Source organism: Amycolatopsis sp. NBRC 101858 (assembly GCF_030269325.1).
Lineage (GTDB): Bacteria > Actinomycetota > Actinomycetes > Mycobacteriales > Pseudonocardiaceae > Amycolatopsis > Amycolatopsis ponsaeliensis.
In genome coordinates, this window is the sequence record NZ_BSTD01000007.1 from 455,699 (window position 1) to 513,369 (window position 57,671).

Annotated in this window: 45 protein-coding genes (2 of these 45 running past the window's edge); 21 read left to right on the top strand and 24 right to left on the bottom strand. The window is 72.1% G+C overall.

Annotation, left to right across the window (positions count from 1 at the left end; all coding sequences use genetic code 11):
- A protein-coding gene (locus QSK39_RS45525; protein WP_285484354.1) for an AfsR/SARP family transcriptional regulator crosses the window boundary here: on the top strand, positions 1-2,965 show its 3' portion. Its footprint begins 35 nt before the window's first position; the window shows 2,965 of its 3,000 coding nt (coding positions 36-3,000); its start codon lies beyond the left edge, outside the window; its stop codon occupies positions 2,963-2,965.
- Between the two features lie 5 nt (positions 2,966-2,970).
- A complete protein-coding gene (locus QSK39_RS45530; RefSeq protein WP_285484041.1) occupies positions 2,971-4,644 on the top strand; it encodes a glucosaminidase domain-containing protein in 1,674 nt (557 codons plus the stop codon).
- A gap of 3 nt (positions 4,645-4,647) precedes the next feature.
- On the opposite strand, the gene QSK39_RS45535 is transcribed toward QSK39_RS45530, so the two are convergent.
- On the bottom strand, positions 4,648-5,259 hold the full coding sequence (locus QSK39_RS45535; RefSeq protein WP_285484042.1) for a DinB family protein: 612 nt from the start codon (positions 5,257-5,259) through the stop codon (positions 4,648-4,650).
- Positions 5,260-5,266: 7 nt separating this feature from the next.
- Complete coding sequence (locus tag QSK39_RS45540) at positions 5,267-5,716, bottom strand: MarR family winged helix-turn-helix transcriptional regulator (RefSeq protein ID WP_285484043.1); 450 nt, start codon at positions 5,714-5,716, stop codon at positions 5,267-5,269.
- A gap of 114 nt (positions 5,717-5,830) precedes the next feature.
- Between QSK39_RS45540 and QSK39_RS45545 the strand changes: the two genes are divergently transcribed.
- The gene (locus tag QSK39_RS45545) at positions 5,831-8,245 is read left to right on the top strand and encodes an FUSC family protein (protein WP_285484044.1); all 2,415 of its coding nucleotides are present in this window, start codon (positions 5,831-5,833) and stop codon (positions 8,243-8,245) included.
- Positions 8,246-8,295: 50 nt separating this feature from the next.
- On the opposite strand, the gene QSK39_RS45550 is transcribed toward QSK39_RS45545, so the two are convergent.
- Positions 8,296-10,170, bottom strand: coding sequence for a Calx-beta domain-containing protein (locus QSK39_RS45550; RefSeq protein ID WP_285484045.1), 1,875 nt, complete (start codon positions 10,168-10,170; stop codon positions 8,296-8,298).
- Positions 10,171-10,517: 347 nt separating this feature from the next.
- Between QSK39_RS45550 and QSK39_RS45555 the strand changes: the two genes are divergently transcribed.
- The gene (locus QSK39_RS45555; RefSeq protein ID WP_285484046.1) at positions 10,518-11,318 is read left to right on the top strand and encodes an LLM class flavin-dependent oxidoreductase; all 801 of its coding nucleotides are present in this window, start codon (positions 10,518-10,520) and stop codon (positions 11,316-11,318) included.
- Between the two features lie 8 nt (positions 11,319-11,326).
- Here the strand turns inward: QSK39_RS45555 and QSK39_RS45560 are convergent, their stop codons facing one another.
- The gene (locus QSK39_RS45560) at positions 11,327-12,541 is read right to left on the bottom strand and encodes an MFS transporter (RefSeq protein ID WP_285484047.1); all 1,215 of its coding nucleotides are present in this window, start codon (positions 12,539-12,541) and stop codon (positions 11,327-11,329) included.
- A 59-nt stretch (positions 12,542-12,600) separates the two neighbouring features.
- Between QSK39_RS45560 and QSK39_RS45565 the strand changes: the two genes are divergently transcribed.
- Positions 12,601-13,698 carry an ROK family protein gene (locus QSK39_RS45565; protein WP_285484048.1) on the top strand — a complete coding sequence of 366 codons (1,098 nt, stop codon included), beginning with the start codon at positions 12,601-12,603 and terminating at the stop codon, positions 13,696-13,698.
- Here the strand turns inward: QSK39_RS45565 and map are convergent, their stop codons facing one another.
- The 3 genes from map to QSK39_RS45580 form a co-directional block, all read right to left on the bottom strand.
- The gene (map, locus tag QSK39_RS45570) at positions 13,699-14,481 is read right to left on the bottom strand and encodes a type I methionyl aminopeptidase (RefSeq protein WP_285484049.1); all 783 of its coding nucleotides are present in this window, start codon (positions 14,479-14,481) and stop codon (positions 13,699-13,701) included. It lies immediately after the preceding gene.
- 100 nt (positions 14,482-14,581) lie between these two features.
- Positions 14,582-15,571, bottom strand: coding sequence for an LLM class flavin-dependent oxidoreductase (locus QSK39_RS45575; protein ID WP_285484050.1), 990 nt, complete (start codon positions 15,569-15,571; stop codon positions 14,582-14,584).
- Between the two features lie 27 nt (positions 15,572-15,598).
- Positions 15,599-16,486 carry an SMP-30/gluconolactonase/LRE family protein gene (locus tag QSK39_RS45580; RefSeq protein ID WP_285484051.1) on the bottom strand — a complete coding sequence of 296 codons (888 nt, stop codon included), beginning with the start codon at positions 16,484-16,486 and terminating at the stop codon, positions 15,599-15,601.
- A 141-nt stretch (positions 16,487-16,627) separates the two neighbouring features.
- On the opposite strand from QSK39_RS45580, the gene QSK39_RS45585 reads away from it, so the two are divergent.
- The 3 genes from QSK39_RS45585 (at position 16,628) to QSK39_RS45595 (ending at position 19,187) form a co-directional block, all read left to right on the top strand.
- On the top strand, positions 16,628-17,317 hold the full coding sequence (locus QSK39_RS45585; protein WP_285484052.1) for a TetR/AcrR family transcriptional regulator: 690 nt from the start codon (positions 16,628-16,630) through the stop codon (positions 17,315-17,317).
- Between the two features lie 549 nt (positions 17,318-17,866).
- Positions 17,867-18,163 (top strand): hypothetical protein, encoded by a 297-nt coding sequence (locus QSK39_RS45590; protein WP_285484053.1) that lies wholly within the window; start codon positions 17,867-17,869, stop codon positions 18,161-18,163.
- Positions 18,150-19,187, top strand: a complete 1,038-nt coding sequence (locus QSK39_RS45595; protein WP_285484054.1) for a ketoacyl-ACP synthase III family protein — start codon at positions 18,150-18,152, stop codon at positions 19,185-19,187. Before QSK39_RS45590 ends, QSK39_RS45595 begins: the two co-directional genes overlap by 14 nt.
- A gap of 209 nt (positions 19,188-19,396) precedes the next feature.
- On the opposite strand, the gene QSK39_RS45600 is transcribed toward QSK39_RS45595, so the two are convergent.
- The gene (locus QSK39_RS45600) at positions 19,397-19,705 is read right to left on the bottom strand and encodes a hypothetical protein (RefSeq protein ID WP_285484055.1); all 309 of its coding nucleotides are present in this window, start codon (positions 19,703-19,705) and stop codon (positions 19,397-19,399) included.
- Between the two features lie 415 nt (positions 19,706-20,120).
- Here QSK39_RS45600 and QSK39_RS45605 point away from each other — a divergent pair, with 415 nt between their 5' ends.
- Together QSK39_RS45605 and QSK39_RS45610 are read left to right on the top strand one after the other, a co-directional pair.
- A complete protein-coding gene (locus tag QSK39_RS45605; protein WP_285484056.1) occupies positions 20,121-21,281 on the top strand; it encodes a 4-hydroxybenzoate 3-monooxygenase in 1,161 nt (386 codons plus the stop codon).
- Between the two features lie 15 nt (positions 21,282-21,296).
- Positions 21,297-22,958, top strand: coding sequence for a methyltransferase (locus QSK39_RS45610; RefSeq protein WP_285484057.1), 1,662 nt, complete (start codon positions 21,297-21,299; stop codon positions 22,956-22,958).
- A gap of 22 nt (positions 22,959-22,980) precedes the next feature.
- On the opposite strand, the gene QSK39_RS45615 is transcribed toward QSK39_RS45610, so the two are convergent.
- Complete coding sequence (locus tag QSK39_RS45615; protein ID WP_285484058.1) at positions 22,981-23,457, bottom strand: hypothetical protein; 477 nt, start codon at positions 23,455-23,457, stop codon at positions 22,981-22,983.
- On the bottom strand, positions 23,454-30,101 hold the full coding sequence (locus tag QSK39_RS45620; protein WP_285484059.1) for an RHS repeat-associated core domain-containing protein: 6,648 nt from the start codon (positions 30,099-30,101) through the stop codon (positions 23,454-23,456). The genes QSK39_RS45615 and QSK39_RS45620 overlap by 4 nt, the downstream gene beginning before the upstream one ends.
- A 271-nt stretch (positions 30,102-30,372) precedes the next feature.
- Here QSK39_RS45620 and QSK39_RS45625 point away from each other — a divergent pair, with 271 nt between their 5' ends.
- Complete coding sequence (locus tag QSK39_RS45625; RefSeq protein WP_285484060.1) at positions 30,373-31,581, top strand: SGNH/GDSL hydrolase family protein; 1,209 nt, start codon at positions 30,373-30,375, stop codon at positions 31,579-31,581.
- A 19-nt stretch (positions 31,582-31,600) separates the two neighbouring features.
- Here QSK39_RS45625 and QSK39_RS45630 read toward each other — a convergent pair whose 3' ends face one another.
- Entirely contained in the window at positions 31,601-34,207 is a 2,607-nt protein-coding gene (locus QSK39_RS45630) for a hypothetical protein (protein ID WP_285484061.1), read from the bottom strand.
- Between the two features lie 253 nt (positions 34,208-34,460).
- On the opposite strand from QSK39_RS45630, the gene QSK39_RS45635 reads away from it, so the two are divergent.
- A complete protein-coding gene (locus QSK39_RS45635; RefSeq protein WP_285484062.1) occupies positions 34,461-36,080 on the top strand; it encodes an FAD-dependent monooxygenase in 1,620 nt (539 codons plus the stop codon).
- Positions 36,081-36,092: 12 nt separating this feature from the next.
- Here the strand turns inward: QSK39_RS45635 and QSK39_RS45640 are convergent, their stop codons facing one another.
- The 3 genes from QSK39_RS45640 to QSK39_RS45650 are packed head-to-tail and all read right to left on the bottom strand — an operon-like array spanning position 36,093 to position 37,920.
- On the bottom strand, positions 36,093-36,503 hold the full coding sequence (locus tag QSK39_RS45640) for an arsenate reductase/protein-tyrosine-phosphatase family protein (RefSeq protein ID WP_285484063.1): 411 nt from the start codon (positions 36,501-36,503) through the stop codon (positions 36,093-36,095).
- A complete protein-coding gene (gene arsB / locus QSK39_RS45645) occupies positions 36,500-37,522 on the bottom strand; it encodes an ACR3 family arsenite efflux transporter (RefSeq protein WP_285484355.1) in 1,023 nt (340 codons plus the stop codon). The genes QSK39_RS45640 and arsB overlap by 4 nt, the downstream gene beginning before the upstream one ends.
- A gap of 35 nt (positions 37,523-37,557) precedes the next feature.
- The gene (locus QSK39_RS45650; RefSeq protein ID WP_285484064.1) at positions 37,558-37,920 is read right to left on the bottom strand and encodes an ArsR/SmtB family transcription factor; all 363 of its coding nucleotides are present in this window, start codon (positions 37,918-37,920) and stop codon (positions 37,558-37,560) included.
- Positions 37,921-37,990: 70 nt separating this feature from the next.
- On the opposite strand from QSK39_RS45650, the gene QSK39_RS45655 reads away from it, so the two are divergent.
- Positions 37,991-38,446, top strand: a complete 456-nt coding sequence (locus tag QSK39_RS45655; RefSeq protein ID WP_285484065.1) for an ArsI/CadI family heavy metal resistance metalloenzyme — start codon at positions 37,991-37,993, stop codon at positions 38,444-38,446.
- Positions 38,447-38,458: 12 nt separating this feature from the next.
- Here the strand turns inward: QSK39_RS45655 and QSK39_RS53200 are convergent, their stop codons facing one another.
- Both QSK39_RS53200 and QSK39_RS45670 read right to left on the bottom strand, forming a co-directional pair.
- Positions 38,459-39,670 carry a GNAT family N-acetyltransferase gene (locus QSK39_RS53200; RefSeq protein WP_353051119.1) on the bottom strand — a complete coding sequence of 404 codons (1,212 nt, stop codon included), beginning with the start codon at positions 39,668-39,670 and terminating at the stop codon, positions 38,459-38,461.
- The gene (locus QSK39_RS45670; protein WP_285484066.1) at positions 39,667-39,996 is read right to left on the bottom strand and encodes an ArsR/SmtB family transcription factor; all 330 of its coding nucleotides are present in this window, start codon (positions 39,994-39,996) and stop codon (positions 39,667-39,669) included. Before QSK39_RS45670 ends, QSK39_RS53200 begins: the two co-directional genes overlap by 4 nt.
- Positions 39,997-40,132: 136 nt before the next feature.
- Here QSK39_RS45670 and QSK39_RS45675 point away from each other — a divergent pair, with 136 nt between their 5' ends.
- Genes QSK39_RS45675 through QSK39_RS45685 form a run of 3 tightly spaced genes read left to right on the top strand, consistent with a single transcriptional unit; the run spans position 40,133 to position 41,390 of the window.
- Positions 40,133-40,459 carry an ArsR/SmtB family transcription factor gene (locus QSK39_RS45675; RefSeq protein ID WP_285484067.1) on the top strand — a complete coding sequence of 109 codons (327 nt, stop codon included), beginning with the start codon at positions 40,133-40,135 and terminating at the stop codon, positions 40,457-40,459.
- The gene (locus QSK39_RS45680; RefSeq protein WP_285484068.1) at positions 40,456-40,944 is read left to right on the top strand and encodes an SRPBCC family protein; all 489 of its coding nucleotides are present in this window, start codon (positions 40,456-40,458) and stop codon (positions 40,942-40,944) included. Before QSK39_RS45675 ends, QSK39_RS45680 begins: the two co-directional genes overlap by 4 nt.
- Entirely contained in the window at positions 40,941-41,390 is a 450-nt protein-coding gene (locus QSK39_RS45685; protein ID WP_285484069.1) for a VOC family protein, read from the top strand. The genes QSK39_RS45680 and QSK39_RS45685 overlap by 4 nt, the downstream gene beginning before the upstream one ends.
- 7 nt (positions 41,391-41,397) lie before the next feature.
- On the opposite strand, the gene QSK39_RS45690 is transcribed toward QSK39_RS45685, so the two are convergent.
- From QSK39_RS45690 to QSK39_RS45710, 5 genes are read right to left on the bottom strand one after another with little or no spacing between them, the layout of a single operon-like run.
- The gene (locus tag QSK39_RS45690) at positions 41,398-42,297 is read right to left on the bottom strand and encodes an alpha/beta hydrolase fold domain-containing protein (RefSeq protein WP_285484070.1); all 900 of its coding nucleotides are present in this window, start codon (positions 42,295-42,297) and stop codon (positions 41,398-41,400) included.
- A gap of 8 nt (positions 42,298-42,305) precedes the next feature.
- Positions 42,306-42,737 (bottom strand): DUF3237 family protein, encoded by a 432-nt coding sequence (locus QSK39_RS45695; RefSeq protein ID WP_285484071.1) that lies wholly within the window; start codon positions 42,735-42,737, stop codon positions 42,306-42,308.
- Complete coding sequence (locus tag QSK39_RS45700; protein WP_285484072.1) at positions 42,734-43,309, bottom strand: TetR/AcrR family transcriptional regulator; 576 nt, start codon at positions 43,307-43,309, stop codon at positions 42,734-42,736. The genes QSK39_RS45695 and QSK39_RS45700 overlap by 4 nt, the downstream gene beginning before the upstream one ends.
- A gap of 20 nt (positions 43,310-43,329) precedes the next feature.
- Positions 43,330-44,196, bottom strand: coding sequence for a VOC family protein (locus tag QSK39_RS45705; RefSeq protein ID WP_285484073.1), 867 nt, complete (start codon positions 44,194-44,196; stop codon positions 43,330-43,332).
- Positions 44,197-44,207: 11 nt separating this feature from the next.
- Entirely contained in the window at positions 44,208-45,386 is a 1,179-nt protein-coding gene (locus QSK39_RS45710; protein WP_285484074.1) for an FAD-dependent oxidoreductase, read from the bottom strand.
- A 119-nt stretch (positions 45,387-45,505) separates the two neighbouring features.
- On the opposite strand from QSK39_RS45710, the gene QSK39_RS45715 reads away from it, so the two are divergent.
- On the top strand, positions 45,506-46,180 hold the full coding sequence (locus tag QSK39_RS45715; protein ID WP_285484075.1) for a TetR/AcrR family transcriptional regulator: 675 nt from the start codon (positions 45,506-45,508) through the stop codon (positions 46,178-46,180).
- Between the two features lie 121 nt (positions 46,181-46,301).
- Positions 46,302-49,490, top strand: coding sequence for a family 78 glycoside hydrolase catalytic domain (locus QSK39_RS45720; protein WP_285484076.1), 3,189 nt, complete (start codon positions 46,302-46,304; stop codon positions 49,488-49,490).
- A 45-nt stretch (positions 49,491-49,535) separates the two neighbouring features.
- Here the strand turns inward: QSK39_RS45720 and QSK39_RS45725 are convergent, their stop codons facing one another.
- On the bottom strand, positions 49,536-50,570 hold the full coding sequence (locus tag QSK39_RS45725) for an NAD-dependent epimerase/dehydratase family protein (protein ID WP_285484077.1): 1,035 nt from the start codon (positions 50,568-50,570) through the stop codon (positions 49,536-49,538).
- A gap of 166 nt (positions 50,571-50,736) precedes the next feature.
- Here QSK39_RS45725 and QSK39_RS45730 point away from each other — a divergent pair, with 166 nt between their 5' ends.
- On the top strand, positions 50,737-51,342 hold the full coding sequence (locus QSK39_RS45730) for a TetR/AcrR family transcriptional regulator (RefSeq protein WP_285484078.1): 606 nt from the start codon (positions 50,737-50,739) through the stop codon (positions 51,340-51,342).
- A gap of 17 nt (positions 51,343-51,359) precedes the next feature.
- Here QSK39_RS45730 and QSK39_RS45735 read toward each other — a convergent pair whose 3' ends face one another.
- On the bottom strand, positions 51,360-51,767 hold the full coding sequence (locus QSK39_RS45735) for a DUF2255 family protein (RefSeq protein WP_285484079.1): 408 nt from the start codon (positions 51,765-51,767) through the stop codon (positions 51,360-51,362).
- Between the two features lie 180 nt (positions 51,768-51,947).
- Here QSK39_RS45735 and QSK39_RS45740 point away from each other — a divergent pair, with 180 nt between their 5' ends.
- On the top strand, positions 51,948-53,606 hold the full coding sequence (locus QSK39_RS45740; RefSeq protein ID WP_285484080.1) for a glycoside hydrolase family 99 protein: 1,659 nt from the start codon (positions 51,948-51,950) through the stop codon (positions 53,604-53,606).
- Positions 53,607-53,757: 151 nt separating this feature from the next.
- Positions 53,758-56,604 (top strand): alpha-L-rhamnosidase-related protein, encoded by a 2,847-nt coding sequence (locus QSK39_RS45745; protein ID WP_285484081.1) that lies wholly within the window; start codon positions 53,758-53,760, stop codon positions 56,602-56,604.
- A 232-nt stretch (positions 56,605-56,836) separates the two neighbouring features.
- On the opposite strand, the gene QSK39_RS45750 is transcribed toward QSK39_RS45745, so the two are convergent.
- Positions 56,837-57,671: the end of a type 2 lanthipeptide synthetase LanM family protein gene (locus tag QSK39_RS45750; protein WP_285484082.1), read on the bottom strand. Its footprint extends 1,976 nt past the window's final position; the window shows 835 of its 2,811 coding nt (coding positions 1,977-2,811); its start codon lies beyond the right edge, outside the window; it ends in the stop codon at positions 56,837-56,839.

A 57,671-nucleotide genomic window follows, 5' to 3' on the forward strand; every position in this document is an offset into this window, starting at 1 on the left:
GGACCGGGCCGTGGTGCTCGGCGGCCCGAAGCCGCGGGCCCTGATCGCCGTCCTGGCGCTGCACGCCGGGCACGCGGTGTCGCTCGACCGGCTGGTCGACGCGCTGTGGGAGGACAGCCCGGCCGCCGATGTCCGCGGCGCGCTCTACACGTACGTCTCGGGGCTGCGCCGCCTGCTGGGCGACGTCGTCGTCCGCGACGGCGGCGGCTACCGGCTGGACCTGCCGCCCGAAGCGGTCGACGTCGAGCTGTTCACCCGCACGGTGGCCGAAGCCCGCGGCGCCGGCGACCCCGCGGAGACCGCCGAAAAGCTGCGTTCGGCGCTGGACCTGTGGCGCGGCCGCCCGCTCGACGGCGTCACCGGGAGCTGGGCGGACGCCGAGCGCGCCCGGCTGGAGGAGCTGCGCCTGGTCGCCGTCGAGGAACGGCTCGCCGCCGAGCTGACGCTGGGCTGGGGTGACCGGCTGGTCGGCGAGCTCACCGCGCTGACCGGGCAGCACCCGCTCCGGGAACGGCTGCAGGCCCACCGCATCACCGCACTGCACCAGGCGGGCCGCCGCACGGAGGCGCTGGCCCACTACCGCGCCGTGCGGGCCGGGCTGGTCGACGAGCTCGGCGTCGAACCCGGCCCCGAGCTGCGCGCCGCGCACGAGCGGGTGCTGCAGGCCGACGACGCCGACGCGGCCGCCGGTGGGCCGGCCGTCGCGGTGCCGGCCCAGCTGCCGACCGACATCGCGGACTTCACCGGCCGCGGGGACGACGTCCTCGCCCTGGCCGCGATGCTGTCCGGGCAGCCGGGCACGGCCGTGCGCGTGGCCGCGGTGTCCGGCCCGCCCGGAGCGGGCAAGAGCACGCTCGTGCGGCACGTCGCCCACCAGGTCCGCGCCGAGTTCCCCGGCGGGCAGCTGTACGCCCACCTCGCCGGCACGCGCCCGGCCGCCGCGGATCCCGCGGACGTCCTCGGCGGGTTCCTGCGGGCGCTCGGTGTCCCGGAAGCGGCGGTCCCGGCGGGGCTGGACGACCGGATCGCCCGCTACCGCTCCGAGCTGGCCGGGCGCCGGGTGCTCGTGGTGCTCGACGACGCCGCCGGCGAACAACAGGTCCGGCCCCTGCTGCCGGGCGGCCGCGGGTGCGCGGTGCTGGTCACCAGCAGGCAGCGGATGGGTGCGCTGGAAGGCGCCCACCAGCGTGAACTCGGCGTGCTGTCCGAAGAGGAGGCGGTGCGGCTGCTCGACGCGGTGGTCGGCGGCGGGCGAGCCCGCCGGGAACCGATGGTGGCGGCCGAGATCGCCCGGCTGTGCGGCCGCCTGCCGCTCGCCGTGCGGATCGCCGGTGCCCGGCTGGCGGCGCGCCCGCAGTGGCCGCTGGCCCAGCTGGCCCGGCGCCTCCGGTCGGAACGCACGGTGCTGAGCGAACTGCGCGTCGGCGACCTCGAAGTGCGGGGCAGCCTGGCGCTGAGCTACGCCGGCCTGTCCGGGCTCGCCCGGACGGCGCTGCGCCGGCTCGGGTACCTGGAGCTCTCCTCGTTCGCCTCGTGGCTGCTGGCGCCGCTGCTCGGGTGTTCGCCCGCGGTGGCCGAGGACGTCGTCGAGCACCTGGTGGACAGCCGCCTCGCGGACGCCTCGGGCGAGCGTTACGCGCTGCACGACCTCACCCGCGCCTTCGGCCGGGAACGCGCCGAGGCCGAAGAAACCCGCGAAGAGCTCGAGTCCGCGGTGACCCGCGCCGCCGGCGAATACCTGGCCCTGATGGAGCACGCGGCCATCCGGATGCCCGGCGCCGCCGAGGTCATCGCCGCCGAATCGGTGTCCACATTGGACGACGCACTGGTCGCGGACCTTCTCGCCGAACCGGAGCGGTGGTTCGAAGCCGAGCAGGCCGGCTTGGTCGCCGTCGTCGAACGGGCGGCCGCACTCGACCTGAGCGCGCTCGCCTCCCGGCTGGCCGCGGCTCTCAGCTCGTCGTCGTTCGCCCTCACCAACCAGTTCAGCCTGTGGTGGCGCACGCACCAGGCGGCCCTGTCGGCCGCGGAGCGCACCGGCGACCGGGCGGCGGAAGCCCGGCTGCTCGGCGGGCTCGGGTGGCTGCGCTACGAACAGGACCGGCTCGACGAGTCGGCCGACTACTACGGCCGGGCCCTCGCCTGCTGGGTCACGGCGGGCGACCTCCCGCAGCAGGCGCGGACCCGGCTCGAGCTCAGCCGCGTCCACCGCGAACGCGGCGACCTGGCCGACGCGATCGCGCTGCTCGACGAGACCATCCCGGTGCTGCGGGTGATGGACGACCCGGTGCTGCTCGCCCGCGCCCACCACACCGCGGCCCTGACCCACACCGAACGCGGCGACCTCCCGGCCGCCTGGAGCGCCGGCGACCAGGCGCGGCGGAGCTACGAACAGCGAGGCGACGACCACGGCGTCGCGCTCGTGCTCCGGTCGCTCAGCCTGGTCCGGCGAGCCGAAGGCGACTGGGACGCGGCGATCGGGCTGTGCGAGCGCGCGCTCGTCGTGCTGAACCGGATCGGCGACCGGCTGATGATCGCCTACACCACCCAGGCGCTGGCGAAGGCCCGCTTGCGCCGGGGCGACGCGAGCACGGGCCCGGCCCTGCGGGACGGCCTCGCCGTCTGCAACGAGATGCAGGACAGCTTCGGGCAGGCCCTCATCACCCGGACGCTCGGCGAGCTGGAGCTCGCGAAGGGGCATCCCGCCGCGGCGAAGAGCCACCTCGAGCACGCGTTGCAGTGGTGGGACGCGCTGAACCTGCCGTTGTGGCGGGCGCGGACCCTGCGCGACCTGTCCGTCGCCCACATGGCGGCCGGGGACCCGGCGGGAGCCGACGCGGCCTGGGCGGAGGCGTCGGCGATCTTCGCCCGCCACGGCAGCCGCGAGGCGGCCGAGCCGCGGCCGTCCGCGGTGCCGTCTCAAAACCCGCTCACAGGTTCTCCGGAGACCCGCGCCGCACGCTGAGCACCATGACCAGAACCCACGCCCGGCGGCGCCTCTTCACGGTCGCCGTCACGTTGTTCGCGGCCCAGTTCGCCGGTGGCATCGCCCAGGCGGCACCGCCACCGGACGCCCCCGCGGTGATCGCCGACGCCGCACGGGACGGCGAGACGGCACCGGTCGCCATCGCGGCCGGCAGCCAGGAGGACTTCATCAACGCCGCCGGGCCCGCCGCCCAGCGCGGCCAGGCCGAGTACGGCGTGCCCGCGTCGGTCACGGTGGCGCAGGCCATCCAGGAATCCGCCTGGGGCACGGCCGCACCGAACAACAACCACTTCGGCATCAAGTGCTCGGGCGGTGTCCCCGGCCCGATCGCCACCGGGTGCGCGCGGCTCAAGACGTTCGAGTGCAACCCGGACGGCACCTGCTACGAGACCTACGCCGACTTCCGGACCTACGCGTCCATGGAGGACTCGTTCCGCGACCACGGCCGGTTCCTGCGCGAGAACACGCGCTACGCCAACGCCTTCGCCTACACGGGCGACCCGGACCAGTTCATCCGCGAGGTCCACCGGGCCGGCTACGCCACCGACGTCAACTACTCGACGACGATCATCAACCTGATGGTCACGTACGACCTCTACCGCTTCAACACGGCCGCGAACCCCGCCCTCGCACCCACCCCGGGTGCCCAGGGCACCTACAACGGGCTGACGGCGTCGGTGGAGATGTTCACCCGCGACACCGACGGCCTGCTCGCGCACACCTACCTGAGCCCCGACGGCCGGTCGGGTGCCTGGAGCACCCACGGCGACTGGCACATCGTCGGCAAGCCCGTGTCGGTGTACAACCCGAACTCCGGTGCCGTCGAAGTCTACGCCCGCGACACCAAGGACCTGCTGATCCACACCTACATCGGGCGCGACGGCCAGTACGGCCCGTGGGACGTCGTCGGCGACTGGCACATCACCACGCCGCCGGCCGCGACCTACAACCCCCGCAGCCGCGCGATCGAGGTCTACGGCCGGGACGTCAGCGGCCTGCTCATCCACACCTACCTCGGCAGCGACCTCAAGCACGGCCCGTGGTCGGTGGTGGGCGACCGGCACTTCGAGGGAACGCCCTCGGCGGTGTACAACCCGGTGTCGGACGCGGTCGACGTCTACGCCCGCGAGACGACGACCGGCGCGCTGATCCACACCTACCTGGGCAACACCGGGCAGCACGGGCCGTGGAGCGCCGTCGGCGACCGGCGCATCACCGACGACCCCGCCGCGGTCTTCAACGACCAGCGCCGCTCGGTGGAGGTCTACGCCCGTGAGACGACCGGCCTGCTCGTCCACACCTACCTCGGCAGCGACCTGCAGCACGGCCCGTGGAGCGCCGTCGGCGACTGGCACGTCACGGGCACCCCGGCCGCGGCGTACAACCCGAACTCCGGCGCGGTCGAGGTCTACGGCCGCGACGTGAACGGCCTGCTGATCCACAACTACCTCGACCGCGACGGCCGCACGGGCACGTGGTCGGTCATCGGCGACTGGCACATCACCGGCACCCCGACGGCGGTCTTCCACCAGTCCCGGCGCTCGATCGAGGTGTACGCCCGCGACACCTTGGGCCTGCTGATCCACACCTACCTCGGCCCGGACCTCCAGCACGGCCCGTGGTCGCTGATCGACGCGGACCACCACATCACCGACTGAGGGTCACCCGGGATCCTCCGCACGGTGCCGGCGTGACCCGGCGCCGTGCGGAGGCGGCTGAACGGCTTCCAGGCACCGCCGGATGTCGTCCAGGTGGTGCGTGACCTCGTGGGCGGCCTGGCGGACCAGCCACCGGGCCGTGCGCTCTTCGCCCGGGAGGCGGGTCACCGTGCGGTCGAGATCCGGTCGGGTCAGCCGCCCGATCTCGTCGGTGAGCCCGGCCGCGCAGGCCGCCAGCTCGTCGCGTACTCCGTCGAGGGAGCGGTCGTTGTAGCGGAACCGCCGGGCCCGCAGGTCGTTGAGCATCGGCTCGAGCACCGGCCGGTCCTCGGTGCGGGCGCGGTGCAGCCGGATCGTGTACGTGACGCAGACGTCGCGCAGGTGGACGAGGTACTCCAGCGCCGACCAGCGGTCCGGCCGCGGACGGCGCCGGAGGTCCGGCAGCGACGACTGTCCGAGCACGGCGTCGGCCGCGCCGGGCAATGCGGCGATGAGCGCGGCGGCCGCCTCGATCGTCAGCGCGGGGTAGGCGATCCCGCACCCGGCGCAGACGTGGTCCTCCCCCGCCAGCGGCGGGATCGCGGTCCGCCGCCGGGCGGCTGTCTCATCGGGCACGGCCACCTCACTCGGGGAGCAGGCTGACGTCGTACTCGCGGGCGACGGCCTGGTTGTACCGGGCGAACGACTCCCCGATCACCCTCAGCTCGTCGTCCGGGACGCCGGCGAACATCGCGGCCAGGTTCGCGCGCCGGCGCTCGTGGACCCGGTGGGCGCGACGGCGGCCCTCCTCCGTCGCCACGACGATGCTCCGGCGGCGGTCCTCCGGGGCCGGGGTCCGCTCGACCAGGCCGGCCCCCGTCATCGCCGAGACCTGACGGCCCACCGTCGACGGGTCCAGGCCGAGCTTCGCCGCCAGCGTGGTGATGTCCGCCGGCCCCGTCACCTCCAGGGTGCGCAGCAGGAGGTAGCCGGCGCGGTCGACCTCGTCGTAGACGTCGGTGCGGCGGCTGAGCAGCTCGAAGTTGCGCACCATGACCGCGGTGTGGGCCTCGATGAGGTCGAGCGCGTCCATGCCGTGAAACCTACCGTCCGGCCGATTGCCCGGCCGCAGCCGATGTCGGTATCCTACCGATAAATACCGGCATGATACCGACATCTTCGGCGAAAGGCGCGGGACGTCACTCGAATGGGAAGCGCGACGGCGACCATCCACCGGATCAGGGACAAGGCGATCGGCTCCGATCCGGGTCTGACCCGGCTGTGGAGCGCGACCTCGGCCGCCGTCGCCATGACGACCGGCCTGGCCGTCGAATACGGCTACGCGACGCTCACCGGCGCCGGGCCGCAGGCCACCCTGGTCGCCGTCCTGCTCGGCGCCATCACCGCGATGATGGGCTCGATGGCCCTCTCCGGCACCGCGGTCTGGCCGAAGGTGCGCAGCGCCGCCCTCTTCCCGGTCGCGATGGGCCTCGGGATGGTGCTCGGCGTCCTGGTCGCCCCGCACACCGACCTGATGCTCGCCGTGTTCGTCGTCGTGATGTTCGCCGCCGTGTTCGTCCGGCGCTTCGGCATCCCGTTCTTCTTCTACGGCTTCATGGTCTGGATGGGCTACTTCTTCGCGGCGTTCCTGCACGCCACCCTGGCCGCCCTGCCCGCCATGCTCGTGGCCGTCGTCATCGCGAGCGTCTGGGTGCTGCTGCTTTCGCTGACCGTGCTGCGCGGCAACCCGGCCCGCACCCTCGCCCGCACCCGCCGCGCGTTCGGCGCCCGGGCCCGCGCGGTCGCCCGGCGCTGCGCCACCCTGCTGGCCGACGGCCAGTCCCTGCGCCGGGTCCACGCGGCCCAGGTCCGGCTCGCCGAGTCCGCCCTGATGATCGAGGCGTGGTCGGCCGAGGTGCCCGTGCTGCCGGACGCCGTCCCGGCGGCGGCGATCCGGCGCACGACCATCGACGCGCAGCTCGCGATCGACCTGCTCGTCACCGCCTGCACGCAGGCAGGCGCCGAGCCGGACCGGGACCTCGTCGCCCGCGCCGCACACGTGCTCGACCTGTTCGCCCGCAACGACTACCCCGCCGCCGGGCGCGCCGCCGAAGCGCTCCTGGCCCGGGCGGGCACCTCCCCGGTCCGGCTGATCGCCGTGGCGGTCACCGACTACCTCGACGTCGTCCGCCGCGCGGACCGCGACGGTCTCGGCGGCACCGGCGACTTCGAGCCCGCGGTGACGATCGCGCTGGGCGCGCTGCCGGGTTCGGCCGCCGCGGCCGGCGACGTCGAACCCCGCGGCCGCGCGTGGAACCCCTTGCGCCGCTTGGACTTCACCACCCGGCAGGCCGTGCAGGTCGCGGTGGCGGGCGGGCTCGCGATCGTGCTCGGCCGGCTGCTGTCCGAGCAGCGGTACTACTGGGCGGTGATCGCCGCGTTCGTCGCGTTCACCGGCACGGCGACCCGGTCGGAGGTGGTCCTCAAGTCGGTCAACCGCGTGCTCGGCACCCTCGTCGGCCTCGGCGCCGGCATCGCGCTCGCCCACCTGACCGCCGGGCACACCGCCGCGGTGCTCGCGGTGATCGTCGGCAGCATGTTCTGCGGCTTCTACCTGCAACGCCTGTCCTACGCCTACATGATCTTCTTCGTCACGATCATGGTCAGCCAGCTCTACAGCGTGCTCAACGAGTTCTCCCCCGGCCTGCTCGTGCTGCGGCTGGAGGAGACGGCGATCGGCGCGGCCGTCGGCGTCGGGGTCGGCCTGCTGCTGACGCCGCTGAGCACGCGCGACACGGTCCGCACCGCCGAACGCGCCCTCGCGCGCACCCTGGCCGAGCTGCTCGACGCCGCGGCGGACCGGATCGAAGGCCACGCCGGCGTCCCCGACCTGGACGCGCGGATCCGGGTGCTGGACAACGACCTGCGCCAGCTGCGGCTGGTGGCCGCACCGCTGGTGGCCGCCGTGCCGTGGGGTGGCGGTTCCCGGACCACCCGCCACCGGCTGACGCTGACCGCGACGCTCGTGCAGCACACCCACCGGCTGGTCGCCCACCTGCGCCGCGGGCGCGCGGCCGATCGGTCCCTCGCCGTCCCGGCCCGGGCCCTGGCCGCCGTCGCGACCGCCGTCGCCGAGCCCGGCGGGCCGGACCTGCTCTCCTCGCTCGGCCGGGCGGAAGCGGCCCTCACCGGGCACTGCGCCCGGGCGGACGAACCCGCGCTGCTCGAGCTGATCCACCTGCGCCGCCTGGTGCACGAGATCGCCACCGGCGCGGAACCCGGCCTGCTCGCCGAACCGGCCCCACCGCGCGTCACCCCGGTCCGCGGCCACGTCCACGGCGCGGCCGGTTCGCCCCTGCCGGGTGCCACCTTGACCCTGGTCGACGCGAACGGCAGGCAGACCGCCCGTGCGACGTCGGCACCCGACGGCGGCTTCGCGCTGGAGGCTCCGCGCACCGGCTCCTACGTCCTGATCACCGCGGCGGCCCGGCACGCACCGGCCGCTGCGACGGTCCTGGTCCACGGCCGCGAAGTCGTGCAGGACATCTGGCTCACCGCGGCCGGGCGCGCCACCGCCCCGGTCCGCCGGCAGTGCCACCGCCAGGACGTCCGGCGCCGCTGAACGGGAGCCGGGGCGGGCGGAAATCCGCCCGCCCCGGGGTGTTCACCGGATCAGCGCCGGCAGGGGTTGCCCGCCGGGTGCGCGGCACTGCCGTGCACGTCGGCCTGGGACTCCGCCAGCACGATCTTCGCCAGCGCGGTGTCCAGCGCCACCGCCTGCTGCTTCACGACGCCGCCCGCGACGGTCTGCCCGTTCAGCTTCAGCGTGCCGATGACCAGCGGGATGGTCAGCGGCGCCGAGCCGACCGTGACCGAGACGCCGTTGATCTTCAGCGACGCGACGTTCGAGCTGCCGGTCAGCACCGGGGCGAGCCCGCCCGTCGCCGGCTGGCAGGTCGCCGCCGCCTGGGACTGGATCACGCCCAGCTCGATCGTGAGCCCGATCGTGCTGATCACCGTCTTGTCGATCTTGGCCGACGCCTGCGCGTGGTCACCGGCCGCCGGGGCCGCGGACTGGTTGTCCGGGCTCAGGTCGGTCGCCGAGGTCAGCGCGTGGGTCTGCACCTTGATCAGGCCGGCGTTGAGCGTCGCGTCGAGGACGGTCTTGCTGTCGTCGGCGCAGGGCAGGTTCTGCGGGTTCGCCACGGCGGCGGTGATGCCGAGGACGTTCGCCGCGGTCCCGGTGCAGGAGAAGGCGCCGTCGCGGTCGTCGTCGACGATCGTGCCGACGCCGGTCGGGTCCACCAGCCCGGCGCCGGCCGGGGCGGAGAGGTTCACGGTGAACGTCTCGTCCGGCTCGTCGACGGTGTCGGGGTTGACCAGCACGGTCACCGGCTTGGCCGTCTCACCCGGGGCGAAGGTGAGGTCACCGCTGGTGGCGGTGTAGTCGGCCGGGGCGCCGGCGGAGCCGTTCGCGGTGGCGTAGTGCACGGTCACCGGGTTCGGGCTCGCGCCGCCGAGCAGCGACACGGTGAAGGTGGCCGGCACCGGGGCGCCGCCGGAGCCTTCGGCCACCGTGACGTCGTTGACGGCCAGGCCGAGCACGCGCACCGTGGTCGTCTCGACGAAGCCGCGGGACACGCCGTCGACCAGGTAGTCGACCGAGCAGTGGTAGGTGCCCGGGGCGGCACCGGCCGCGGCCGCGATCGTCTCGGTGAACGTCGCGACGTCACCGCTGGGCACCTTGACGCTCGCCGGGGCGTTGGTGAGCGTCAGCTGCGGGTCGCAGCCGGTGACGTGCGGGGCCACCGTCACCTCGATGGACTTGATGCCGTCCAGGATGGCCTGGGACACCTGGTTCGAGGGGACGTTGTTGAGCAGCACGCCCCCGGTGGCCTCGGTGATGGCCGTGGCCTGGCCGGTGGCGTCGAGCGCGCCGACGTTCACCGCGACGACCCGGATGTTCGCCGCCTTGAGCGCGGCGATCGTGTCGGCCAGGGTGTGCCCGCCGCTGGGGTCGTGCGACGGCGCGTCGCCGAACCACGCGACGATGCGGGTCCCGTCCGGGCGGAACGAGACCGCGCCGGTGGCCAGTTCGTAGAGGGCGTTGAGGTCGGCCTCGGGCCCGTCGCCCCCGCCGCCCGCGGCCCACTGGTTGATGCCGGTCTGGACCGCGCCGGTGTCCCCGGTGATGCCCTGGTTGACCTTGAACGGCACGGAGTCGGAGAAGTCCTTGTACTCGGCGACGCCGAACTGCGCGGTCGGCTGCGCGGCGAGCACGTCCCCGGTGATGGCGTTGGCGTTCGCGCGGACGTTGGTGATGGCGCCGCCCATGCTGCCGGTGGTGTCGGCGAGCAGGACGAGGTCGGGGTTCGGCGGCACGGCGGAGGTGGTGACGTGCTTGGTGACGGTGGTGCTCTGCCCGGCGGAGAGCGTGAGGTCGACGGTGGCCGGGTCGACCCCCGGCGGGGCCGCGGCCGCCACCGCGGCCGGGGCCAGCAGCGCGCCGACCGCGGTGAGGGCGACGAAAACTGATCTTCGTGACATGGACTTCCCTTTCGAGCACCGGCGGCAGGCCGGATTCGGTGTGGGGTGCCTGGGAAAGACGAAAAGCGCGGGAATTCGTTAGCCGGGTCGGCGAACGTCACCCGGAGCGCCCTGTGTCAAGTCCCTCAACGGGCTAACGAGGGGAAACCCGGCCTACGCAGATCATGGCGTGAATACGCCGAAGGATGGGAAACACCGGAACTGCGTCACGCTCCAGAGCGACGGGAATCGCGCATTTCGGCACGCCGAGTGTCGCCATTCCGGCGGAGGCAGCGCGTTTTCCGGGTTTCGGCGCCCGAATTACCACCGGATGTCGTAACGCGCCCGGTCTGGGTAGCGTGCCGGGCATGACTCCGCAGCACGCGCTCTGGCTCCCGCTCTTCGACGAGCTGGCCGACCCGGCGCTCGTCGCCCGCCTCGCCGCCGATGCCGAAGAAGCGGGCTGGGACGGCTTCTTCGTCTGGGACCACCTCCGCTGGCGCGAGCCGGTGGCCGCGGTGGCCGATCCCTGGATCACGCTGGCCGCGATCGCCACCGCCACGTCGCGGCTGCACTTCGGGCCGATGGTCAGCGCGATCACCCGCCGCCGTCCCGCCAAGCTCGCCCGCGAGACCGCCACCCTCGACCGCCTTGGCGGCGGCCGGCTCACGCTCGGCGTCGGCCTCGGCAGCGACCGGTTCGGCGAGGAGTTCTCCCGCACTGGCGAGGAGTGCGACGACCGGGTGCGCGCCCGCATGCTCGACGAGGCCCTGGACATCCTGGCCGCGGCCTGGTCCGGCGAGGTCGTGGACCACCGCGGCGAGCACTACACGGTGGCCGGCGTCCGGTTCCTGCCGACGCCGGCGCGGCGGATCCCGGTCTGGGCGGCGGGCTTCCCCGGCAAGCTCAACCCGATGCGCCGGGCCGCGCGCCTCGACGGCTACTTCCCGGTGAACCTCGACTCCGCCGATCGCTTCGCCGAAGCCGTGGCCCAGGTCGAGGCGCTGCGCACCGGAACCGGGCCGTTCGACTACGTCGCGGAGGTCGAACCCGGCCAGGACAGCGCGCCGTACGCGCGGGCCGGCGCGACCTGGCTGCTGACCGCCTTCGCCCCGGAAGCGCTTTCCGTCGACCACGTGCGCGGCGTGCTGCGCGACGGCCCCCACTGAGCCACCGCTCAGGGCACGAGCTGGTCCACCGGTGTCCGGGCCGCGCGACGGCGATCCACCGCGAACCCGGCCACCGCCAGGACGAGCCCGATCGCGCTCACCGCCACCCCCGCCCACGCCGTGGCGCGGTAACCCAGCCCGGTCGCGATGACCACGCTCCCCAGCGCCGCCCCGAGGCTGTTGGCCGTGTTGAACGCCGACTGGTTCAGCGCCGCGCCCATCAGCTGGGCGCCCGGGGCCACCGCGATCAGCCGGGCCTGCAGTACCGGGCCCAGGAACAGGATCGTCCCGCCGATCAGGAACGCGCCGGTGAACAAGCCGAACGCCGAGCCCACGGTCAGTCCGAAGTAGACGTTCGCGGCGATCACCGCGGCGAAGCCCACCACCATGGCCCGCCGCAGGTTCCGGTCGGCCTGCCAGCCGCCCAGGAAGTTCCCGGCCGTCATGCCGAGACCGACCGCGACGAGGGCCCACGGGACGGCGCCCGGGGACAGCCCGGTGACCGACGTGGTGATCGGCGCGAGGTAGCTGTCGACGGCGAAGAACCCGGCGATCCCGATCGACGCCGTCACCGCGACGAGCCACACCTGCGGGCTGCGCAGCGCGCGCAGCTCGTCGGCGGGCGACCCGCCCGCCGCCGGCGCGTCCGGCACCGTGGCCGCCACCGCCACCAGGGCGAGCAGGAAGACGCCGGCGATGAGCAGGTACGCCGTCCGCCAGCCGGCGGTCTGCCCGAGCCGGGTGATCACCGGGACGCCCGCGACGTTGGCCACGGTCAGCCCGCTCAGCACCACGGCGAACCCGCGGCCCTCGCTGCCCGGCCCCATCAGCGTCGCCGCCAGCAGGCCGGCGGCCCCGAAGTACGCGCCGTGCGGCAGGCCCGCGGCGAACCGGGCCACCAGCACCAGGCCGAACGTCGACGCCACCGCCGAGGCGACGGTGCCGAGCACGAACAGCACCAGCAGCCCGAGCACCAAACGTTTGCGCCGCATCCGCGCGGTGATCGTGGCGAGCACGGGCGCGCCCACGACCACGCCCAGCGCGTACGCGGTGATCATCCACCCCGCCCGCGCGACCGAGTCCGGTTCGGCGTTCCCCAGCACGCTGCGCGCGATGTCCGGCAGCAGCCCGGCCGGCACGAACTCGGTCAGCCCGATCGCCACCGAGCCGAGAGCCAGAGCCAGCAGGGCCGCCCACCGGCGCCGCCGGGAGAGATCATCCATTCCGGCGACTTTAGCAACGCTGTTGCGTTAATACCAGATCCCGGCGGTAGGGTGACGCCGTGCACCTGGCTTTCCTGCGGGACTACCACGAAGCGCTGGTGATCGCGCTGGCCCGGACCGTGCCCACGCTCGAACGCGGCACCGTCGCCGAGCTCACCGGGCTGACCCCGCAGGCCGTGTCGAAGGTGCTCGCCCGGCTGGTCGACGAGGGCCTGCTCGAACCGGCCGGCGTGCGGCGCCCGGCGCGCGGCAAGCCGGCCGCGGTCTACCGCCTGGTCCCCGGCAGCCGCCACGCGATCGGGGCGCACGTGACCCGCCGCGAACTGCGCCTGGTCCTCGCCGACCTGGCCGGCACCGTCCGCGCTTCGGTCGCGACACCGCTACCGGCCGACTTCACGCCGGACCAGCTGCTGGACGAGCTGGCGGCCGGCGTCACGGCGATGATCGCCGAGCACCGCCTCGCCACCCCCGAGCTCGCCGGGGTCGGCATCGGCATGATCGGGCCGCTCGACCAGTCGACCGGCACCGTCCGCGGCGCCCACCGGCTGCGGCACTGGCGTGACGTCCCGCTGGCCGAACTCGCGCAGCGGCGCCTGGGCCTGCCCGTGGTCCTGGACAAGGACGTCACCGCCGGCGTGACGGCCGAAGCCTGGCGCCGCGGAACGTCCTTCCGCGACGCGGCCCTGGTCGTGGTCGACGCCGGGGTCGGCGCCGGCCTGTGGCTGGGCGGCGCCGCCCACCGCGGCTCGCACACCAACGCGAGCGAGTTCGGCCACGCGGTCGTCCAGCTCGACGGCCCGCGCTGCGCCTGCGGCCGGAACGGGTGCCTGGAAGCGGTCCACGAGCAGGCACCCGACCCCGCCGCGGCGGCCGCGGTGCTCGCGACCGGCGTGGTCAACCTCCTCCAGACCCTCGACCTGGGCCACATCGTCCTCGGCGGCGCGGACCTGCTCCCCCACGGCGAGCTCTACCGCGAAGCCGTCGAACACGCGGTGCGCACCCAGGTGCCGGGCGCCGACTGGCTCACGGTGGAGGTCTCCCTGACGTCGCTGGGCACGGACGTCGTGGCGGCCGGCGCGGCCATGCAGGTGCTCAACGCCCGCCACGGCTTCCCGGACCCGACCCGGCCCCGCGAGCCCGCGGTCCTTCGCGGGTGACTACCCCGCGACTTCCGCCTCGCGCCGGGTGAGCACCAGCGGCGCGTCCTCGGTGACGGCGATCGTGTGCTCGGAGTGGGCCGTGCGCGAGCCGTCGGCCGAGCGGATGGTCCAGCCGTCGGGGTCGAAGACGATCCGGTCGGTCGTGCGGGCGAACCAGGGTTCCAGCGCGAGGGTCAGCCCCGGCCGGAGCTTCAGGCCGCGGCCCGGGTTGCCCTTGTTGGGCACGTGGAGGTCCTCGTGCATGGTGCGCCCGATGCCGTGGCCGCCGAACTCCGTGTTGACCGGGTAGCCGTACTCGGCGGCCACCGCCCCGATCGCCGCCGAGACGTCGCCCAGGCGGTTGCCCGGGCGCGCCGCCTCGATCGCCGCCTCCAGCGCCACCTCGGTGGCGCGGATGATCCGCAGGTCCTCCTCGGCGGCCGTGCCGACGATGACCGTGCGCGCCGAGTCGGCCGCCCAGCCGTCGATGCTGACCGCGAGGTCCGCGGTGACCACGTCGCCGTCGCGCAGGACGTAGTCGTGGGGCAGGCCGTGCAGGACGGCGTCGTTGACCGACAGGCAGATGACGTTGCGGAACGGCCCCTTGCCGAAGGAAGGCGCGTAGTCCCAGTAGCACGACTCCGCCCCACGCCGCTTGATCATGCCGCGGGCGTGGTGCTCCAGGTCCAGGAGGTTGACGCCCACGTCGGCGAGCCGGCCGACCTCGGAGAGTACTTCCGCCACGAAGCGCCCGGCCACGTGCATGCGGTCGATCTCCGCAGGCGTCTTCAGTTCGATCACGAGTACCTCGCGTCCCAGGGTGTCGGTATAGTTATACCGACACCCTAGCCGCTCGCGACCGGCCACCGCCGACGCGGCCCGGGGGAAGCCCGCCCGCCGGTCACCCGGTCGCGGCGGCGAAGAACCGCTCCAGCTCGGCCCGCAGGTCGGGCCCGCACGGCTGGAACACGATCTCGGTGACACCCCGGGCGGCGACCTCGTCCAGCCGTTCCCGGATCTGCTCGGGCGTGCCGCTCATCGTCACGTCCCGCACCATCTCGTGGCCGCCGGCCTTCCACGCCGCCTGGTCGGCCTCCCCCAGCTCCACGCAGTGACCGGTGTGGACCGCGAGGTGCCGCTGCCCGGCCGGCGTCCGCTCGACCACCGCCAGCCACTCCGGGCCGCCCGGGAGCTCGCGCACGGCGGCGGGCCCGCCGAATTCGTAGGCACCGTGGTAGGCCAGCGCCCAGCCGGGCCCGGCGGCCTGGCGCGCGTGCTCGGTGTCGGTCGGTTCTCCTTCGTCGAACACCGTGCCCCACACGAGATAGGGCACCCACGAGTACTCGCTCATGAACTCGGGCAGCTGCAACGTGACGTACAGCCCGTCGCCGAGGTCCTTGGCCACCCGGTGTCCCTTAGGCCCCAGCGCCCCGATCAGGACGGGGACGTCGACGGGCCGGGCGGGCGCGTGCCCGGCGGGGTGCAGCATCCGCATCCGCGCGCCTTCCCATTCGACGACGTCGCCCTGCAGAAGCCCGCGGTAGGCCCGGATGTAGGAGTCCATGTAGGACCAGGTGATCGCGCCGTACCCCATCGCGCGGCGGCCGGTGAACCCGGTGCCGAACGAGACCGCGACCCGGCCGGGCGCCAGCGCGGCGAGGGTGGCGGTCGCGGCGGCGTTGACCATCGGGTGCCGGAGGCTGGGCACCAGCACGCCGGGGCCGAGCCCGATCCGCTCGGTCCGCTCGGCGGCCAGCGCGAGGGTCATCCACACGTCGGGGCTCTGCTGCGGGGTGTCGTAGACCCACGCCCGTTTGTAGCCCAGCTCTTCGGCGACGACGATGTCGTCCGGAGTGGCCAGTGCGGTCGGGAAAGCGCAGGAGACGTCCATGGGGCCCTCCGTTTCGGCGGGGTCGGTTCAGGGCAGGCCGGCGTGCGGGACCTCGACGCCGACCGCGAGCAGCTGCGCCTCGCGCACCGGACGGCGTTCGTGCTCGGCGAAGGACGGCGCCGCGCAGAGGAAGAGCGTCCGCCCGTCGTCGCCGCCGAGCATGCAGGCGAAGACCCCGGTGCCGGCGTCGATCTCGTCGAGGATCCGGCCGCCCTCCTGAACCCGCAGGACGCGGTTGTGGACGGCGTCGGCCACCCAGATCGCGCCTTCGGCGTCGGCGCAGATGCCGTCGGGGGCCACTTCGAGGCGCTGCACCGCTTCTTCGACGTCGTCGGTCTCCGGGGTCTGCCCGAACTGCGCCCACACGCGGCGTCCGCTCAGCTCGCCGTCCTCGCCGATGTCGAAGGCGGTCAGCCGCCCGGCGAAGGTCTCGGCGACGACCAGGACACCGCCGGGCAGGATCACCATGCCGTTGGGAAAGCCGAGGTCCTCGGCGGCGACGGCGACGCTCCCGTCCGGGTCGACACGGGTGAGCGTGGTGTAGCGCAGCGGCGCGCCCCCCATGAGGTCGAAGCCGAAGTTGCCCACCCAGGCGCGGCCGCGGTCGTCGACGACCATGTCGTTGAGCACCCCGGAGACCACACCGGACAGATCGGCGTGCTCCGCCAGCTTTCCCGACCCGTCGCGCACGAGGATGCGGTGATCGCGCATCGAGACGACGAGCAGGCGCCCGTCGGGCAGGAACCCGAGACCCGAAGGCTGTTGTGGCACTTCGGCGACGACCTCGATCCCGCCGTTGCCGTCGATCGCCACGACCCGCTCGGTGTAGAAGTCCGACACCCACAGCCGCCCGTCGTGCCACCTCGGGCATTCGAGGTAGGAGAAGCCTTCGAGCACGACTGACGGCTGTCCCATCGCGACCCTCCTCGCGTCGTCGTCGACCGGTTTCGGGGTGTTTCACTGGTACTAACTGAGCGCACAGTTACCATGACTGCGAGGCCGGGACGTGTCAAGTCCGAGTCGGCGCGCCCGGCCCCCGAGGAGGGGAGCGCAGCGATGCCGGAGAAGAAGCGCGGCGGCGGAAGACACCCGGCGGCGGCCGCGATGGAGCTCACGACCAGCCTCGGCCCCGAGACGGTGCCCGCCGAGTTCTGGGGAGAGGACACTCCGCCGGTGGCTCGCGCACTGCTGTCGTCGGCCGTGCAGTGCTTCGCCCGCAAGGGTTTCCACGCCACGACGACCCGCGACATCACCACCGTCGTCGGCCTCAGCCCGGGCTCGCTGTACGTGCACTTCCCGTCGAAGGAAGCGGTGCTGTTCCGCATCGCCCGGACCGGCCACGAGCGCGCGCTGGCGGAGTTGCGGGCCCAGCCCGACGACGGCGACCCGCGAAGCCACATCCGGCGCCTGGTGGCCGGGCACGTGTCGTGGCACGCCCGCCACCACACGGTGGCCCGGGTCTGCCAGTACGAACTGGCGGCGCTCGAGCCGGAGCACCACGGCGAGATCCTCGGCCTCCGGCAGCAGTTTTCCGCGACGATGCAGGCGGTCGTGGAACGCGGAGTCCGCGAAGGCGCTTTCGACGTACCGGACATCGACCGCGCGGTGCGCGCGATCCTGTCGCTCGGCATCGACCTGGTCCGCTGGTACCGCCTCGACGGCGCGGACTCCCCCGAGGCCCTCGGCGAGTCGTACGCGGAACTGGCGGCCCGAATGCTCGGCTCCCCCGGCGGCCCGCAAGCCTGACGCGCCCGGTTCGGCGAGTGGCTCGTCGTTTGGACGGAGGCCGCGCGGTGTTGCGATGAGGTGGCGCGCTTCCCCGCTCGGGCCGAAGCTCCAAGCGCGGGCAGCACTTCGACGGCAGATCACCTCCGCGTCCGCGACATCCCCGACGAGGAGCCCCGACCATCCTGCCGCGCCCGGCCCGGCGAGTGGCTCCCCGTTCGGCCGGAGGTCGCACGGTGTCGTGATGAGGTGGCGAGCTTCCCCGCTCGAGCCGAAGCTCCAAGCGCGGCCTGACGCGCCCGGTTCGGCGAGTGATCACGTACACGAAGAGTAACCACAAGCCGAAGGAATCTCACGACCTACTTCGGCGAAAACCGAGCTGTTTTCAGGAAATCCGCTTCCGTATCAGCCCCGCCGATCACTCTGTGTATCAGGGGGTGACTCGGCGCGCATGATCATCACGGTAGGTTTCACGGCGTTCCCAGGGACCCCGACGATGCGGTCCCCACTTCCCCGTCAACAGCGCGCGCCCCCGGGTGTGTGCTGTTCGCCGTGCCGAAAGGAAGTTGCTTGACCGCCACGACGTTGACACAGGTGCTGCGCGAAACCCATGCCACCGCCGGGACCACCCGGCTGGTCGTGCGCTGGGACCGCGAGACCGGCTGGGCGCACCTGGCCATCGCCGTTCCCGGCTCCGGCCCCGTTCGCTTCGGGGGTTTCCACCGGTTCTCCGGGGGAAGCGCCGAAGCCGTCGCCGCCGAGCTCGCCGCCCTCGGGTGCGTGTCCGCTCCGCCGCTGCACCTCGACGACACGCTCTCCGAAATCGAAGCCGTGCTGCCGGAGGTGACCCCGGATGCGCGTGGATGACCTGCACCTCACCGGGATCGGCACCGACGTCGGCGCGCTGACGCCGGTCGCCGAGCCGCTCGCGGCCGGTGAGTTCACCTCCGCCGACGCCGACCGCACCGGCCAGCTGTCCACCGCCGTCTCGACGCTGCCGGGCCCGGAACTGGCCGTCCGCGCCGGACGGGAAGCGTTGCGGCAGAGCGAACTCACGACCGGCGGGGCCGCGTGGCCGACGCTGTGCCTGCACGCCGGGATCTACCACCCCGGCATCGACTTCTGGCACGCCGCGTCCTACGTCCGCGACCAGCTCGGCCTCGGCGCCGGCCCCGGCCTCACCCTCGAGCTCGGCGCGATGAGCAACAGCCTGGTGGCCGGGCTGGACATCGCGGCGAGCGTGCTGCGCGGCCGCCCGGACCACGACGCCGCGCTCATCACCGCCGGCGACCGGTTCGGCGCGCCGGGCTTCCCGCACTGGAGCACCGACACCGGCATCGTCTACGGCGACGCGGGCAGCGCGGTCGTCCTCTCGCGCCGGCCCGGCCTGGCGCGGATCCGCGCGATCGCGTCGTTCACCGACCCGTCGCTGGAAGGACTGCAGCGCGGCGACGAACCGTTCCGCACGGCCAGCGTCACGGCCCACCGGTCCCTCGACATCCGGCGCCGCAAGCGGCAGTGGCTCGGCCGGCACGGCGGTCCGGCGCACGTCGACACCCGCAACGCCGACGGGGTCACGACGGTCGTGAAGACCGCCCTGTCCGACGCGGGGATCGACCTGCCCGACATTGCGAAGATCTGCGCCCCGCACTACGGCCGCCGCCTGGTGCACACGCAGATCCTGCGCCCGCTCGGCGTGCCCGAAGACCGCACGATGACCGAGCTGGGGTTGCGCGTGGGGCACCTCGGGGCCAGCGACCAGATCGTGGCGCTCGACCACCTGCTCCGGACCGGCGAAGCGAGCCCGGGCGACCACGTGCTGCTGCTGGGCATCGGCGTGGGCATGACCTGGACGGCGGTCGTCCTGCAGCTCGGCCCCGCCTGCCGCTGACGGTGCGGGCGCCGCTGCGGCGCCCGCACCTTCCGGAACGCTTCGGCAGGATCGCGTGAACCCCGGCACGGACCGCAACCACTGCTCCACCCGGCGGGAACCCACACCGACAGCAGCTGCCACACCTCGTACGCAACGGCGTCCACAGTGGACGGACAGGCGCGGCCGGACGAGACCCTCTACTTCCACGACCGCAAGGCCCGCGCGCTCTACTCCCTGCCGATCCGCTTCGACGGGACGTAACCGGTCCTCGGCGGAGCGCGGAAGTCGAGCTCGTCGTCCAGCGCGGCTTCGACCTTCGCCGCCGCGCGGACCAGCGCCCGGTAGCCGAGCACCGCGGCACCCCCGAGCACGAACACGGCGGCCATCGCCCAGAAGTCACCGCCGTCATCGGCCGGCACGACGGCGACGGTGACCACGGCGAACAGCAGCCACCGGTTGCGCACGGCGGGCCGCAGCCGCCACCGGCCACCGAGCTCCCGCCTGCCGACCAGGGACATCGGACCATGAGCACTCACGGGCGACCGACCTTTCGTCCGGGACCAGGCACGGAAGGTGACCGATCACGAATGGGAGACGCCCCGACAGTCGCGAAATCCACCGTCGGAGTTACCAGTTTCCGCCCGAACGACCCTTCGTAAGCACCAGTCCACTCGAAAGAGTGAGATGCAAAGTTGTTGCATTCTCGTGACACGGGCTCCGGATTGTCTTGTCGCCAATAACTGTTTCACTTTGCCCGGCGAATTCCGCATCGACGGCGGGGCTGCGAGTTCGTGGATCCCGGTCCGCAGCGGGCCGCCAATCTCGTATGGGTGATCAATCGCGCCACGATGCCGGCTTGCGCGCCGCGCCGACCCGAACCTGGTTAGGTCTGCCCCCGGGCGGCCCGGGGTGGGCCGCCCTTCTTTTGGGAAAGGAACGGGCCCGCAACTCATGGCCGATCGGACATCGGTGCTCATCGTCGGTGCGGGGCCAGCCGGGCTGGTGCTCGGCAACCTGCTGCGCGCCGCCGGGATAAGAACGCTCGTCCTCGAACGCGGCAGCCGGGAACACGTGCAAGCCCGGGCGCGAGCCGGCTTCCTCGGTGCGAACAGCGCGCGGGTGCTGACCGAGCACGGCCTCGGCGCCGGGATGCTGCGCGACGGCAGCACCCACGGCACCTGCGCCTTCCGCGACGACGGCGGCGAGTTCGAACTCCGGTACGACCGGCTCGGCCGCGGCGAACAGCACACCGTCTACCCGCAGCACCGGCTCGTCACCGACCTCGTCGACGAATACCTCGCGCGCGGCGGTGAACTGCGGTTCGGCGTGACCGTCACCGACGTCGACACCGAAACCGCGACCGTCCGCTTCCGCGACGACCAGGGCGGCACCGGCCAGGTGAGCGCCCGGTTCCTCGCGGGCTGCGACGGCAGCAACGGTGCCACCCGCCGGGCCGTCCCGGCACCGGCCCGCTGCGCCCGTGACCACGGCATCTCCTGGCTGGCCGTCCTCGCCGAGGCACCCCAGAGCATGCCGGCCGTCACCTACGCGCTGCACGGGCGCGGGTTCGCCGGCCACATGGCGCGCAGCCCCTCGGTGACCCGCTACTACCTGCAGGTCCCGCCCGGCGACGCCGCCGAAGGCTGGACCGACGAGCGGATCTGGGCCGAGCTCGCCGTCCGCATGCGCACCGGGGAGTTCGGCGAACTGCGCCGGGGGCCGGTCACCGAGCGCCGGATCGTGCGCCTGCGCTCCGACGTCGTCGACCCCCTGCGGCACGGCAGGCTGTTCCTCGTCGGCGACGCCGCGAGCCTGATCAGCCCGTCCGCGGCCAAGGGCGCCAACCTGGCGATCATGGCGGCCGAGGTGCTGGCCGCCGCGCTCGCCGACGCCCTCCTGCGCGACGACGAGCGCGCCCTCGCCGCGTACTCCCGCACCTGCCTGCCCCGCATCTGGCGGGCGCAGGAGTTCTCGCACTGGATGATCGGCCTCCTCCACGACCCGGCCGGCGCCGGGACCTTCGGGTCCGCCCTGCGCCGCACCCGGCTCGACAACCTGCGCGATTCCCGCGCACACCAAGACTTCTTCGCCGAGAACTACGTCGGCATCTGAGCAACAGGAGTGCCCATGACCGCGACGCTCGCCCCCGCGCTCGCCCCCGAGGACCTCGACCGCCTCACCACGGCGAGGGACCTCGTCCGCACCAGCGACACCGCCTCGGTGCTCGCCGCGGCCCTGCCGTCGCTGCCCGCCGCCGAACGGGCGGCGTTGGCGGCACACGCACCCTTCTCGCACGTCGGGTTGCTCGTCTTCCCGAGCACCCTCGACGGGCTCGGCGAAGAACTGGCCCGCCACGGCCTCGAGACGGGGCTGATGAGCCACAGCGTCGTCGTCCGGGAGCGGATCGCCCGCCGCTACGGCGTGCCCGCCGTGGACCTGACGGTCGGCATCCTGCGCGCCCCGGTGACCGACCACGCCGGCCGCCCGTGCGCGCTGGAGATCTTCGTCCTGGTCACGCCGCCGGACCTGGCCCACATCGCCGCCGACGAACGCCGGCACGGCCACGAAGACCACTTCGCGCTCGCGGTGCCCCGGGCCGACCCGATCGTCCTCGACGGACTCCGCGCGGCGATCGCCGGGCAGCTGCGCCCGGACGGCGGCGGCTACAACGGGCACGAAGACGCCACCGTGCTGTACTTCCGCGACGCGCACCACCCCGCGCCGGCCTACCGGCGGCTGGAGCTGCTGTGCGCGGGCGAGTTCCCGCGGGTGCTCGCCGCCCACCAGCGCGACTCCGAGCCCGGCACGGAACTGCTCGGGCTGCTGACCGGCGCCTGGGCGACGCAGGCCGTCTCGACGGCCGTCGAGCTGCGCCTGCCGGACCACCTGGCCACGACCGCCGACCTCGGCGTCCTGGCCGCGGCGACCGGCACCGACCACGAGAGCCTCGGCCGGCTCCTGCGGTACCTGGCCACCCTCGGCGTCGTCCGCGCGACGGCGGCGGGGTACGTGCTCACCGAGGTGGGGGCGCTGCTGCGCTCGGACGTCGAGGGGTCCATGAGCGCCCTCGCGCTGATGTACGGCGGCCCGTTCTACCGGTCCTTCGCCGCGCTCACCGACGCCGTCCGCACCGGCGAGGAGTCGTTCGCGAAGGTCTTCGGCGCGCACCACTTCGCCCACCTGGCCGCGAATCCGGACCTGGCGGACCTGTTCCACCGGTCGATGGCGGCCAGCAACGCGATGTTCGCCGAGCTCACCCGCGTCGCCGACTTCTCGGCCGCCCGGGTGGTCGTCGACGTCGCCGGCGGCAACGGCGCGCTGCTGTCACGCGTCCTCGACGCCCACCCCGCGACCACCGGCGTGCTCATGGACCGCCCGGAGGCCCTGGCCGTCGCCGGGCCGGCCCTGGCGAAGCACGCGACGCGCTGCACCCTGGTGGCCGGCGACTTCACCGAAGCCGTCCCCGGCGGCGGTGACGTGTACCTGCTGTCCCGCGTCCTGCACGACTGGGACGACGAGCGGTGCCACACCATCCTGAGCACGTGCGCCTCCGGCATGCCGGACGGCGCCGAGCTCCTGATCGTCGAGCGCCTGCTGCCGGCGGAAAGCGGGACGGCGTCGCTGGCGGTGCCGTGGGACATCCACATGCTCTGCAACGTCGGCGGCCGCGAGCGCACCGAGTCCCACTACCGCGCGCTGCTGGCCGGCGCGGGCTTCGAGCTGACCGGCGTCCGCCCGCTGGCGTTGGACGCGTACGTCCTGCGCGCGGTCAGGACGGGACGACGGTAGACCCCGGTGGCCGCCGACGTGGTCAGTCGCGGCCGGCGGCCGGCGGGTACACATGGTGCTCGTCGGCAGTGCCGACCGCGAACAGCCGCCAGCTCTCGACCTTCGGACCCGAACTGTCCGGCATGATTTCGAGCCTGATCGAATCCGAACCGTGGACCGCCTCGACGGCCAGCAGCCCCCCGGGGCCGATCCCGGTTCCGGTCACCCGGTAGTCGCCCTCGGCGAAACTCGACGTCAGGGATTCCGAGCGCACGTCGTACATCGTGGTGAAGTCCTCGAACGCCACTGCGCGGTCGACGCCGGGCTTGGGCCAGTTCATGTCACGCGAACCGATGAGGATCACGTCACCGTGCACGGCGCGGAACGAGCACTGCGCGTGGATCGTGTGGTCGACCCCGTCGTCGGGCCGGAACACCACGACCACCATGTTCACGATCCGCCTGATCTCGGTCAGGCGCATGCCTTCCAGCGCCTTGACCGCTCCGGCCGTCGAAGTCATTCACCACATCCGAACATGCGCAGTCCTTCTCGCAGGATTTCCTGATACCGGCCGCCCAGGTCGTGGATGTTTCCGTGCCAGGCCCGCCGGTCCGCGTTGGTGAGCGTCTTCCCCGTGAGCTGCCGCACCCGCCGGACGATCTCGTTCCAAGCGCCGTCCACTTCTTTCTGCTGGTACTCCCGGCTTTTCGACGTCGTCCTGCCGTCGTCGTCGTAGTTGTCGCCCTTGTCCCAGTCACGCAGGATCGAGTCGTCGAGACCACCGTCGCCGCCGGTCGCAGCGTACATCGCGCCGCCCATGAGGACGGCCGCACCGGCACCGGCCGCGGCACCGAGACCGACGGCGGCGACGCCGACCTCCGCGACACCGACCCCCGCCGCGACGATCGCGCCGCACGGCTCCAGGATCGCGCAGCCGACGCCGCCGATGATCGCGCCGCCGATCGCGAGACCCCACCCGAGGCTGTCCCAGAAGCTGAGGCCGGTGCGGTCGGCGTAGAGAAGCGGGTTGCCCCCGGCGTACGCGTACGGCGTCCGGGTCGTGTCGAGCAGCGGGTCGACGCTGAGGAACAGCGCCGTCGCCGGGTCGTAGTAGCGGGCCCGCAAGTAGACCAGCCCGGACTCGCTGTCGGTGTACTGACCCGTGTACCGCAGCGGCGTGCTGACGCTGCCGGCCGAGCCGGCCACGCCGTAGGGCGTGTATGTATAGCTCCCGGCGACCGCGCCGGCGCTGTTGAGCAGGGCGAGCGTGGAACCGATCTGATCGTGGACGAACCACGAGCTCGCCGCCCCGCCGATCTGCTCGATCGGCAGCCGCCCGGGCCCGTAGAGATAGCCGGCGGTCCCGTCGGTCAGGATGTTCGGCGTGTCGCCGTTGTCCCACACGAACGTCGACGTGACCCCGCCGACCGTCTTCGACGCCCTGAGGCCGTTGCCGTCGTAACGGTAGGTCGCCGACGTGGCGGGCCCGGTGAACGCGGTCAGCCGCGATGCCTGGTCGTAGGCGTAGGCCGCCGGCCCCGCCGTCTTCCGGTTGCCGATGCCGTCGTGGGTCACCGCGGTGGCACCGGTGGGCGGTGTGGCGCAGGCGGGGTTCGACGCGGTGCCGCTCGGCAGGGACCAGCACAGCTGTCCGGCCGCGTCGAATGCCTGGGTGGCGGCGCCGACGGTGGTCGGGTTGTCGGCGGCATCGGTCGTGTAGCTCGCCGAGCCGTCCGAAGCCAGTTGCTCCTTGGGGTTGTACCCGAAGCTCTGCGACGCGGACCCGACCGCCCGGGTGGACAACTGCCCGATGGGATCGCGGCCGTAGGTCGCGGAGAGGACGGTCGTGGTGCCGGTGACGGCCGTGGTCGAGGTCAGCCGGCCGGTGTCGTCGACGCCGTCGGTGACCGTGGTGCCGTTCGGGTAGGACGTGGTCCTCGGGATACCGTCGTTGTCGTAGCCGAACGTGGTCTTGTTGCTGTTCCAGTCGGTGACGGTCTTGAGCCGCCCGGCGTCGTCGAAGGTGCGGAGGACCGGCGTGGTCTGGCCGGGGTAGGTGATCGACGTCTGGTTGCCGTCGTCGTCGTAGCCGTACCCGACCGTGGCGCCGGAGCCCTGGGTCTGGGCGATGACCTCGCCGAAGGCGTCGTAGGTCCACGTCGACGTCCCGGTGCCGTCGGTCATCGTCACCCGGTGCCCGTCCGGGTCATAGCCGTAGGTGACATTGGGCGTCACGCCGTCGGAGTACTTCACCGACTTCGTTTCGCCGGCCGGGTCGTAGCCGATGGTCGTGACTCGTCCCAGCGCGTCGGTGCTGGTCAGGACATGCCCTGCCGGGTCCGGGTGGGAGCTGGTGGTGCGGTTGTCCGGGTCGGTACGGGAGTCTTCGCGTCCTTGCCCGTCGTAACCGTAGGTGGTCTTCGCGTTCAGGCCGTCGATGGTGTCGGCGATGGTGCCGTCGGGGTTGTATTCGGTGATCTGGGTGGTGTTGTCCGGCTGGGTGACCTTGACCCGCTCCCCCGCCGGGTCGAACGTCGTGATCGTGGTGCGGTGATCTGCGTCGGTGGTCGAGGTCTTGTTGTCGTCGGCGTCGAAGGTCGCCGATGTCGTGTGGTTCAGCGGATCGGTCGTCGCGGTGACGTTGCCGTGGGCGTCCTGGTGGTAGTTGGTGCAGCCCTTCGCCGGTGGGGTGCACCCGGGGTTGACGCCCGCTGCGGTGCCGTTCTCGTCGACGCTGGAGGTGAGCCACCCGGTCGCGGTGTCGTAGCCCGACTGCGTCCTGTCCCCCGCCGGGTCGGTCACGGAGACCTTGTCGCCGAAGGCGTCGAACGCGGTCGTGGTGGTCTTGCCGTCGGGGTCGACGACGCGGGTCTGGTCCGCCGGGTGCGCGGCGTCGTCGTAGTAGAAGTTCGCGGTGCGCACGGGGGCGGGGCCGAAGTTGCCGGTGGTCGACTCGACGACGTTGTTCGCGCGGGTGATGGTGGTCGAGGTCAGGTCGAGCACGCCCGCCGCACCGGCCGGGAGGTGGCCGGTCTGGTCGTATTGGTCGACCGTCGCGACGCCGTTCGCGTCGATGGTCTCCAGGGGGTTGCCCGCGTCGTCGTAGACGTAGTTCGTGGTGAAGCCGAGGGCGTTCGACTCCGACGTCTTGTTGCCCCGGTCGTCGTAGGTGAAGGTCTCCACGCCACCGTCGGGGTCGGTCTGCGTACTGACGCCGAGGGTGAGCGGGTCGTAGGTGTACGACGTCGTGCCGGCGTCGGCCGTGCCGTACCCCTTGGTCTCCGAGACCAGGAGGCCGTTCTGGTACGTGTCCAGCTTCTTGTGCCCGGCCGGGTCGGTCGTCAGGGTCTGCCCCGCGGCCAGGCCGCCGTCCGGGCCGTAGGTGAACGTCGTGGTGTGCCCGTTCGGGTCGGTCTGCGTGTGCACGCGCTCGGCGCTGTCGTAGACCATCGACGTGACCGCGGCGGCCGGGCCGGCGAAGTTCGCCGGCGTCCGCATCGACGTCATCAGGTGGTTGGCGTCGTAGGTGTACTTCGCGTGGTCGTCGTCCTTCAGCACCGGGGTGCGGGTGGTGCCCACGCCGTAGACGTCGGTGAGGTCGGAGTTGCCGTCGTAGCCGTAGGTGATCTGGCGGCCGGCGGTATCGGCGAGGCCGGTGATGTGGTTGCCGGTCCAGGTGAGCGTGTACTTGCGGCCGCCGGGATCGGTGATCGTCCACAGGTGACCGGAACCGTCGTAGGCCAGCGTCGTCTGGTAAGCGGGCGACGCCTTGCTGCCGGCGAGGTCCGTCTCCGCGGTCGGCCGGCCGGTCGCGGCGTCGAAGGTGAAGATGGCCTTGCCGCGCCGGGTGTACACGTAGTTCGAGCCGGTCTTGACCAGCGTTGCGTCGAAGCGGGGCGCCGCGGGCGTGTACGTGCCACCGGAATCGAGGAAGGTGACGGCCGAGCCGTCCTCCTGCTTCACCGTCACGTTGCCGGTCGGGCCGTCGGTGACCGCCGACAGGTTGTAGGAGAAGGTCCAGCCCCAGCCGAAGGGGCCGTCCGCGGCGAGCGCCTTGTCGGGGCCGTCGGGGTCGGCGATGCCTTCGGCGTAACTGCGCGAGAAGTTCAGCGCCGCACCGCGACCCGGGGTGGCCAGGTCCGGGAACTCCTGCCCGAAGTAGCCGGTGGACGTCTCGACGGGGTCACCGGCGGTGCGCTTCGCGCAGCCGCAAGCGATGAACGCGGGGTTGCTCCCCCGCGGCGCGTCCTGGATACCCGGCGGGCCGCCGATCGGCTGCCCGGGTGTGCCGCCTTGCGGGACGAAAGCGACGGCGTCGAAGGCCACGTCGAAGTCCGAGTTCCCGAACCCGCCGTTGTCGATCGAGCTGCCGTTGTTGTTCAGGGTGACGTTGCCGCCGTTGGTCATCGCGAACGTGCCGATGGTGACCCACTGCTCGGAGTTCCACGCCTGGTTCACGCGGATCTTCCACGGCGCGACACCGCCGCCGGGGTTGATGTCGTAAACCACGTTCGTGGCCTGCGCGCCGAGGCCGGGCAGGTGCAGCTTCACCTTGTAGTACTGCAGCGACGGCAGGTTCGGGGTCCACACGCCGGTGTTGATCAGCGCCGGGTTCGAGCCGTCTTCGGTGTGGCTGAACAGAACACGCCCGCCGAGGCCGGTGCCGAGCTGGTGGGTGTCGATCGCGCCGATCGGGTCACCCGCGGAGTTCGTGCCGTAGGTGTAGGTGAACGTGCCGTTGCTCGACCAGTTCGAGGCGCCGCAACCCTGCAGGTTCAGCCGGTTCGGTTCGTCGTCGACGATGATCGAACCACTCGGCACCTTGGCCGTGTCCTGGCTGCACGTCGGCGGGTTCTGCGTCGGGTTCGCCGGCTCGCTTCCCCCCGACACCGCGTACGGACTGGTCGCGCACGTCGTGGCACAGCCGGGAATCCACGTCACCGGGTTGTGCCACCAGCACTGGAAGTCGTCCAGCATGCAGTGACTCGCGCCCGGGTTGGACGTGTTGGTGGCGTTCGGGTCGCACTGGTTGGCCGACAGCGAACACATCGCGGTGAACGGCGCCGGCTGCACCCAGTGCTGCCCGCCGTTGTACGTCGGCTTCGCATACGCCGCACTGCCGTAGCGGATCAGCGGGCTCGCCGTCCAGCCGAGCACGCGTTCCTGGTACGGCCAGCTCGCCGGGTGCGCCGCGTCGGCGTAGGTGTCCTGCAGGTACGGGTCGCGGTTGGGCGGGTAGTCCAGGTTCGCCGGGTTGTTGGTCCAGCCCAGGCCCCACGTGCCGTGCGGGCCGGTGCAGGACGGGCCGGGCGTGCAGCCGGTCGTGTTGCCGTTGGCCGCGTTCGGCTGGATACCGGAGTTGTACGCCCAGGCCGCGAAGTACCAGTTCTCCAGGTACCGCGGGTCGGCGTTGTTCGCGGTGATCCCGGCGGAGTAGAGCTGGTTCCAGGTGGTCTCGAGGATCTGCAGCCCGGCGGCGATGTTCTCCTGGTAGTCGACCGCGACCTTCCACTGCCCGTGCTCGGACAGCGCGTGGTCGCCGATGTGCATCCCGTCGGTGACCTGGCTGATCCCGTACCCGCAGTCGGAAGCGGCGTAGTTGATCGACACGATGTCACCGCCCGCGCCGTAGTAGCTGGCGATCAGCGGGTCACCCGCCGTGCCGGCCGGGGCGTGCCAGGAAGCCTGCGACCAGTTCGACTCCTGGGCCATGATGCCCTCGAAGATCGACCGCGGCACCGTGTTCGTGCCACCCGCCGGGTGCGACAGCGGGATCAGCGGGAAGTCGCTGTTCGGCGCGTAGGCGACCAGGCCCATGTTGCCGAACCCGGCCGGGCGCGTGTAAGCGCTTCCGGTCAGCAGGCCCTGCTCGGCCAGCTGCACGGCCCAGTTGACCTGCGCCGGGTTCGGCTGCATCACCTGGCGGTTCGCGTTCAGCGGCGGCACCGCGCACTTCGGCGTCTGCGCCTGCGCGGAGTTCGCGGTCGCCGGGGCCGCATCGGCCTTCGGGCTCAACCGGTCGGCGTGCGGCGCCTGCACGGGCTCCGGCGCGGCGGAATAGGTGGGCACGGCGGTGAAGGCGGCCCGGGTCGTGGCCGGGACCGCGGGGGCGAGTACCTTGCCGGTCTTCGTCGCCAGCAGCGCGGGCTTCCGGCCGTCGACGTCGGGACTCAGCAGCACATCACCGTCCAAAGAAGACGTTTCGGCGCCGTGCGCGAGGCCGCCGTCGCCGACGCTGCGCACCCCCGCGGCGGCCAGGACGCCAGGAGCCGCCGGGGTGGCGCCGGACAGCACGGCGTGCCCCGCGCGGCCCTGGAACAACTGCAGCCGGGTCAGGTCTCCGGAGCCGAGCGTGGTGACCGCGCCGGCGTGCTCGTGCGCGGCGGTCGCGGTGCGGGTACCGGGCTTGACGTGCAGGAAGCCGACACCGCCGTCGGCGGCCGGGCGCACGTCGTAGACGTCGCCGGGCACCGTGGCGAGAACGGCCGGTTTCCCCTTGGCGGGAACGGAAACCAGCCGGTTTCCCGTGACGCCGACAATGCCGGAGCCGCTCGGGACAGCGGAGGTGATCTGGCCTGGTGTGGTCACGTCCGCGTCGATCCGGCCGGTGGCCAGGTTCGCGGTGAGCAGCCGGGTCTGTCCGTCCAGGGCGACGGTGAACACCGCGGCGTCGCCGGTGCCGCAGCCGGGCGAGTAGTACTTGAGGCCGACACCGCCCGCCAGGGCGCGCACGGCACCGGTGCCGAGGTCGACGGAGTAGGCGAACGCGCCGTGGTCGCGCGCGGCCTGGGTGTTCACCGCCGACGCGGGCAGGATCGCGACCGCGGCGTACTTCCCGTCACCGGACACGCACTGGTAGCCGGTCCACGAGCCGTCGTCGAACCCGGCCGGGTGGATGAGGGCAGCCTCCTGCCACGCGAACCCGGCGGCTTCCCGGCCCAGTTCGACGTGGTAGCCCTGGGCGTCGCCGTAGCCATCGACCGCGAGGTCGGCGGATTTCGCCGCGTCCGGCCCGAAATCCGCCGGTTTCGGTGCGAGGGCCGCTTGCGCGGGCGCGGCGGGCTTTTGCGCCGCGCCCGCCACCGCAGTGGCGGAGCCGAGCAACGCGAGCACGCTGACCAGAACCGTCAGACCGTGGAAAACGGACAATCTTCGAGCGCGCACGATCCCACCGGACACGGCAGACCCTCCCCCTGAACGAGCGGCCGCCGGAATTCCGGGGCGCCACCGGGAAATGTAACCGGCGGCCTTTCCTCGCCCATCGACCATTGGAGTGATCTTCGAAGCCGCGCGGCCAACAGGACAAACCGGCACGAACATCTCGCCGCCCTCGAAACCGGCCGCTTCGGACGACCAGAACCCTGAATACGTCTGGCCATTTCCGGCAAGGCGTGGCAATACTGGAACTCCCCCACCGAAGAGGTGATTTCCGGTAATGACGAAGAAGACACTCCTTGCCGTCGCGACAATCATTTCCCTGATTTCCGGCAGCACGAATACGGCCGTCGCGGAAACCGATTCCTCCGCGCACCGGCCGATTTCGGCCTGGTCGCCGAGCATGACGATCGGCGGCCCGAACTTCACCGACCGGACGCTGCGGATGGTCGTCCACCCCAGCGTCGGCGGTGACGCGCTACGCGTGCACCTGTCGAACCTGCGCGGCACCACCCCTCTCGCCGTCGGCGGCGTCAGCCTCGCCCTGCAGGCCGGGCAGGCGACCGCCGTCGAGGGATCCCGGCGCACGGTCACGTTCTCGCGCGCGAGAACGCTGACGATCCCGGCGGGCCAGGAGGTCGTCAGCGACCCGGTGGCGCTGCCGGTGCGCGCGGAGCAGAACCTGCTCGTGAGCCTGTACCTGCCCCAGGCCACCAGCTCGGCGACCTGGCACTCCGACGCCTTCGACGTCTCCTACCTCTCGAAGCCGGGCGACCACGCGGCCGACACCGACGACGGGAACTACGTCACCGCCACGACTTCCTGGTACTACCTGTCCGGTTTGGACGTCGTCTCCCCCGCCGCCACCGGCACCGTGGTGACCTTCGGCGACTCCATCACCGACGGCTACAACACCCCGGCGAGCGTCTACCGCCGCTGGCCCGACGACCTCGCGCGCCGGCTGGCCGGGTCCCACCCGGCCGCGGTCGTCGACGCCGGGATCGGCGGCAACCGGGTGCTGACCGACGTGCCGAACATCTGGCAGGGCGTCAGCGCGCTGAAGCGGTTCGCCCACGACGCGCTGGCGCAGCCCGGCGTGCGGACCGTCATCCTCATGGAAGGCATCAACGACATCGGGAACAACGCCGGCCCGGACGGCGGGCCGCTCACCGCGCAGCAGCTGATCGACGGCTACCGCGCGCTGATCCGGCAGGCGCACGCGGCCGGGGTGCGGATCCTCGGCGGGACGCTGCTGCCGGACAAGGGCGCCGGCTACTACAGCGAACCCGCCGAGGCGATCCGCCAGGCGGCGAACGCGTGGATCCGCACCAGCGGGCAGTTCGACGGCGTCGCCGACTTCGACCGGGCGCTGCAAGACCCCTCCGATCCCGCGGCCCTGCGGGCCGGCTTCGACTCGGGTGATCACCTCCACCCGAACGAAGCCGGCATGCAGGCCATGGCCGACGCGGTCGACCTGCGGCTGCTCTGACTTCAGGCGGCTTCTGACTTCAAGAAATGCGGAAGCCGTCCACCAGGAAATAGGTTCCGCTCTTCTTGGAAACGGTCAGCGTGTGCCGCCCGGCGGCGAGCCCGGTCACCGAATAAACGGGGACCCGGGTTTGCCGCTGGGCGGTGTTCGCACTGACCGTTCCCTTCGCAACCCCGTCGAGCGTGACGGCGATATCCCCTTCGTCGGAATTCGTCTCGGTGAGGAGGCTGATCCCCGTCCCGGTGAAGGTGATCGACGCCGCATCGCCGTCCTGCTGGGTGTAGTGCACCCCGCCGTCGAGGTCGCCGTAGGTGCGTGAACCGCTCGAGGCCCAGCTCCCGGTGTAGGCGATCCGCAGATCGTCGTCGTCGAGCACCTTGCCCGGCGGGGTGCCCGGCCCGGCCGCGTCGATGATCGCCTGGGCCGCGGGCGGCCAGCGGCCGTCGGTGACCACAGTGGACGGTTCGAGGTCGATGTCCGTGCCGCTGTTGTTGTAGCGGTCGGTGTCGGTGAAGTTGCCGTGGATGGTGTCGTCGTGGATGGTCGGCGTCCACAGGTTCAGCCACAGCGAGCCGTTGCTGAACTTCACCACGTTGTCGTGGGTGTTCCACAGCGAGCTGCCCTCGTCGTGGTAGATCATGTTGCAGCCGTTGATGCATTCGCCGAGCACGTTGCCGACGAATTCCGACCCCGATGCCTGGCCGCCGAGGGTGTAGATCGGGCCGCCGTCGAACAGCACGCCCATCACGCTGTGCACGTGGTTGCCGACGACGTGGTTGCCGCCGGTGTAGGTCGTGCCGTGCAGGCACGGGTCGGGCAGGCCCTGCTTGGCCTGCAGCGCGCAGCTCGACGCCCAGCCCCAGCCCCAGCCGATCGAGACGCCCGAGTACGGCGTGTAGCCGATGTCGTTGTGGGACAGCGTGGTCCCGCGGCTGTGGCCGACCCAGACGCCGACGGCGTCCTGGTACTCCTGCCCCGGCCGCTGGACGACGTTGCCGGCCACGGTGTTGCCGCTGGTCATCAGCGACAGCTGGGTCTGGTAGTAGTCGTCGACCTCCCCGACCGCGACGCCGCTGCCGCCGAGGTCGGTGATCGAGCTGCCGGACACGGTCGAGTCCTGGGTCTGGTCGGCGAGGTCGATGCCGCTGGTCCCGGTGTGCTGCACGGTCACGCCGGTGAAGGCGATCCGGGCGCCGCGGTGCACCTGCACGGCGGCGGGGATCCGGGTCGGCGTCCGGGTGGCCGGGTCCCACAGGATCCCGGCCTGGTTGTCGATGTAGCCCGCGGTGCTCGGGGCGGTCCAGGTCGTGTAGGCGAAGGTGATGCCTTCGAACGCGATGTCGTGCACCGGCGCGACGACGTCGGGGATGACGGTGACGGCGTCGATCAGCAGGTAGTCGCCCCCGGCCTTGACCACGCGGACGGTGTGCTTGCCCTTGGCCAGCCCGGTGACCGAGACGACGGCCTGCTGCGCGAGGCGTTCGCCGCTCTTGGCCGACACCGTCTGCTTCTTTACGCCGTCGACGTAGACGTCGATGTCGCCTTCGTCGGAGTTCGTCTCGGTCAGCATCTGGATTCCGGTGCCGGTGAAGGGGTAGCTGAAGGCGTCGCCGTTGTTCTGGGTGTAGTGGACGTCGGCGTTCAGGTCGCCCAGGTGCCGGTCGCTGGAGTAGTTCCAGCTGCCGGTGTAGGTCGCGCGCCAGTCGGTGTCGTTGAGCGGCGCGAGGTGCCCGGGGGTGCCGGCCAGGTCGAGCAGTTCCGGCGCGACGGGCAGTTCGACGTCGGCCTTCGCGAGGTCCTCACCGGGCCGGGGCACGTAGTAGAGGAACCCGGCGTCGCCGTCGAGGTAGAACTGGCCGGGGGTGCCGAGCAGCTGGTAGGCGTTTTCGAGCCAGGTCACGCGGTCGAGGCTCGGCAGGCCGGCGCCGTTGAACGGGAAGCTGGGGTTGGGGACCGAGGTGTGGTTGTTGGTCCAGCACCCGGGGTCGACGGTCAGCGCCGAGCCGCCCGACGCGCCGGGCGTGATCGAGGCGAGCGGGCAGCGCAGCTGCTTCCAGCCGTTGTTGGCGACGACCTCGACCCCGGCGGCGTTCGTCCAGGACGTGAAGGACGCGTCGGCGGTGGTGAACCCGGTGGCGGACACGGAGAACCCGCCCGGGTCCTGGGCGGTGCGGGCGCGCACCGCGCGGACGCCGTTCACGAACAGCTCCCGGCTCGCGGTCCCTTTCGGCACCGGCGCGCGGTAGATGTTCTTGGTGGCGTCGGTCTTCCGGAAGGCGCCGACCTTCAGGGCGCCGCTGAAGACGGGCGTCTGGCCGGGCGCCGCGCGGTAGACGACGCGGTGTCCCGGCCGGCCGGAGTCCTGCACGCCCAGCCGCAGCGGCGTGGTCAGCGAGTAGGTACCACCGCGCAGTTCGACGACGACGTCACCGGCGGCCCGCGGGACGAGCCCGCGGACGCGGTCGCGGGCCGTGGCGAGGTCGCACGGGACGGCGGAGCTGCAGGCGGAGCCGTGGCCGGACGGGGCGGCGTAGAGGACGTCCGGGGGTCTTCCGGGAGTGGCGCCGACAGCCGCGACAACGGCTGCGGCGGTGACCAGGTGCGCGACGGCGGTGGCGATTCGCATCGGGGATCTCCGGCGGGTCAGCGGACAAACATCAGATGAATATAGCTCGGAGTCCGGCGCTGCGGGACACCTGATTTCGACTCTGATAGCCGCCTGATCCGGGCAGATGCCCGGGTTGTGGCCCGAATGGGACAATGCAGGACAGGATCCGCTGCCGCTCTTGACAGCGCAGAGTTCCTACCTTTGGCTGTCCCCGGCGGCGCTCACGTACCCTGCGCGATGACGATCACGCCGACCCGCGGGGAGCCTCGCCATGACGAGCAGCACCGAGCACGTGGAGACCACCGAGGTCGTCATCGCCGGCGGCGGGCCGGTCGGGCTGACCCTCGCCCACGAACTCGGCTCCCGCGGTATCGGCTGCGTCCTGCTCGAACCGCGGCCGGAACCGAGCCTCGCTTCGCCGCGGTGCAAGCAGATGAACCCCCGCTCGATGGAGATCTTCCGGCGCCTCGGCATCGCCGACGCCGTCCGCGGCAACGCGCGCCTGCCCTTCGGGTGGTCCGACTCGGCGGTCTTCTGCACCGCGCTCACCGGGCACCGGCTGGAACGCTTCGACGGCGTCTTCGCCCTCAGCGACGTCCAGCGCCCCGACCTGGCCGAACCCGCGCTGTGGTGCGCGCAGAACCACGTCGAGGAGGCCTTGCGCGACACCCTCACCCGGCGCGAAACGGTCAGCGCGCGCTGGGGCTGGACCCTGACCGGCGTCGAGCAGGACGCCACCGGCGTCACCGCCACCGCGACGGACGACGCGGGCCGGGAGCGCGTCGTGCGGGGCCGCTACCTGGTCGGCGCCGACGGCGCCCGCAGCGCCGTGCGGCGGGCCTGCGGCATCCCGCTGACCGGGCGGAGCCACGAGATCCGGAACGTGCAGGTGATCTTCGACGCGCCGGGGCTGTCCGCGCGCCACCGCCTGGGCCGCGCCGTGCAGTACTGGGTCGTCAACCCCGAAGTCAACGGCCTGATGGGCATGCTGACCACCGACGACCTGTGGTGGGCCATCATCATCAACGCCCGCGAAGACGCCGACGCCGCGTGGTACGAGCGGGCGGTCCACCGCATGATCGGCGCCGAAGAACCCATCACCGTCACCGCGACCGATCCCTGGACCGCCCGGATGCTGGTGGCCGACCGCTACCGGGACGGCCGCTGTTTCCTCGCCGGTGACGCCGCCCACCAGAACCCGCCGTGGGGTGGATTCGGTGCCAACACGGGCATCGGGGACGCCGCCGACCTCGGCTGGAAGCTCACGGCCGCTTTGCGCGGGTGGGCCGGCGACGACCTGCTCGACTCGTACGAGACCGAACGCCGTCCCATCGCCCGGCGCGCGATCGCCGAGGCCGAGCGGAACATGCGGGTGCTGACCGGCGAGCTCGCGGTGCCGGGGTTGGACGGCGACGGACCGGACGGCCGGGCCCTGCGTGCCAAGACGGCGGAGCTGATCCGGCAGGCCAAGACCGCCGAGATGTACACCCTCGGTTTCGTGCTCGGCACCGCGTACCCGGGCTCGCCGATCGTCCTCCCCGACGACGGCCCGGCGCCGGCGTCCACCGGGACGGAGTACCGGCCGTCCGGCGCCCCGGGCAACCGGCTGCCGCACCAGTGGCTCAGCCGGAACCGGTCACTCCAGGACGAGCTCGGTCCCGGCTTCACGCTCCTGGAGATCGCGGCACCACCGGCACCGGAGTGGGAACCGGCCGCAGCGACGGCCGGCGTGCCGTTGACCCGGTACCGGCTCAACCGGCCGGACCTGCACGGTCTTTACGCCGCCCGGTACGTCCTGGTCAGGCCCGACGGGTACATCGCGTGGCGCGGCGAGGCTTCGCCCGGTGACCCGCGCGCGGTGCTGGACCACGCCCGGGGACAACACGGCTGACCCGCGCCCGGTTCACGCCTGCGCGGCCAGAAGCTCGGCGAGCAGCTCCCGCACCCGGCGGTCGATCTCGTCGCGGATCGGCCGGATGGCCTCGATTCCCTTGCCCGCGGGGTCGTCGAGCTGCCAGTCCAGGTAGCGCTTGCCGGGGAAGATCGGGCACGCGTCGCCGCAGCCCATCGTGATCACCACGTCGGCGGCCTCGACCGCGTCCGTCGTCAGCTTCTTCGGGACCTCGCGGGACAGGTCGAGCCCGAGCTCGGTCATCGCCTCGCGGACGGCGGGGTTGATGCTGTCGGCCGGCGCGGAGCCGGCCGAGCGGACGTCGATCGCGCCGCCGGCGTGGTGGGCCAGCAGAGCCGCGGCCATCTGGGAGCGGCCGGCGTTGTGCACGCAGACGAAGAGGACTTCGGGCTTGTGAGTCATCGAGGGCTCCCGGCGAAGCGGCGCCGCAGCGCAAGGGACACGTACACGAGGGCGACGAGCACCGGCACTTCGATCAGCGGCCCGACGACCCCCGCCAGCGCTTGCCCACTCGCGGCCCCGAAGGTCGCGATGGCCACGGCGATGGCGAGTTCGAAGTTGTTGCCCGCGGCGGTGAACGCGAGCGTCGTCGTGCGTTCGTAGCTCAGGCCCACGGCTTTGCCGAACGCGTAGGAGCCGGCCCACATCAGTCCGAAGTAGACCAGCAGCGGCACGGCGATCCGGACCACGTCCAGCGGCCGCGCGGTGATCTGTTCTCCTTGCAGGGCAAAGAGAATCACGATCGTGAACAGCAGTCCGTACAGCGCGGCCGGGCCGATCTTCGGCAGGAACCGCGTCTCGTACCAATCCCGGCCTCGAGCGCGTTCACCGAAGCGGCGGGTCAGGTATCCCGCGGCCAGCGGGATGCCCAGGAAGATCAGCACGCTCTTGGCGATCTGCCACCCGGACACCGCCAGGTCGGCCTGCGGCAGACCGAGCCAGCCGGGCAGGACCGAAAGGTAGAACCAGCCCAGCAGCCCGAACGCGACCACCTGGAACACCGAGTTCAACGCGACCAGCACGGCGGCGGCTTCGCGGTCGCCGCACGCGAGGTCGTTCCAGATGATCACCATCGCGATGCACCGCGCGAGGCCGACGATGATCAGCCCGGTCCGGTACTCCGGCAGGTCCGGCAGCAGCACCCACGCCAGCGCGAACATCAGCGCCGGGCCGATGATCCAGTTCAGGACCAGGGACGGCCACAGCAGCCGCCGGTCGCGGGTGACGGTGCCGAGCCGGTCATAGCGGACCTTCGCCAGCACCGGGTACATCATCACCAGCAGCCCGAGCGCGATCGGCAGCGAAATCCCGTCCACTTGCACCGCCGACAGCGCGGTGTTCAGCCCGGGAACCCCACGGCCGGCCAGCAGCCCGGCGACCATGGCGACCGCGATCCAGACCGGCAGCAGCTTGTCCATCATGGACAGACGAGGTGCCGTCCCGGTGTCGACGGAGGTCACGCCGTGACTGCTTCGCCGGTGGTGGTCAGCACCGCCGACAGCCGCGTCAGCACCTCCGGGTGCACGCGGTAGTAGATCCACGTGCCGCGCCGGTCGCCGGTGATGAGCCCGGATTCGCGCAGCACCTTGAGGTGGTGGGAGATGGTCGGGCCGGTCAGGTCGAAGGCGTCGGTCAGGTCGCACACGCACGCCTCGCCACCCGCGTGGGACGCGATCAGCGACAGCAGCCGCAGCCGGACCGGGTCGGCCATCGCCTTGAAGAGGTGCGACAACTCGACCGCCTGGTCCTGCGTCAGCGGCTCCCGCACCAGGGGCGCGCAGCAGGCGTCCATCGCGACGAGCGGCAGTTGCTTCGACATGCCTCTATATTGACAGGTTTCTACATAGAGGGCAATCTGCTTAGACATCCATCTATCAACGGAGGCAGCGATGTCGAGGGTGCAACTGGCCCTGCGGGTCGGCGACCTGGCGGGTTCGATCGACTTCTACTCCAAGCTGTTCGGCACCGAACCGGCCAAGCTCCGGCCGGGCTACGCGAACTTCGCCGTCGAGGAGCCTGCGCTGAAGCTGGTCCTGCTCGAAGGCGAGCCCGGCCAGGAGACGGTGATGGACCACCTCGGCGTGGAGGTCGAGTCCACGGACCAGGTCAACGCGGCCACCCAGCGGCTCACCGGCGAAGGCCTGGAGACGCTCACCGAGGACGACACGACGTGCTGCTACGCGGTGCAGGACAAGGTGTGGGTGCACGGGCCGGGCAAGGAGCCGTGGGAGGTCTACACGGTGAAGGGCGACTCGGCGGCGTACGGAAGCGACAGCGCCGCGCTGGTCACCCCGGCGACGTGCTGCACGAACGACGTCGCCAAGCCCGAAGGCTGCTGCAACTGAGTAACCCGCTCCCTAGGTGCCGACGCGCGTACTGCGCCGCTCGATCATGACGACGTCGCGCCAGAAGCCGTGGTGCTGCCCGACGCGTTCGCGGATCCCGATCTCGCGGAACCCGGCGCGGCGGTGCAGTTCCCGGCTCGCGGTGTTCTCGGGGAACACGCCGCTCTGGATCGTCCAGATCCCCGCGCTCTCGGTCGAGGCGATCAACGCCGCCAGCAGAGCCCGTCCGACTCCGCGGCCCCGCGCCTCGGGATCGACGTACACGCTGTGCTCGACAACGCCTTCGTAGACGCACCGCGAAGACACCGCGCTGATCGCTGTCCAGCCGACAACACTCCCGGCGGCGTCGAGGGCGACAAAGCGGTGGTCCGGGAGATGCACAGCGTCCCAGGTCTTCCAGTCGGGCGCGACGGTCTCGAAACTCGCCTGCCCGGTGTCCAGCCCGGCCTGGTAGATCGCCGGCACTCGATCCGCGTGCCCGGCTGTCATCGCCACGACCGGGATCGTTTTGGTGGCGCGGATGATCGCGGAGTGGAGCTTGTCGCCGACCTCGTGGGTCAGCTCGATCTCGATGTCGGCGAAGCCGGCTTCGCGCAGCAGCATCCGGTAGCGCCCGATGGTGAGCGCGCCACCGAGGCACTCGACCGCACCGGCCCGCCTGGCGCGTTCGGCGTCGGTGAGCGTGTCGTCGGCGACGATGTCGGCGACGCCGAGACGCCCACCGGCCCGCAGGACCCGGGCGATTTCGGCGAACACGGCGGGCTTGTCGGGCGAGAGCGCGATGACGCAGTTGGAGATGACGACGTCGACCGAGGCGGCCGGCAGCGGGATCTGCTCGATGGTGCCCTTGACGAACTCCGCGTTGAGCACGCCGGCCTGCTCGGCGTGCCGGCGGGCGAGGGTGAGCATGTCGTCGGTCATGTCCAGGCCGATCGCCCGCCCGTCCGGCCCGACGCGGCGCGCGGACAGCAGGACGTCCAGCCCGCCGCCGGACCCGAGGTCGAGCACGGTCTCGCCGGGCTTCAACTCGGCGACGACCAGGGGGTTGCCACAGCCGAGGCTCGTGGCGGTCACCTCGTCCGGGAGTTCCACGCCGGCGTAGTGGACGGCGCCGAGCCGGCCGGCATCCCGGTCGCCGGTGAGCAGGCCGGTTCCCGCACCGGTCAGGGCTCGCCGGGCGGCGGTGGCGTACCGGTCCCGGACGGCATCGCGGTCGGGGTTCATCCGGCCGCCTCTCCGGCTTCGGCGAACGGCCGGACACCCCGGCCCATGACGACGTCGGCCGCGCTCGGGAAGCAGGAGACGCACTCTTGGTTGATCCGGTAGAGCCGGGCGGTCCCGCGTGGTTCGACGAGCACGAACCCGACGCCGGCCAGGACTTTCAGGTGCGCGGAGACGGTGGACTGCCCCACGCTGACCCGCTCGACGACTTCCCCCACCGTCATCGGCCCGCCGGCTTCGGCGAGCAGGGTGACGATCTGCACGCGCGTCGGGTCCGCGAGCGCGCGAAACCAGCCGGCGTAGATCCCGGCGGTATCCCGACTCAGCACGGCAGCTCCTTCCATCGTTCATCGACGATAGCCGATGAATGACACGCGTGGAACCCCCTCCGGGCGAACGCACCGCTTGACACCGCCCCTGAACAGCCTATATAAACCACTCGGTTACAAAACCGAAAGGTTATCAATGGGCACGAGCAGCACCCTGGACGCGACCTTCGCCGCCCTCGCGGACCCCACCCGGCGGGCCATCCTCGCCCGGCTCGCGACCGGCGACGCCACCGTCACCGAGCTCGCCGCTCCCTTCGCGATGAGCCAGCCCGCCGTGTCGAAGCACCTCCGGGTGCTCGAGCGGGCCGGGCTGGTGAAACGCGGCCGGGACGCCCAGCGGCGGCCGTGCCACCTGGTGGCCGAACCGCTCAAAGCCGCCACCGCCTGGCTGGCCGGCTACCGGGACTATTGGGAAGCCAGCTACCGGCAGCTCGACGACCTGCTGAAGGACCTGCAGCCATGACGCTCCCGGGCCTTCAGGTCACCGAAGCGGGCGACACCGGGCTCGTGCTCACCCGGTCCTTCGCCGCTCCCGCCCACCTCGTCTTCGCCGCCCTCACCCAGCCCGACCTGCTGCGCCGCTGGCACGGCGCCCGCGGCTGGCACCTGACCGGCTGCGAAGTCGACCTGCGGCCCGGGGGTGCCTGGCGGTTCGTCTCCCACGGGCCCGGCGGCGCGGAAATGGAGATGTACGGCGAATTCCGCGAAGTCGAGCCGCCCGCGCGGCTCGTGCAGACCGAGATCCACCGCGGCTGGCCCGAAGGCGCCGCGCTCGTCACCACCGTCCTGGCCGAGGCCGATGGCCACACCACCATGACCGTCACCGTGCGGTACCCGTCACCGGAAATCCGCGACCAGGTCGTGCGCACCCCGATGCGACGCGGGGCCGGCGAATCCTACGACCGCCTCAGTTCCCTGCTCGACCACGAGAAACGAGACCACTCATGAGCGACAACGTCTTCGAGATCCCCGACGCTTCCGAGGTCGTCAACGCCCCCGGCAACCCGCCCGTGCCCCCGGGCGCGTTCCTGCTCGAACTCGTCCCGGTGCCGGTCTCGGACCTCGACCGGGCCATCGCCTTCTACCGGGACCAGGCCGGCTTCGCCCTCGACGTCGACGTCCGCCCGGCCGAGGGCGTCCGCATCGTGCAGCTCACCCCGCCCGGCTCGGCCTGCTCGATCTCCCTCACCGAAGGCGTCCAGCCGCTCGCCCTGCCGCCGGGCGCGATGCGCGGGCTGCACCTGGTGGTCGCCGACATCGAGCAGGCACGCACCCAGCTCGTCGAGCGCGGGGTCGAGGTCGGTCCCGTCGAAGACATGGGCGGCGTGCTCTACGCCTACTTCGCCGACCCGGACGGCAACACCTGGTGCCTGCAGCACATGCCCTGGCGCTGACGCGCCGTCACCCGCTCACCGCGCGTTCGACGTGCAGGGCCAGGAACGCGTACACCCGCCGGACCAGCTCGGGTTCTCCGCCCATGAGGTCGTACCCGTGGTCGACGCCGCGGATGTCGTAGTGCTCCACCAGCGCACCGGCCTCCGCGAGCTTGCCGGCGTAGGTGACGGCTTCGGCGCGCAGCCGGTCGTGCTCGCAGGTGATCACCAGTGCGGGCGCGATACCCGCCAGGCCGTCACCGTTGCTCCCCCACGCCGGCGACGCCAGCGGGTCCGTGCGACGGGCGGCGTCGGGGATGTAGGCGGTGTCGAAGACCTCCCCCATCCACGGCCGGATCACGACGCCCGGCGACGCGGGTTTCGCCGCGGCCGGGGTGACCAGGTCGAGCGGCGGGTAGTGCAGCACCTGCACCGCGATCTCCGGCCCGCCCTCGCGCAGCGCGAGCCGGGACGCCGCGGCCGCCAGTGAGCCGCCGGCGCTCTGCCCGCCGACGCACAGCCGTGCGCCCGCCCACTCCCGCTCGGGCGCGGCCGCCCACGCCAGCGCGTCGAAGACCTGTTCGCACGGCACGGGAAACCGCCGCGCCGGCGCGAGCGCGTAGTCGACGTTGACCACGAACACCCCGGCGTGCTCGGCGAGGTACCGGCACAGCGGGTCGTCCCCGATCGGGCCGCCCACCACGAACCCGCCGCCGTGGGCGTTGACGTACACACCTTTCGCCGGAACGCCTTCCCGCGGGCGGTAGAGGGTGGCGGGCATCGGCCCGTGCCGGGTCGGCACCGCGATTTCCGTGGTACGGCCGGGAATCTCGGGGAACAGCGGCCGCGGTTTGAGCGCGCGGGCGGCGGCCGCCCCCATCAGGCGGGCCACGCCGTCGGCGACGAACGGCTTCGACAGGATCGACACGGGCGACCTCACTTCACGCGGACCTGGTGGAACTCCAGCGAAACCCCGAGCGGCCGGGCGTCTTCCAGCCGCGGGACGAGCGTGCCGACGAGAACGGCGTCGTTCAGCCAGGAGTACGGGCCTTCGGGCGCTTCGATGCGCGGGGTCGTGACGATCCCCTGCGCGGTGAAGGCGCCGGTGTTGGTCACCGTGAGCACGACGCCGTCGTCGGTGCGGATGAGGTACTGCGCCGTCACGACCGCGACGCCGTCGCCGCGCACGACACTCCAGTCCGCGCCGATGCCGAGCACTTCTCCGGTGATCCGCGGGCCGGTGACGGTGCCGCCGGTGATCGGGATGACCCGGCGGTGCCCGGCCGGTGTCATCCCGGCGTCGATCGGTTCGGAGATCCGGACTTCCAGCCGGGCCACCAGGTCCATCGCGAGTTCGGGGTGGGTCATCGGTCCCCTTCCGGAAGTCCGCCGAGGGTGTGCATGAGCCGGACGAGGCGGTTGGTCAGCTTTTCGGGATCGAGGGGGTCTTCGTCGCCGAGCAGCCAGGCGTTGATCAGCGCGCCGGCGCCGCCGGTGAGGAACACCGCGAGGTCGTCCGCCGTCGCGGCGGGCACCTGGTCACCGAAGAGCGCCCGGACCACCTGGCGGTTGCCCGGGGCGAGCAGCTCGGTCAGGGCGGTGGTCAGCGCGAAGGCGCACGGGCCGGTGAGCAGGGCGCGGTAGAACGCGCGGTGGGCGGCGAAGTGCCGGGCCGTGGCGAGCACGGCGGCCCGGCCCGACTGCTCGCCGAGCACCAGTTCCCGCCGGGCGAGGTCGGTCGCCGCGGCGACCAGCAGCGCGTCCCGGTCGGCGAAGTGCAGGTAGACGAGCTGCCGGCTGACCCCGGCGGCTTCGGCGAGGTCGGTGACCGGGACGTTCGCGCTGCCGCGCCCGGACACCAGCTCGACCGCGGCCGCGAACAGCGCCGCGCGCGAACGCACGGCGCGCAGTTCGCGCCCGTCGGTGGTGCCGATGCTCACGTGAACTTTATAGACAGGTGTCAAAGAACTGGCAAGAGCCGGCCCGCGGTGAACCGCAGCAGGTTTCCCGACGGGTCCCGCACCCGCAGCACGTCCGCCGCAAGCTCGTGCGGGTAGCCCGCCGCGGCGAGCCGCCCGGCCAGCTCGCGCACGTCGGCCGCCTCGGGGAGCACCAGGTCGACGCCGACGAGGTGGGCACTGTCCTCGGGCACGGGCGCACCCCCGTCCGGGCTGAACCGGTTGGTGAAGACCAGCAGCGCGCGGTGCTCGACGACCCCGACCGCCAGGAACATGGTTCCCAAGCGGCCTTCGACGGCGAAGCCGAGCAGGTCGCAGTAGAAAGGCTCCGTGGCCGCCAGCTCCGGGTCGGTCACCTTGAGCTGGACGTGCCCGAGCTCGGTGCCCGCCGGCAGGCCGTCGAACGGCCGGTCCCAGCCGGGTTCGCCGGAGAAGTCCGTCATCGCCAAGGGATCGGCGACGAGCACCGGCCGGCCGTCCTGCCAGCGCCACTCCTCCCGCGGCCGGGCGGAGGTGACTTCGACGCAGTGACCGTCCGGGTCCACGACGTAGCACGAGCGCGCGACGACGTGATCGGTCAGCTGGAATCCGGTGTGCCGGGCCGTGTAGTGCCGGACGAACCGGGCCAGGTCCGCCGGGGTGGGCACTTGCGGCGCGAAGTGGCTGAGCCCGCTGCTCGACGACGGCGGCGGCTCCGCACCGGGGCGCTCGCGCAGGACGACGAACGCACGCCCCGGCACGCCCAGCCGGGCACCGTCTCCGTCGCGGTCGAGCAAGCGCAGGCCGATGTCGCGCGTGTAGTACTCCACGCTGCGGCCGAGGTCGGCGACCGTCAGTTCGACGGCGCCCAGGGCCAGGTCCCGGTCCATCCGATGTTCCTTCATTTCGCGCGGCTCCCCGCCGCGAACACGCGCTCGAACGGCCGGGTCAGCCGCGAAACGAGGCCCATGGCCCGGAAGAACCAGATGATCTTCCGCGGCGGCCCGTCGGCGAACATGAGGTCGAGGCCCTTTTGCGACGCGGCCGCGGACTTGGCGGCCCGGGGGAACATCTTCTTTTCGTAGACCGCGAGCGCGGTGTCGAGGTCGTCGTGCTCCAGGATCGCCCGGGCGAGATCGGCTCCGTCGATCAGCGCGAGGTTGGCTCCTTCGCCGGCGAACGGCGACATGAGGTGCGCGGCGTCGCCGACGACCGTCACCCCGGGGACCCGGTCCCAGGTGAGCCCGATCGGCAGGGCGTGGATCGGACGCGGCCGGATCGTGTCGTCGCAGTCGCGGATCAACCCGGTCAGGGACGGATCCCAGTCGGGAAACCGGCTCAGCAACGCCTCGCGGGCCTCAGCCGGGGACTCCCAGTCGATCCCGCCGGCGGAGACCCAGTCTTCGGGGACGCGGAAGCCGCAGCCGAGGGCGATGGTGTCCCCGCCGTGCCCGCCGAGGTACTTGCCGTCCGAGAGCGCGAAAAGGCTGCCCCGGCCGGTCAGGGCGAGCGCGTCCGGGTGCGCGGTGGCCGCGTCGGAGAGCCGGATCTCGACGATGGTGATCCCGGTGTAGGCGGGCTTGACCGGCGTCAGCAGGGCCCGGACCTTCGACCACGCGCCGTCGGCTCCGACGACCAGATCGGCACGCACCCCGCTGCCGTCGGCGAACTCCAGTCCGGGCCCCGGCCCCGCGGCGACGACCTTGCGTCCCCAGGCGACGGTGCCCGGCTCGAGCGAGTCGATGAGCAGCTGCCGCAAGGCTTTCCGGTCGATCTCCGGCCGGCCGTTGCCGCCGGGCGGCTCCCGGTGGTCGACGTGGACCCGGGCGTTCTTGTCGAGCACGCGGACGGCTTCCCCGCCGGCGTGCGTGCGTTCGCGGAACGCCTCGAGCAGGCCGGCCTCGGCGAGCGCGACCTGCCCGGTGTCGGCGTGGATGTCGAGCGAACCGCCCTGCTGACGGGCGGCGGCCGTCGCATCCGCTTCGTAGACGGTGACGGCCCTCCCGTTGCGCTGGAGGATTCGCGCGCAGGCCAGTCCGCTCAGGCCTGCGCCGACGATCGCGATGCTGGGTGTCGGCATGGGTTCAGCTCTCCGTTCGTCCGGTACGGCACTGACGAAGGGTATTCGTCTAGAACACCGTTCGTCAAGGAATCGACCGTGATTTGACGAACGGTGTTCGTGACGAATACCGTCGGCCGATGCCGTCCCGCGACCCTTTCCGCGCATCGCACGTAGCGAGCCGCCGCAACCGGCCGGCCAAGCCCCCGCTGAGCCGCGACGCGATCGTCGCGGAGGCGCTGCGCCAGATTTCGCAGGACGGCGGCGGGATGAGCCTGCGCAAGATCGCCACGGCACTCGACACGGGCCCGGCTTCGCTCTACGCCTACGTCGACGACCTGAGCGAGCTGCAGGCACTGGTCCTCGACCACGCGCTGGACGAGGTCACCGTCGGCGCGGCCGGCGAGCCGTGGCGCGCCCGGCTCGAGCGGCTTCTTCGTTCCTACGCGGAGGTTCTGGCGAAGAGCCCCGCCCTTGCCCAGCTGGCCTTCCAGACGGTCGCCGTGGGACCCAACGCGCTGCGCATCGCCGAAGCCCTCCTCGAGATCCTGGACGAAGCCGGCGTCGAGCCGGCGACCGCCGCGTGGGCCATCGACATGCTGACGATGTCGATGGCCGCGGCCGCGGCGGGCCACGCCTACGGCCTGGACCCCGCCGCGCCGGACAGCCCGGTCGCCCAGGCGGTCGACCGGGTGTCGGCGGACGAGTACCCCCGTGTGCACGCGGCCCGGGCGGACATCATGTCCGGCACCGGGGACGAGCGGTTCGCCTGGTCGGTGGACGTCCTGATCCGCGGCATCCTCGCGCGCCCCTGACCCGGCGGCCGTTGTCACTTCCGGAGAAGCGCTATATCGTTTCTCCATCGCGGCGGGTTGAAACGATTCAAGGCCGCGGCCACGCCCTGCGACGACGGAGGACAGTGCGATGAGATCGCGGATGACGGGAATCTCGGCCGCACTGGTGGTCGTGCTGGCCATGCCCGTCCTCGGGACGGCCCCGGTGCTGGCCGACCCGGGCACCGTCGCCGGGGCGCGGGACCTGCGGCCCGGGGCGCTGACGGTCGAGCACCAGGCGGATCCGCTCGGCATCGACGTCGCCAAGCCCCGGCTCGGCTGGACGCTGAACCCGGACGTGGCCGGTGGCCGGCAGTCGGCGTACGAGGTGCAGGTGTCCTCGGCGCCGGGGCGGGCGGGCGACGTGTGGGACAGCGGAAGGGTTTCGTCGGCGAAGTCGTTCGACGTCGAGTACGCCGGCGCCGCCCTGCGCCCGCGGACCCGGTACTCCTGGCGGGTCCGTGTCTGGGACGCCGATCGGCGGGCGTCGGCGTGGAGCGAAGCCGCGTGGTTCGAGACCGCTTTCCTGGACGGCAAGGACTTCCAGGGCGACTGGATCGGAGCGCGCGCGGAGCCGGTCACCACCTCGCTGCAGGGAGCGAGCTGGATCTGGTACCCCCAGGGAAATCCGGCGGACTCCGCGCCGGTCGGCACGCGGTACTTCCGGCGGACGGTCGACCTGCCCGCCGGCGCCCGCGTCACGGCGGCCCACTTCCAGCTGACCGCCGACGACAGCTTCGTCCTCCACGTCAACGGAAAGCAGGTCGCGGCCTCGCCCCAGGTCGCCGACTCGTGGCGGACGGCCGTCGACGTCGACCTCACGGCCGAACTGCGTCCCGGGCGCAACGTCCTCGCGATCCAGGCCGCCAACGCCCAACCCGGGCCGTCGGGGCTCGTCGGCAAGCTGCACCTCGAGACGGCGGACGCGAGCCCGGCCGACATCGTCACCGACACCGCGTGGAAGGTGTCCGACACGGACACCCCGGGGTGGCGGCAACCGGACTTCGACGACTCGGCGTGGCCGGCGTCGCTGGTGGCCGCCGCCTACGGATCGGGCCCCTGGGGAAACTCCGTCACGACGACGACCCCGCCGGAACCGTTGCTGCGCAAGGACTTCACGGCGAAGAAGCCGATCCGGTCCGCCCGTGCCTACATCGCCGGTCTGGGCTACTACAAGCTCTACCTCAACGGCCGGCGGGTCGGCGACCACGAGCTCGACCCCGCGTTCACGGTCTACGACAAGACGGACCTCTACGCGACCTACGACGTGACCCAGGCGCTGCGCTCCGGCGACAACGCGATCGGCGTGAGCCTGGGACGCGGCTACTACGCGATGACCAACCCGGACGAGTGGCTGAGCTCGCCGTGGCACAGCGAGCCGAAGCTGAAGCTCGAGCTCGACATCACCTATGCGGACGGGACGAGCGGGCGCGTCGTCAGCGACGGGAGCTGGTCGCTCGCCGACGGTCCCACGACGGCGGAATCCCTGTGGTTCGGCGAAACCTACGACGCCCGGCTCGCGCAACCGGGCTGGAACGACACCGGGTTCGACGACTCCGGCTGGCGCCCCGCCCGCGTCGTCCCGGCGCCCGCGGGTGCGCTCCGGGCGCAGTCGTTCCCGCCGATCAAGGTCACCGGCACGCTCCCGGCCACCAAGGTGACCACCCCCGCCCCCGGGACGACGGTGCGCGACTACGGCTCCCCGACCGCGGGCTGGGCCGGTGTCACCGCGCGCGGACCGGCCGGCGCCACCGTGACGATCACCTACGGCGAGAAGCTGAAAGCCGACGGCACCGTCGACAACGTCGGCGGTTTCGGGATGCAGCTGCAGAAGTACGCGTTCATCCTCAAGGGCAGCGGGCCGGAGACGTTCACCCCCAGCTACTCCTACGCCGGCTTCCAGTACGTCCAGGTCACCGCACCCGAAGGCGTCACCGTCGATGCGGTGACCGCGCAGCGCGTCCACACCGCGGTCACCAGGACCGGTGCTTTCACCAGCTCGAGCGACCTGTTCAACCGCTACCACGACGCGCAGGCGAACACGATCCTCAACAACCTGCACTCGGTGCCGACCGACACCCCGATGTACGAAAAGCGGCCCTACACCGCGGATGCCTTCCTGTCCGCCGACTCCGCCGTCGCCAGCTACGACATGCAGGACTTCTACGAGAACTGGCTGCGCGACCACCGGGACGACCAGAACCCGGACGGGTCGGTCGGCCAGACCGTGCCCGCGACGGTGGGCGGCAAGAAGGTCACCGACCCGGTGTGGTCGGCGAGCTTCGTGCTGATCGCCTGGGACCTGTACTGGTACTACGGTGACACGCGCGCGCTCGCGGAGAACTACGACGCGATGAAGGCGTGGCTCGGCTTCTACGAACGCGACATCGCCAAGACCGGCAACGTCTACACGGGTTTCAGCTACGGCGACTGGCTCGCGCCCGGCGCGGCGAACCCGCCGGAGGGCACCCGGCTCTCCGGCACCGCCTACCTCCACAAGACCGCCACCACCATGGCCGGGATCGCGCGCGCGTTGGGTCACGGCGCCGATGCCGCGCACTTCGACGCCCTGGCGGGCACGATCGCGAACGCCCTCAACGCGACGTTCTTCGACAAGGCGGCCGGTGCCTACTACGACGACCGCGCGGCCGGGTACCGCCAGACGTCCAATCTGCTGCCGCTGAGCTTCGGCATCGTGCCTGAGGCGGACCGCCCGACCGTCGCCGCCCACCTCGTCCAGGACATCCGGTCGCGCGGTGTCCACCTGAACACCGGCGCGCTGGGCACGAAGCTCATCCTCCCGGCGCTCACCGACGCCGGCTACGGCGACCTCGCCTACCAGGTGGCGACCAACCCGGCCTACCCCGGCTGGGGCTACTGGTTCCAGGAGCTCGGGGCCACGACGATGTGGGAGGAGTGGGGCGCCACCTCACGGTCGCACGACCACGCCTTCCTCGGCACCGTCGACGACTGGCTGTACCAGCGCGTCGCCGGGATCCAGCCGGCCGCGCCCGGCTACACGGCGATCAGGATCCGGCCCTACCCGGTCGGCGGTCTCACGAACGCGTCCGCGTACGTCGACTCGCCGCTCGGCCGTGTGAGCTCGGCCTGGACCCGCGACCAGGGCCGGTTCACGCTGCGCACCGCCGTACCGGCCGGGGCGACGGCCGAGGTCTTCGTCCCCGGCCGGGCCGTGCAGGCTCCCCCGGGCGCCCGGTTCGAGGGCGTGCGCGACGGGTACGCCGCCTTCCGCGTGGGTCCGGGCGACCACGTGTTCCGCTCGACGACCTGAACCGGCCGTCGTCGTCGAGCTGACCCGTGGCACGCACGCCGTGGTTCAGGAGACCACGACGTCGTGGTCGAGGAGGCTGCGCGCGCAGTCGAGGACGCTGGCCGCGGCCGGGCGGGGCGCCCAGTCCAGCAGGCGCTTCGCCTTCGCGGTGCTGTGGCGGTTGCGGCGGCCGAGGCCCGGCATCACGTCGCGCAGGGACTTGTCGAACAGCGCCGCGGCGCGGACGGCGAAGTCCGGCAGCTGCCGGGTGGGCACCTTCGCCCCCGCGTCGCCGAGGCCTTCGCGCAGGATGACCGCGATGTCGTGCATCCACAGGAATTCGCCGGTCGCGAGGAAGCGCTGCCCGGCGGCCTCCGGGGCGGTCATCGCCCGGACGTGGACGTCGGCGAGGTCCCGGACGTCGACGACCTCCAGGCCGATGCGCGGCGTGCCCGGCATCGCCCCGGACAGCATCCGCGCGATGATCCGCACCGACCCGAGCGTGTCGGGCGAGAGCAGCGGCCCGAACACCGCGCCCGGCAGGACCGTCGCGAGCGTCATCGGTCCCTCACAGGAGTCCATGAACTCCCACGCCGCCCGCTCGGCCGCGGTCTTGGACCGCCGGTAGGCGGGGAGCTTCGGGGTGGCGAGGTCCGTCCACAGTGTCTCGTCGGTGACCCCTTCGGAGCGGTAGGAGGCCGGGCTGGCGGTGTTCGCCGCCGACGTCATGACCACCCGGCGGACACCGGCCGCAGCCGCGGCGCGCAGCACGCGCACGGTGCCGTCGCGGGCCGGGACCAGCAGCGCCTGCTCCTCGTCCCCGGTGTTCGCCTCGTCCGCGCCGAGCGGGGAGGCCACGTGCAGGACGTAGTCGCAGCCGTCCACGGCGGCCTTCCAGCCGTCGTCGGCGGTCAGGTCGGCGACGGCGAACTCGAGGTGGTCCACCCGGTCCGACACCGTCGCGACCGCGCGCCGGACGCGCTCGCCCCGGCTCGCGTCGCGGACGGTCGCCCGCACGTCGTAGCCGCGGCCGAGCAGCTCCGCGACGCACCAGCCGGCCACGTAGCCGGTCCCGCCGGTCACCAGCACCGTTTCCGCCATGCTGCCCTCCTTCAGTTTCATTAGCCAATCGGCTAATGAAACCAGCGTAGCACCACGACTGCGCCCCTGCCCCGCGCGGGAACGGCCCGACCCGGAAACCCGCGTCCGCCAAGGGTTTCCGCCACGTGTCGAAGCCCTGGCCGCCGGGTGCGGTTAGCATGACCGCATGGCGGCGACCAGGGCGGCTCAGGCCGAGCGGACCAGGCAGGCAGTGCTCGACACGTCGCGGAGCCTGTTCCTGGAACACGGCTTCGACGCCACCTCGCTGCAGACCATCGCCGACACCATGGGCGTCACGAAGGCCAACGTCTACTACTACTTCCGCACCAAGATCGCGATCCTCGAAGAGCTGCTCGCCCCCACCGTGGCGGCGCTCACCGAGCGGCTCCGAGCGGCCGAGCGCATCACCGACCGCGCCGAACGCGTCGACTACCTGATCACCACGTGGGTCGAGCAGGTCGTGACCGCCTACCGCACGCTCGCCCCCATGAGCCGGCACGACCCGATCGTGCGCCGCCACGAGCGGATCAGCCGCGAGCTCGACGAGCTGAGCCACCGCGGCCTCGAGCTGATGTTCGGGCCGGACCCCACGGTCGACGAGCGGGCCGCGTACTGGCTCATCAGCGATCTCGGCGTGGTGAACCGCCGGCTGGACCACCTCTCCGACGACGAGCTGCGCGAGACGCTCACCCGGTTGTGCCGCCGGGTGGTCGGCGACCTCCCGGCCGCCGGGCGCGGATCCGGAACCCGGCAGCGAGCTTCGCGCCGGTGAGCTGACCGACCGGAAGCTCAGGCGCGCGGAACCGGGGCCAGCCGCAGGGTCGTGGCCGCGGCGGAATCGTTCACCATGTCTCCGGCCGATCCCTCACCGAAGCGGCCGTACTTGACGCGGTAAGCGGCATCGACGGCGGCGCGGTCCTCGAGGCCGACGTCCTCGATCGCGACGTCGGCTTCCCAGCCCTCGACCCCGATCCGCGCCCGGTGGGTACGCAATGCCTGGCCGAACCACCCGGTGTCGCGCCGGTACCAGGTCCGGACGTAGACGTGCGAACCCGCGCACACGACCCACACCGGCACCGCCCGCCGCAGCGTGCCGTCGGCCTGCCGGACGGCGATCTCTAGTTCGCGGGCCACGTCGAGCCGCGCCAGGTCGGCCGACGACCACAAGTCGGTTCGGCGGACGAGGTTCTCTGCCATGAGAACCACGGTAAAACCTGGACTGAGATCGAGGTCAACCACTGCCGGAGCCAGGCAACATCTTGCGTGATTCGATCGGAAAATTTCAGAAATCAATACGAGTATTGCCACTTCTTGGCCAAAGACCTACAGTCCTCTCACCGGCAGACGTACTCGTGCAGCGTGGCGGGAGGAACGGGCATGGCGATCTCGCGCAGGACGTTCATCGGCTCGGCCGCGGCCGCTTCGGCCTGGGGCGCCCTGTCCCTCGCCGGTGCCCCCGGTGCCGCGGCGGCCGGCTCGCCCGGGGACGTCGTCGGCAAGATCACCGTCGGGTACCAGGGCTGGTTCGCCTGCGCCGGCGACGGCGCGCCGATCGGCGGCTGGTGGCACTGGAGCCAGAACTGGAGCCAGACCCCGTCGCCCGGCAACAACGTCATCAAGGCCTGGCCGGACATGCGCGAGTACACCCGCACCTACCCGACCGCCTACGGCAGCCTCGGCAACGGGCAGCCCGCCACCCTCTTCTCTTCCTACGACCAGCAAACCGTCGACACGCACTTCCTGTGGATGCAGCAGAACGGCTGCGACACCGCCGCGCTGCAACGCTTCAACCCCAACAGCAGCGAAGGCCCGACGCGCGACGCGATGGCCGCCAAGGTCCGCAGCGCCGCCGAGGCGCACGGCCGGAAGTTCTACATCATGTACGACGCCACCGGCTGGGCGAACATGCAGCCGGAGATGAAGGCCGACTGGACGGCGAAGATGTCGGCGCACACCGCGTCGCCCGCCTACGCCCGCCAGAACGGCAAACCGGTCGTCTGCATCTGGGGTTTCGGCTACAACGACGGCAACCACCCGTGGGACGCGAGCACCTGCCTCGACGTCGTGAACTGGTTCAAGGGCCAGGGTTGTTACGTCATCGGCGGCGTGCCGCGGGAATGGCGCACCGGCGACGGCGGTTCGCGGCCGGGCTTCGGCGACGTCTACCGCGCGTTCAACATGATCTCGCCGTGGATGGTCGGCGCCGTCGGCGACGTGGCCGGCTCGGACTGGATGTACGCGAACCTCAACGTCCCCGACGCGGCCGACTGCGCCGCCCACGGCATCGACTACCAGCCGTGCGTGCTGCCCGGCGACGTCTCCGGGCGCCAGCGCGCCCACGGCGACTTCATGTGGCGCCAGTTCTACAACATGGTGCGCGCCGGCGCGCAGGGCATCTACATCTCGATGTTCGACGAATACGGCGAAGGCAACCAGATCGCGAAGACCGCGGAAACCGCCGCCATGTCCCCCGCCGGCCTGCTCGCGCTCGACGAAGACGGGACGGCGTGCTCGTCGGACTACTACCTGCGCCTGACCGCCGACGGCGGCCGCATGCTCAAGGGGCAGATTCCGCTCACCCCGACCCGCCCGACCTCGCCGACGCTGACCACCGGCGGCTCGACCGACCTCGCCCGCGGCCGCGCCACCGCCGAAAGCAGCCACACCCAGAACTACGGCTCGGGCAACGCCGTGGACGGAAACGCCGACAGCTACTGGGAAAGCGCGAACAACGCGTTCCCCCAATGGCTCCAGGTCGACCTGGGGACGGCCACCGCGGTGACGCGGATCGTGGTGGCCGTGCCGCCGTCGAGCGCGTGGGGCACCCGGACGCAGACGCTGGCCGTGTCGGGGTCCGCCGACGGCACCACGTTCACCACCCTCGTTCCCGCGACGGGGTACGTCTTCGATCCGGCGCGGGGCAACAGCGTCACCATCACCGTTCCGGCCGGCAGCCGCCGGTTCCTCCGCCTGACCTGCACCGGCAACACCGGGTGGCCGGCCGGCCAGATCGCCCGGTTCGAGGCCTACAGCTGAGTTCCCGGCCGGCTGGGCATTGACATGGTCTCCGGCGTGGAGCACCCTGGCGGGAACGAACTCGTCTAGACCAATCTGCCCTCTTGTGCTCCGCTCGCTCGCAGCACCTCGTCCGGTCCGGATTTGAAACGTTCCAATCCTGGAGGTCGCCATGCGTTCCGCCGGCTTGGCCGCTGCCTTGCTCCTGGTTCTCCTGGCCACACCGCCCGTCGAAGCCGGCGCTCCGCCGCGCACCTCGGCCGCCCTGGCGCCCCCGCCCGGGGCGCTCGAGGCGCTGAACCTTTCGCCGACGTCGCGGACGGTGCGGCCGGTCGCCGTCCAGGGCACTTCCGGCTCGGTGGCCAACCCGCAGAACGTGCTGACCGGGCAAGCGACCCGGCTCTCCGGGACGAACTCCGCGATCACGCTCGACTTCGGCAAGGAGGTCGGCGGGATCGCCACGCTCTCGTTCGGCGCGACCAGCGGCAGCCAGCGGGCCGGGCTCGCGTTCACCGAGTCGTCGCTCTACATCGGACGCACGAGCGACGCGAGCAGCGGCGGCAACGCCGACGGCGCGATCCACGGGAACGCCCCCACCAACGGGACCTACACGATGCCGGCGGCGAGACTGCGTGGCGGCTTCCGGTACTTGACGGTCTTCCTGGACACGACGGGCTGGGTGGATCTCACCGGCGTGTCCCTCGCCTTCACGCCCGCGCCGGGCAAACCGAACCCCGCGGCGTACGCGAACTACTTCTACTCGAGCGACGACCTGCTCAACCGGATCTGGTACGCGGGCGCGTACACCGTGCAGACCAACATCATCGCGAGCGACCAGGGCCGGGCCTGGCCACCGCCGTCGTCCGAATGGGACAACAGCGCCGTGGTCGGCGTGGGCAATTCCGTGCTGGTGGACGGCGCCAAGCGCGACCGGACCGTCTGGCCCGGTGACCTCGGCATCTCGGTCCCGACCGCCTACGCGTCGATGAACGAGCTGGAAGCCACCCGGAACGCGCTGTCGACCATGTACGGCGCGCAGGCCGCCAGCGGGGAGATTCCGTGGTCCGGCCCCGTGTTCAACCTCAAGGGGTCGGACACCTACCACACGTGGACCCTGCTCGGGACGTCGTTGTACTACACGTACTCCGCCGACCGGGCCTGGCTCGACTCGGTGTGGTCGAACTACACCCGCGGGATGCAGTTCATCCTCGGCAAGATCGACTCGGGCAACCTGCTCAACGTGACCGCGACGCAGGACTGGGCACGCGCCGGCCAGGGTGGCGAGAACATCGAGGCCAACGCGCTGCTCTACGCCGCGCTCACCGGCGGCGCCTCCCTCGCGACCGTCAAGGGCGACAGCGGTTTGGCGGCCACGTACGCGAACCGGGCGGCCGCGCTGAAGGCCGCGGCGAACGCCCGGCTCTGGGACTCCGGTGCGGGCATGTACCGCGACAACCCGGCCAGCGGCCTGTACCCGCAGGACGGCAACTCGCTCGCGGTCTGGTACGGCCTGACCGACTCGCCGTCGAAGGCCACCAGCATCGTCCGGGCCCTCGCCGGGCGCTGGAACGCCTTCGGCGCGACGACCCCCGAGTGGGGCGGCGGCGTGCACCCCTTCTCCGGCGGCATGGAGGTGCAGGCGCACTTCGCCGCGGGTGACGACTTCACCGCCCTCGCCCAGATCCGCCGCACCTGGGGCCACATGCTGACCAGCCCGGTCGGCACCAAGAGCACCTTCTGGGAAGGCATCAACGCCGACGGCAGCCCGGCCTACGGCGGGTCGTTCATGAGCATGGCGCACGGCTGGTCGAGCGGCCCGACCTCCGCGCTGACCTTCGCCGTGCTGGGCACCGCGCCGGAAACCCAGGTGGGCCAGTACCGGTTCGTCCCCCACCCCGGTGACCTCACCAGCGCCGAGGGCCGCATCACGCTTCCGCAGGGGCCGGTGAACGCGTCCTGGTCCCGCGATCCCGGCGCCGGCACCTACACCGCGCACCTCGGCAGCCCGGGCGGCACGACGGGCCGGATCGGCGTGCCCAAGCTGGGTGGCGCGAACATCTCAGTGTCCGTGAACGGCGCGGTCGTGTGGAGCGGCAACACCTTCACGCCTCGCCCCGGGATCAGTGCCGCTTCGCAGGACGGCGACTACGTCTACCTCACCGGCGTCGCGCCGGGCACCTACGACGTGACCGCCACCGGTCTCGGCAACCCGGCCCCTCCCCTGCTGCCTGCCGCCGCCGGTCTTCCCGCCGGTTTCACCCACTGCGCGGCGGAAAGCGGTCAGTGCGCCTTCTCCGGCACCCGCGGCGTCGCCTACGGCGCCGGGACGTACACGGTCAAGACCGCGACCTCGGCGACCGCCTGCACGAACGACGCGTTCGGGACCGACCCGGCCGCGAACCTGGCCAAGTCCTGTTACGTGGCACCGCTCGGCGGCCCGGCCGGGTACTCGGCCTGCGCCGCCGAGAACGGCACCTGTTCGTTCACCGGGTACGGCCGCACCATCGCCTACGGCGCGAACGGGGTGTTCGCCTACCGGGTGTTCAGCGCCGGCACCCCGTGCACGAACGCCGTCTTCGGCGACCCGATCGCCAACGTCGCGAAGACGTGCTACCTCGCCCCGGCCGGACCACCCGCGGGCGGCTGGAGCCAGTGCGCGGCCGAGGGCGGTTCCTGTCCGGCCGTCAGCGGCCAGCCGGTGGCGTACGGCGCGTTCGGTGCCTTCCGGTACGCCACCGCCTCGGGGACGGTCGGCTGTGCCAACGGTTCCTTCGGCGGCGACCCGATCCCGGGCGAGGCCAAGGCGTGCTACACGAGGGACGGCAGCCCACCCGGCTACGCAACGTCGTGTGCGGCGGAAGGGGCGACCTGCGGGTTCGCCGGACAGCGAACGGTCGCGTACGGCGCACGGGGAGCGTTCGTGTACCGCACGTTCACCGGCGGAACGCCGTGCACGACCGCGGCATTCGGCACGGACCCGCTGCCGGGGATCGCGAAGTCCTGCTACTTGACGCCGTGAACCGGGGCGGGCCCGGAACATCGTCGCGGCGATGCCCCGGGCCCGCCGGGTCCTGGCGCGTGTCCCGCAAGTGGTCGAGCAAGTCCTCGGCGATGGCGGGCTCACCGGCAGGTGATCAACGCCAAACCGCGCGCTGGCGCGCCCCGCTACGCCAACCGCGCCGCCTACCACAAGGCCGGACTCACCATCGCCGCCATCTTCCTCCGCCTCCGATGACGTCCCGGGCCCGTTCCTAGTCCAGCAGCAGCGGAGAGGGCAACTGCTGCTCAGGGCGCATGCGAAGCAAACCGTGCACCACCCCGGCCAGCCCGGACATCAAGCTCGGGGAAAACGCCTCCCGGGCCAACCCGCCGACCGGGCCGCGCTGCTCGAGGCCGGTCAGCAGCTCGCCGTCGATCTCGTCGCGGTCCGGGCCGTCCCAAGACGGGTCGGCCAGGCGGATGGCGTCCAGCATCTCCCACAGGCCCATGTCCCCGTGGCACAGCGTGTGGCTCCAGCCGAAGCCTTCAGCAGCGCTCGCGCGGGCGGCGCGGGCCGCCATCTCCAGCCGCCGCGGGTCGCCCGTGCGGCGGTGCAGGTCGAGCATCGCCAGGCCGATGCCCGCGCTGCCGTGGCACCAGCTGGTGAAGAAGTCCTCCTCGCTGCCGATGCGGGCGTCGAACCAGTTGCCGACCTCCGGGCGGTACAGCCATTCCTGGTAGGCGAAAGCCCGCTCGGCGAGCTCCCGCCAAGTGGCCCGTTCCGCCGGGGTTCCGGCGTCGCTGAGCGCGAGGCGGGTCAGCGTCCAGCCGATGCCGGTGGCGCCGTGGGCGAACCCGCCGATGCCCTCGGGGTTGAGCCGGGTGGGCCACCGGGCCCCGTAGTCCTCGTGCACGGCCAGCTCGGCCAGCCGGTTCCCGACCGCCGCGGCCACCGGCAGCCACTTCGGCCGCCCGGTCGCGGCCAGGCCGAGCAGCGGCAACCCGGCGCCCGCGACGCCGTTGAGCAGGTCCACCTCGCGGTCCTCGGCGATCATGCGGCCGTCGGCGAACTGGCCGGCCCGCTCCTCCGCCCGGTCCAGCAGCCAG

Bases quoted from the DNA above. Each gene is read 5' to 3' on its own strand.
- QSK39_RS45530 (WP_285484041.1), top strand. From the start codon at position 2,971: ATGACCAGAACCCACGCCCGGCGGCGCCTCTTCACGGTCGCCGTCACG.
- QSK39_RS45540 (WP_285484043.1), bottom strand. From the start codon at position 5,716: ATGGACGCGCTCGACCTCATCGAGGCCCACACCGCGGTCATGGTGCGC.
- QSK39_RS45545 (WP_285484044.1), top strand. From the start codon at position 5,831: ATGGGAAGCGCGACGGCGACCATCCACCGGATCAGGGACAAGGCGATC.
- QSK39_RS45550 (WP_285484045.1), bottom strand. From the start codon at position 10,170: ATGTCACGAAGATCAGTTTTCGTCGCCCTCACCGCGGTCGGCGCGCTG.
- QSK39_RS45555 (WP_285484046.1), top strand. From the start codon at position 10,518: ATGACTCCGCAGCACGCGCTCTGGCTCCCGCTCTTCGACGAGCTGGCC.
- QSK39_RS45560 (WP_285484047.1), bottom strand. From the start codon at position 12,541: ATGGATGATCTCTCCCGGCGGCGCCGGTGGGCGGCCCTGCTGGCTCTG.
- QSK39_RS45575 (WP_285484050.1), bottom strand. From the start codon at position 15,571: ATGGACGTCTCCTGCGCTTTCCCGACCGCACTGGCCACTCCGGACGAC.
- QSK39_RS45580 (WP_285484051.1), bottom strand. From the start codon at position 16,486: ATGGGACAGCCGTCAGTCGTGCTCGAAGGCTTCTCCTACCTCGAATGC.
- QSK39_RS45585 (WP_285484052.1), top strand. From the start codon at position 16,628: ATGCCGGAGAAGAAGCGCGGCGGCGGAAGACACCCGGCGGCGGCCGCG.
- QSK39_RS45595 (WP_285484054.1), top strand. From the start codon at position 18,150: ATGCGCGTGGATGACCTGCACCTCACCGGGATCGGCACCGACGTCGGC.
- QSK39_RS45605 (WP_285484056.1), top strand. From the start codon at position 20,121: ATGGCCGATCGGACATCGGTGCTCATCGTCGGTGCGGGGCCAGCCGGG.
- QSK39_RS45610 (WP_285484057.1), top strand. From the start codon at position 21,297: ATGACCGCGACGCTCGCCCCCGCGCTCGCCCCCGAGGACCTCGACCGC.
- QSK39_RS45615 (WP_285484058.1), bottom strand. From the start codon at position 23,457: ATGACTTCGACGGCCGGAGCGGTCAAGGCGCTGGAAGGCATGCGCCTG.
- QSK39_RS45625 (WP_285484060.1), top strand. From the start codon at position 30,373: ATGACGAAGAAGACACTCCTTGCCGTCGCGACAATCATTTCCCTGATT.
- QSK39_RS45630 (WP_285484061.1), bottom strand. From the start codon at position 34,207: ATGCGAATCGCCACCGCCGTCGCGCACCTGGTCACCGCCGCAGCCGTT.
- QSK39_RS45635 (WP_285484062.1), top strand. From the start codon at position 34,461: ATGACGAGCAGCACCGAGCACGTGGAGACCACCGAGGTCGTCATCGCC.
- QSK39_RS45640 (WP_285484063.1), bottom strand. From the start codon at position 36,503: ATGACTCACAAGCCCGAAGTCCTCTTCGTCTGCGTGCACAACGCCGGC.
- arsB (WP_285484355.1), bottom strand. From the start codon at position 37,522: ATGATGGACAAGCTGCTGCCGGTCTGGATCGCGGTCGCCATGGTCGCC.
- QSK39_RS45650 (WP_285484064.1), bottom strand. From the start codon at position 37,920: ATGTCGAAGCAACTGCCGCTCGTCGCGATGGACGCCTGCTGCGCGCCC.
- QSK39_RS45655 (WP_285484065.1), top strand. From the start codon at position 37,991: ATGTCGAGGGTGCAACTGGCCCTGCGGGTCGGCGACCTGGCGGGTTCG.
- QSK39_RS53200 (WP_353051119.1), bottom strand. From the start codon at position 39,670: ATGAACCCCGACCGCGATGCCGTCCGGGACCGGTACGCCACCGCCGCC.
- QSK39_RS45675 (WP_285484067.1), top strand. From the start codon at position 40,133: ATGGGCACGAGCAGCACCCTGGACGCGACCTTCGCCGCCCTCGCGGAC.
- QSK39_RS45680 (WP_285484068.1), top strand. From the start codon at position 40,456: ATGACGCTCCCGGGCCTTCAGGTCACCGAAGCGGGCGACACCGGGCTC.
- QSK39_RS45685 (WP_285484069.1), top strand. From the start codon at position 40,941: ATGAGCGACAACGTCTTCGAGATCCCCGACGCTTCCGAGGTCGTCAAC.
- QSK39_RS45695 (WP_285484071.1), bottom strand. From the start codon at position 42,737: ATGACCCACCCCGAACTCGCGATGGACCTGGTGGCCCGGCTGGAAGTC.
- QSK39_RS45705 (WP_285484073.1), bottom strand. From the start codon at position 44,196: ATGGACCGGGACCTGGCCCTGGGCGCCGTCGAACTGACGGTCGCCGAC.
- QSK39_RS45710 (WP_285484074.1), bottom strand. From the start codon at position 45,386: ATGCCGACACCCAGCATCGCGATCGTCGGCGCAGGCCTGAGCGGACTG.
- QSK39_RS45715 (WP_285484075.1), top strand. From the start codon at position 45,506: ATGCCGTCCCGCGACCCTTTCCGCGCATCGCACGTAGCGAGCCGCCGC.
- QSK39_RS45720 (WP_285484076.1), top strand. From the start codon at position 46,302: ATGACGGGAATCTCGGCCGCACTGGTGGTCGTGCTGGCCATGCCCGTC.
- QSK39_RS45725 (WP_285484077.1), bottom strand. From the start codon at position 50,570: ATGGCGGAAACGGTGCTGGTGACCGGCGGGACCGGCTACGTGGCCGGC.
- QSK39_RS45730 (WP_285484078.1), top strand. From the start codon at position 50,737: ATGGCGGCGACCAGGGCGGCTCAGGCCGAGCGGACCAGGCAGGCAGTG.
- QSK39_RS45735 (WP_285484079.1), bottom strand. From the start codon at position 51,767: ATGGCAGAGAACCTCGTCCGCCGAACCGACTTGTGGTCGTCGGCCGAC.
- QSK39_RS45740 (WP_285484080.1), top strand. From the start codon at position 51,948: ATGGCGATCTCGCGCAGGACGTTCATCGGCTCGGCCGCGGCCGCTTCG.
- QSK39_RS45745 (WP_285484081.1), top strand. From the start codon at position 53,758: ATGCGTTCCGCCGGCTTGGCCGCTGCCTTGCTCCTGGTTCTCCTGGCC.